This window comes from Hyphomicrobium sp. (assembly GCF_035548195.1).
In the GTDB taxonomy this organism is placed as follows: Bacteria; Pseudomonadota; Alphaproteobacteria; order Rhizobiales; family Hyphomicrobiaceae; genus Hyphomicrobium_B.
Genome location: NZ_DASZTY010000024.1, coordinates 172,170 through 224,077 on the forward strand (window position 1 = coordinate 172,170; position 51,908 = coordinate 224,077).

Genomic DNA, 51,908 nt, shown 5'->3' on the forward strand with positions numbered 1-51,908 from the left:
ACGTTGCGACCAAGGACGTTCACGGTGACTTTGTCGCCGATGCCAAGACCTAGCTTTTTGGCGATTTCGCCTTCGAAAGAGACTAACGGCGGGCCTTTGTAATCCTTTGCCCACCACGATCCGTCGGTGAGTGTCGAGCCTTCCGGCAACGTATCGGCGTAGCTCAGGCCGCGGTCGCCGTTCAGGACCCATTGGACATCGGCCGGAACCTTGAGGTCTTCGACAGGCTTGCCTTTCAGCGCTACGAGGCGGCCTCGCAGCATCGGGGCATCGATCAAGGTCGCGCCCGGGACGTCCCGGACGATCTTCGATTTAACAGCATCGAAATCGTTGGGCGCGATATCGAGAAGGAAGTAGTCCGGCGCCTGCTCGGGCAGCCGTTCCTGTAGGTCGGCAACAAGTGCTGCATTCGCCAACGCGACGGCAACGAGCAATGAAAGTCCGGTGCCGAGCGACAGGACGACGGATCGCGTCAGTCCATCCGGCGCGCCGATATTACGCAAGGCGAGCGCAAATTCGGGCGACGACGGCCGCGGAATCCTTTTGACGAGGCGCGTGATCAAGCCCCCGAGAGCACTGAAGGCGATGAGCATGACCGCCAGGCTGATCGAGATGTACACTGCGATGTTATGCGGTTCCGAGGTCAGAACGGCGATGGCAAACAAGAGCGCTACAAGGAGGACCGTTGCTGCTATGATTGCTTTGCGCGGACGACCGACTGCTCCGACAGCCGAATCGCGAAAAAGCGCGGCGACGCGAACATTCTCGACACGGCCCAACGGCCAGAGCGAGAAGATGAGCGCGACAAGCAATCCATACAGCGCCGCCAGCCCGAGGCTCTCTGGCGAAACGTGAATGCCTGTTCGGATCGGCAGAAGATCGCCGTATACGTTCTCGATCAGCGGTGGAACCGCCACACCTAGCGCCAAGCCAATCACGATACCAATGGCCGCCATTAGGAAAATCTGAACGAGGAAAATCCCAATGACCTGCCCACCTGATGCTCCGATGCTACGCATCGTGGCGACGACTTTGACGCGTTTGTCGATGAACGTCGCGACGGCGTTGGCAATGCCGACGCCGCCGATCAAAAGCGATGCCAGACCAATCAGGATCAAAAACTGACGCAACCGTTCAAGCGTGCGCGTGATCTGCGGCGACGGATCATAGCGATCGACGCTGGTGAAACCCGCAGTCGGCATTTTTTTCTCGACCGATTTGCGGTCGTCTGCGAGCGCTTTACGATCTGCTGGCGCGCCTTTCGGCAATTTGACGGCGTAGCGCCAACGAATAAGCGTGCCCGGCTTTACGAGCGCCGTTTTGTCGAGCGTTGCGAGCGAGACGAAAATTCGCGGTCCGTATGTGAGCCGATCTGCGACGGCGTCGGGTTCGGCTTTCAGGACGCCGCGAACGGCGATTTCGGCAGCGCCGATGCGAAAGCGGTCGCCGATTTTGAGACCCAGACGTTCGAGAAGCATCGGATCGACGACGGCGCCATTATCGTTGATTGCTTCGGCGAACCGGGTTCCGCCCTCGACCGTTGTCTCGCCCGTAAGGGGATAGGAGGCATCGACGGCTTTCAATTCCGCCAGCGCTTGGTCCGACCCGTCGAGGCTCCGCGCCATCGTGCGCATCGTCGACGTTTCGCTAACTTGGCCTAATGCGCGAAATAGCGCCGCTTCCTCCGGCGTCGCGCGGACGTGCATTCGCGAGAACGTCATGTCGCCGCCGAGAATCGTTTCGCCCTGACTGGCAAGCCCAGCGCGAAGTGCATCCGCGAGCGCGCCGACGGCTGCGATCACCATCACGCCCAGCGCCAAGGAAGCAATAAAAATGCGAAAACCCTTGAAACCGCTACGTAGCTCTCGAACACCGAGCTTTAGAACGGTCATAAAGCCGGTGCGGCGCGCGGCAGAATTCGCGCGGGACTCGAGTGCGACAGTCACGGCGACACCGCGCGAACTGTTGAAACGATCCTCGTTTCATCTCCGACAATTTTGCCGTCGGCCATGCGGATGGTGCGGTCCGCCATCGCCGCCAGGTGATCGTCATGCGTGACGATGATCAGTGTTGCGTTTCGCCGTTCACGCAACCCAAAAAGAAGATCGATGATCTGGCGTCCTGTGCCGCTGTCGAGATTGCCTGTTGGCTCGTCGGCGAAGATGATGCGGGGCTCACGAACGAGCGCGCGCGCGATCGCAACGCGCTGCTGCTCGCCACCCGAGAGTTGCGCCGGGAAATGGTCGGTACGGGTTGCCAACCCGACTTCTTCCAACAAACCTCGCGCGGTTTCGAATGCATCCGCGTCGCCAGCAAGTTCCATCGGCAGCGCTACGTTTTCGAGCGCCGTCATCGTTGGCACCAGGTGAAACGACTGAAAGATGATGCCCATCTCCGCGCCGCGAAGGAGCGCAAGACCATCTTCCGACAATCCGGCAAGCTGACGTCCGGCGACCGCAACGGTGCCGCTGCTTGCACGTTCGAGGCCTGCCATCACCATCAGTAGCGAAGTTTTGCCCGAGCCTGAGGGTCCGACGATCGCGGCGGGCTGACCTGCCGGGACGTCGAGTGATACGCCGCGGAGAATGTGCACAGGCCCTGCCCGGCTCGTTAACGTCAGATGTACGTTGTCGAGTTGGATAATCGGTTCGTTCAAGCGAGATTGCCTCGGCAGATAGGGTGACGATCAATTTTCCCGCGGTGCGGGCTTGTCTCTCGGAAGTCGAAGCTCTACGTCAGATCAATGATTTGCGCGATGGGTGGGGCCGAATAATGGACGCTCTCCACGTTATCGGAATGGCTCCGACTTTTGCTGCGACATTGGCTTTCTCTGTTTTCGCGGCGCTCGCCGTGCCGTTTTCCGCTGCTGCCGATACGTCTGCGCCGCCGGTCACCATTGTGGCTTTCGGCGATAGTCTGACGGCCGGGTATGGTCTCAAAGCCAATGAGGCTTTTCCGGCCCAGCTGCAGATGGCCCTTCAGAAGAGAGGCTACAAGGTCTCGATCGTCAACGCAGGCGTTTCCGGCGACACCACGGCAGACGGTCTTCGCCGATTCGATTGGGCGATGCAGCCGAAGCCCGATGGGGTGATTTTAGAGCTAGGCGCTAACGACGTGCTGCGCGGTGTCGATCCGAAGCAGCCTCGCGCCAACCTCGACAAGATGCTCGGGATGCTCAAATCGAAAGGCGTCGATGTTCTCCTTGCCGGAATGAAGGCGCCCAATAATTGGGGACCGGACTACGTCAAAAATTTCGACACGATATATCCTGACCTCGCCAAGAAGTATGATGTCATGCTTTATCCGTTTTTCCTGGAAGGGGTAGCGCTCGATCCCAAATACACGCAGGCCGACGGCGAGCATCCGACGGCCGCCGGCGTTGCTGAGATCGTCAAACGCATCCTGCCGGATGCCGAGGCCCTCGTCCAACGCATCACGCAGCGGAAAACGGCTGCGAAGTAAGGCCGCGAGATCGATATCGTTCAACTGGGCGTAAGGAGAGATCGATGCCTCGACTGTTTACGGCCATCGAGATTCCCGACGAAATCGGCCAAGAGCTTCACCGCTTACGCATGCCGCTCCCCGGCGCGCGATGGATCGATCCCAAAAACTATCACATCACGCTGCGATTTGCGGGCGACATCGGCAACGTCGAAGCGCGCGAATTTATCTCCAATCTTGCCAATATCGAGATCGACGGCTTTGAGTTACGTATCTCCGGACTCGGAGCCTTCGGTGGCGACGACCCCCACGCAATCTGGGCCGGCGTCGAACCCCAGCCACAGCTTGAGGACCTAGCCCGCGCCCATGAGAAGGCTGCACGAAACGCTGGTCTCGCACCTGAGACGCGCGTGTTTCGTCCCCATGTCACGCTCGCGCGCTTACGGCATTCAAACGCCGAAGCGGTGGCGCGTTTTCTGACGCGATATAGCGGCTATCGTTCCGAGCCGTTCTTTGTGACGCGAACGCTGCTGATGTCGTCGCGTCCGAGCGTCGGCGGCGGACCTTACGGAATCGAAGATCGATTTCCCGTCCGCGGAATGGAGTTTTTAAGTGAAGACGGGGAGTCAACCTGGTGATTGGTATTTTGCTGTTCTAGTCGATCGTCAGGACGATTTTGCCTTTTGCTTCGCGCCGATCCAGCACACTTAGCGCATCGACGATCTTTTCGATGGGGTAGGTCGCTTGAATGCGCGGCGAGAGACGCCCGGCCGCCACCCAATCAAGCAACTGGCACATGTTGGCGCGATGCCCTTCCGGATCGCGGCGGACGGATTCACCCCAAAAAACGCCGCTCATCTCCGCGCCTTTCAGGAGGAGCAAATTGAGCGGGAGTTTGGGAATTTCTCCGGAGGCGAACCCCACGACCAAAAACCGACCCTGCCACGCGAGAGCCCGAACCAGAGATTCTGCCGCTTCGCCGCCAATGCAGTCATAGACGACGTCGGCGCCGCTGCCGCCGGTCAATGCGCGAACCTCGGCCTTCAGATCCGTGCCCGGGAAAAGAATCGCATCGTCGGCACCGGCGGCCTTTGCGATCTCGCGCTTTTCCGGAGACGACACGACGGCGATAACGCGTGCCTCCATCAATTTGGCGATCTCGATTGCGGCTTGGCCTGCGCCGCCCGCCGCACCCGTCACGACGACGGTCTCGCCCTTTTTGAGGCGGCCGCGGTCGCGCAATCCGTGCATCGCCGTGCCGTACGTCACCGAGAGACCTGCGGCGACGGTCAGCGGTACATTCTCAGGGATGGGAATGAGAGTTTCGGCCGCGACGGCAATCTTTTCGGCGGCACCACCCCAATTTACGTACGCCATGACTTTCTGACCCGGTGAAAGTTGCGAATCCGTCTCGGGTGCAGATTCGACGACGCCTGCGATCTCCGCGCCGGGAGAAAATGGCAGGTCGGGCTTGAACTGATATTTGCCACGGGTGATCAATGTGTCGGCAAAATTGAGCCCGACGGCCTTGACGCGGATAATGGCCTGGTCCCGCCCGGGTATCGGCTCCGGCAGCATTTCGAGGCTCAGGGCCTGAGGGCCATCAAGGCTCTTGCAAAGAGCTGCCTTCATATGGGACGTCCCCTCACGCTGATCTTCTTCCGACACACGAGCGCGAGGCAATGTCAAGAAAAGCAACGACTTGGCCACCGCATCCGAAGGGCTATTTCGCCATCGGAGCAGAACGCATGTCAAAGTCTCTCAATCTTGGCAACCTCATGCGTTCGGCCAACGCGTTCGGCGCCAGCTTCACGTTTACGGTTGGGGCGACGTACAGAGCCATAGAAGCGCACGCCGATACGTCGAAAAGCCAGCTGCATCTTCCGCATTACAATTGGACGACGCTCGACGATATGGCACTGCCCGGCGGCTGCAAGCTCGTCGGAATCGAGCTTCTGGACGAGGCGATCGATCTTCCGAGTTTCCGGCACCCTTTGCGCGCGGCTTACGTGCTTGGCCCGGAGCTTGGATCGCTGTCTGAGCCGTTGCTCGCCCGGTGTGATTACGTCATCAAAATCCCCACGCGTTTTTGCATCAATGTTGCGATGGCGGGGGCGATCGTGATGTATGACCGTGTCAAATCTCTAGCACGTTTCGCCGATCGGCCGATTGGCGAAGGGGGACCTTAATGCACGGATCGCGGCGCTTTCTCGCTGCCTTTATTTTTCTTGCATGCGCTTCGCCGGCCATGGGCGCCGCGACTATGACGCGTGTCGATACCTATGGCGCCTGGACGCTGCTTACCGATTCCGAAAAACCGCATCTCTTCTGTTTTGTCACCAGCGAGCCAAAATCCAGCACGCCGAAAGACGCGCAACGTGAAGCGCCACGAGCTTACATTTCCGCTTGGCCCAAGGACGGCATTCGTGGCGAAGTCAGCTTCCGTATGGGATTCGACATTAAGAAGAAGGCCCAAGGAAAGGCATCAGTCGGGCCAAGCGGGTACAAGCTTTTCGGCTCCAATGATCGCGCCTACGTCCTGGATTCGACACAGGAACTGAAGTTGATCGAGGCCATGCGTCGCGGAAACACGATGACTGTCGCCGTGGTTTCCGATCATGGAACGGTGACAGATACCTATTCGCTGTCCGGCATCGACGCAGCGTTGCAAAAGATGCAACAGAGTTGTTTCTGATATCGAGGTCAGGTTCTGCTTTTCGAGCGCAGGTGCACATAGATCGCACCTTCTCCGCCATGCTGAATGGCCGCCGCCGTGAAGCTGACGACGATGCCCCGCATGTCCGGTTCTTCAAGCCATCGCGGGACATTTCGCCTTAGGACGCCGCGCTCACTCTCATGATGTCGATACGGGTCTTCGGAGTGGCGCGACGCTTTACCCTTTCCTGTGATGACCAGCACATAACGCATGCCCCGGTTCTGGCAGCGAAAGAGAAAAGCGCGGAGCATGGCGTGGGCCTCGCTTTGCCGCAAACCATGTAGGTCGACGCGCGCCTCGATTTCGATGCGACCGCTGCGGATCCTGCGGGCGCTGGTGCGATCGAACGCGGAAAGGTCCGGGGCATGAGGGCGAGCCAGCGTTTCGCGGGATTTATTGACCGGCGCGGCGGCTTTCTCCGGACCGGTCGAAGATCTCTTCGAGGGTGAGGGCTTCGGCAGCGGCGTCGATTTCAAATTGTCGGCGTCCGTGGCGCGGTCGCTCAGGTGCACGCGTGGCTTGCCACGTCTGAGCGGTTCAATCGTCGCGGCGGTGTGGTGCCAGAGTTCCTCATCGTGGGAAACAGGCACTTTCCGACTGCCCTTTCCGTGCGGCTTCTTCACGGCGCGCTGCCCACCGTTACGACATCGCCGGATGCGCCCTCTGTTGGCAGCAGAACGATGAAATGTCCCGGCTCTTTGGTTACGCCTGCGAGACGTCCGGCCTTATCGCCGGACCCAAAGTAGATATCGCCGCGCTCCGGACCTTTGATCGCCGATCCCACGTCCTGGGCAATCATCAACCGGCGGAAAGTTCCACTTTTCGTCGCGTGCGTAATTGCTGGCGCATCGACGAAGATTGGCGTCCCCAGCGCGTAATAGGATGTATCGACCGCCAAGCTGCGCCCAGGTTGCAAGGGGACGTTGTTCGCGCCGATGGGGCCGTGAGCCGTCGCACCCGTCAATTCGCGGAAAAAGACGTAGGATTCATTCTTCCACATAACGGCTTTGGCGCGCTCGCGATTTTTGCGCAGCCATTGTTTCAGCGCATTGAGCGACATGGCTCGTGCACTGATCTCGCCTTGGTCGATCAAAGCGCGTCCGATCGACGTATAGGGGTAACCGTTCTTGCCGTCGTAAGCGATGCGCACCCTCTCTCCGTCCGGCAATTGGACACGTCCCGAGCCCTGAACCTGCATGAAGAAAACGTCGACGGGGTCCTTGAAGTACATCAGTTCAAGGCCCTGACCGGCAAGACCGCCTTGCTCAATCTCGGCGCGCGTCAGATAGGGCCTGAGCCCGTGCGCGGTCTGGCGCATGTGGGTGGCTGAAGCGGATTTTGCGCCACGCTCGCTTTCCGCAACAAGGTTCACGAGATCGGGCGGACGGCGGTAGATCGGAATTTTGAAAGCCGGCGTCGGCGTCCGGGACCCTTGAAGCACAGGCTCGTAATATCCGGTCAGCAGCCCGTTGGTTTTGGTGCCGGTGACGCGATGCGGACGAAAGTTCGTTTCGAAAAAGCGACGGGCATCCTGAGACGTGCGAATGCTTTTGTCTTTTGCCGCGTCGAGTGCCCTGGCGCACACGCGAAATAGCGCTTCCTGGCTCTTGAACGTGTTGGACTTGCGGTTCTGATCCGCGATTTTCAGGACAGGGTCACATGAAGCGAGAAATGCTTTCCAGGCCGCGAGATGATTGTCTTCGCTCCATCCTGGGACATCACGGAAGGATGTCGGCTCGAACGTAACCGCGTGCGTTTGCATGCCGTTTAGCGATCTTGGAGAGGCCACGACGGGTTGCGCTGACCAGATTGCCGAAGCAGCCAATATTGCTCCAGCGAACGTCGAGCGATTATCTGGCGATTTGTGGCCGCACCTCGCATCGGCCATAAGGCGCCCCCAGTGCCTGACCCCGTTCCCAACCCCGGCGGGGACCGGCACTGACAACCAGGCCCGGCCTCACCGGGCAGCGATTGTGATCTAATTCGGCGCCTGTGTCGCCACCAATCGCCAATTCGGGTTACTGCGCGCTTTCGCCGACGAGATATCCCGGCTGAACGTCCAGATATCCGTAACGTCCTTGATTTTCTGAGCGTCGCCGGAAATGACTTCACCCGCCTTGTCGCGGGTTGCTGAAATCAGCTCGCTGTTAAACCGGACCGTTATCGAGGCTATGCCGTTCTTCACGTCGGTTTCAGTGATCTCAGCTTTTTTTATGCCGACAAACTGCTGATCTAAGGTTTCACCACGCGCCTCGCGTTCGGCGATCGCCGAGCTAAAGCCCTCGAAGACATCCTTACTCAGTAAGTCCTTGAGCATCCGCCGGTTGCCTTCCGCGAAAGCCGACACGATCAACTCATATGCTCGGCCGGCGCCTCCGAGAAATTCCTCGGGATCGAACGCCGGATCGACTTTTGCGATATCGAGGAGGCCCGTCGTGATGGACGGATCCGTTACGGGATAAGCCTTTATCCGTGATTCAACGTCCGCGGTCGTAGCCTCAACGGCGGGCGTCGCCGGCGCGGTATCGCGGTCACGGCGTGGCAGGGTAATGACATCTCCGGATGTGCCGTCGGCACCGGCACGCTGGCTTGCTTCCCGCTGACGCGCTCTCAGCCTCTCAACACGCTGCTCGTCATCGTCCGTCCGATGCCCGAGAACGCTCCGAAGCTTAATAATCGCGGCGACGGCCACGATGAGCGCAATGAGGGTGATAAAGTCAAATTGACCAGACATACTTAAGGCTTGAGCCTCCGGTGGGTGCGGGCGGTGCTGCTGCCGCGTCGAATTGCCCGTCGTCTAGCATCCTATCTAGGGCGCCGGGGCAAGGTTTTGTAGGTTCGGAACTATATCAGCTGTCGACATCGAAGTCTCGCGGCTGGCATCCGGGGAACGTTCTCCGACACATTGCCCCCTCAGGACGCGATTATGTGAATACCGTTGAAAACGCTTAACAGAGCTTGCGCGCGGCCAGTGGCTGGCTTGGTTTATCCGCGCTAAGGTGCCGCAAGCTATGCTGAGAGCTTATGTCTCAACCCTTAAAGATCGCTGTCATTCTTGTCCTGGCGGCCCTCCCTTTGCTGGAGATCGGGTTGCTGATCAGGCTTGGACAGGCCGTCGGGATCTGGTGGCTCGCAGCCTTTATTCTCGGAACTGCGCTTCTTGGCACCTACATCATCCGCAAAGTCGGGATGTCCGTTTTCGAGCGGGCGTTATCGCGGCTTAATTCCGACCGCGAGGGCTTTTCGCCGCTCTTTGACGGGTTTTTGCAGGTCCTGGCCGGGCTACTGCTCATCCTTCCCGGCGTGCTTTCCGATGTGGCTGGGCTTGTCCTTTTGATCCCCCAAGTGCGCCGCTTTACGATCCGCACCGGTCTGCTGAAGCTCGTCACGTTTTTTCACTATCAAGCGGAGGTCAGCCGCGGCGCGTTCCGGACCTCTGAGCCGCCGTCTCACGATGAAACCGATGGCATTGTGATCGAAGGCGAGTATGAACGTTTGAGCGAACGTCCGTTGCATCCCGGGAAATCTGTGCAACCGCGCCGGTATGGGCGACGTTATTGACGTCCGCGCTACGGCTTGCCGCCGGGAGAAGCTTCCATTGCGTGCACCAGAGCCGCATGCTAGCGAGCCCGCCGACGGGATCGAAAGCACGAGGATGACATGGCTGAAAACGGAAATTCTGGAAACGGTTCGGCCGGTGCGGCAAGTCCCGAAGAGCAGACACCGATCCAGGCGAAGATCGTAAATCAGTACGTCAAGGATCTTTCGTTTGAGAATCCTAACATCCGCAAACTCATCACGAGTCCGGGCGATCAGCCAAACCTGAAGGTCGAGGTCAATGTCGGCGCGAGCCGCATAGAAAACGACTTGTTCGAGACAGCGATCGAATTCAAAGCGACGGCGACGAACAATCTCGGCACAATCTACATTCTGGAGACGGTGTACGCGGGGCTTTTGAAAATCGAAAGCATTCCGGAGCAGGCGCTCGAACCGTTCCTGCTCATCTCGGGACCGACGATGCTGTTCCCATTCCTGCGCCGGCTCGTTGCGGACGTGACGCGGGAGGGCGGGTTTCCGCCGCTACTCCTGGACCCGATCGATTTCGGAAATCTTTACATGCGGCGGCAGCAACAGCTGGCGCAGCAGGCTGGCGGCGGCAAGGCTACCGTCTAGGCGCGCCCGTCACGAAGCGACCGTCTCCCAGAAGCGATTCCAAATCGCCTTGGCGCCAATCTTGTCTATGAACGTGCGGTGCGCCACGATATCGGCTTCGGTGAGCCGCGCGGGTAGAGGCTCCGGACGCGGCTTCGCGGCTATCCGTTTGCCTGTTCGCCGTTGTGCCGAAGCAGCAGCACTGCCGCCTGCGACTTGAAGGCCGAAGGCCGCCTGGCGTTCGCCGAGCAGTTCGACGTAAACTTCGGCAAGGAGAAGACTATCGACGATAGCGCCATGTTTGGTGCGCTGCGAATTATCGATTCCGTAGCGTTTACAAAGAGCATCAAGCGTATTGGGCCCAGCGGGATGACGCCGCCGCGCTAACGCCAACGTGTCGACGACCCGATCGAAGCTCAGCGGTTTTTCGCCGACCAGTTCAAGTTCATGGTTCAAGAACATAATGTCGAACTGCGCGTTATGGATGACGAGAACGTCATCTCCGACAAACGCCAGGAAGTCCCGGAATACGTCGCGAAAGAGCGGTTTGCCGACAAGAAATTCGGTGGTGATGCCGTGAATTTCCTGGGCTTCCATGGGCACGTCGCGTTCGGGATAGATAAAGCGGTGGAACTCACGTCCCGTCGGGATGCGATTAAACATTTCGATGCCGCCGATCTCAATGAGACGGTGGCCCTTCTTCGGATCCAGTCCCGTCGTCTCGGTATCGAGCACGATTTCGCGCATCGTCCCCCATCCCCCCCACAACTTCAGTCGCGCCAATAATGATCGTAAGCCTGACCTTGACGCTCGCGTAGTTTACCGACGATCAGATCGATTTGGCTGTTGCAGTTGGCAACCGTCCCGTTGGTGTCCACAACGAAATCAGCGCGTTTCTTCTTTTCGGCTTCCGACAGTTGCCGATGGACGATCGTTTCAAATTTCGTTTCGGTCATGCCTGGGCGGGGCAGAACGCGTGCACGTCGCACTTCGCTGCTGGCACTGACGACGATGATGACGTCGACTTTTTCAAATCCTCCCGCCTCGAACAGGAGCGGTACTTCGAGAACCGCGATCGGAGCGCCCCGCGCATGTTCCTCCTGCACGAAGCGGCGTTCGCTCTCGCGAATGCGCGGATGGACGATGGATTCCAGATTTTTGAATCTATCGGGATTTCCGAGCAATTGCTGAGAAAGCTTTGCGCGGTTGACGACGCCGCCTTCTGTCACGCCGGGAAAAACTTGTTCGATCTCTACCGCGATCGGACCTGCATACAAGCGATGCACTTCTGCGTCTGCATCGAATACCGCTATCCCGTGTTCGCGAAATCGCGCAGCGGCTGTCGATTTCCCCATGCCAATCGAGCCGGTCAATCCGACGATCAGCATTTGCCCCCACCAATGTCTTCAGCGACCAAGTTGTAAAGCGCGGGCGTCACGGTCGGGCGAACGCCAAACCATTTCTCGAACCCCGGCACTGCCTGGTGCAACAGCATGCCGAGCCCATCCACGCCGACGAGGCCATAAGCGCGGGCGGCCTTCAGAAACTGGGTTTCCAGTGGGACGTAGACGAGATCGGCGATCACGGCCTTCGGATTGGTGCGCGAAAAGTCGATTTCCGGATTTCCGACGCCATTCAGCCCGAGTGTCGTCGTGTTGACGATGACAGCGGCGTTCGACACGTGGGCATTTCTTTCATCCCATGGGAATGCCGTAACACGGGATCCAAAGTGACGGGCGATCTCGGCGGCCCGTATTTGCGTGCGATTGAAGAGACGTATATCGCCCATGCCCGCTTCGAGGAAGCCGTAGACAACCGCCCGCGCCGATCCGCCCGCACCCAACACGATGATTGGCCCCGTTTGCGATTTCCAGTCGGGCGCCGAGGCATCGAGGTTCGCCATGAAGCCGTACGTATCCGTATTGGCGCAGGCCAGGCGCCCGCTTTCGAGCCAAAGCGTGTTGGCGGCGTTGACGGCCAGAGCCGACGGCTCCCGGATCGAGGCTATTGCAAATGCAGGCTCTTTATGAGGAACCGTGACATTGCAACCGCGGAAGCCGTTGGCTTCGAGCGATTGCAGAAAAGCGTTGAGATTTTCGGGCTTCACGGCTTCTTTGCTGTATGTGCCCTCGATACCGTACTGACGCAGCCAGAAGTTATGAATCATCGGCGAACGCGAATGGGCAATAGGCCAGCCGATCACACAGGCGCGTTTCATGCCGTGACCATGCCCTCGTGGCGCAAGCGCGCCAGCAGCTCTATGAGGGGTATACCGAGGATCGTGAAGTAATCGCCATCGATATGTTCAAAGAGTTGCACGCCCGGTCCTTCGAGTTCGTAGCAGCCAACGCTCTGCAAAGCCCGGTTGCCGATCTTTTCCAAGTAGCAGCCGAGAAATTCGTCCGAAAAATTTCGTACAGTCATTTCCGCGAAGTCACTCGTTTGCCAATGGACGCGTCCACCGCGCGCCAACGCTACCGCCGAAATGAGTTCGTGCGTTCTGCCGCGTAGCATTGTCAGAATTTCGCGCGCCTCGGCGATACTTTCAGCCTTTCCAAAAATCTTCCCACCCAGTGCCAGCACCTGATCGGCTCCGATGACGAGGGCGGTGGGCTGTTTTTCTGATACGAGTCGTGCCTTTTCAGCGGCGAGGACGCTTGCGATGTCGACGCCCTCGGCGCCCGTGGTCGCATCGAGGATTGCACTTCGAACCGCCGTCTCATCTATATTTGCCGGAATGACGTCGAAGACGAGACCTGCGGCTTCGAGCAGAGCGCGCCGGGTGGCACTACCCGAGGCGAGAACTAACCGGCTCGCTTCAGGCATGGGAGGGCTCCGCTTCCGACTTCATGCCAGATTTTCGATCTTGCAGGAGCTTGAGAATCATTGTCGCCGATTCTTCTATCGAGCGGCGTGTGACATCAATGATCGGCCAGCGGTATTGCGCAGCGATTTTGCGCGTGTAGGCTATTTCTGCCGAGATCAAATCGCGATCGACATAGGTTTCAAGATCGCGGTCGGCCATCAACACTGCGCGATTGCGCCTGACATCGGCGATGCGGTCGACGTTTGCGATCAAGCAGACGACAAATGCTGTATGTGGCTCCAAGAGCTGTTCCGGTAACGGCACCTGCGGAACAAGCGGGAGGTTCGTCGTCTTGTAGCCGCGTTGCGCAAGATAAAGGCTCGTCGGCGTTTTCGATGTGCGCGAGATGCCGAGGAGCACGATATCGGCATCACTGAGATTGTCCGGCAGGCGGCCGTCATCGTGGGCCATCGTGAAATTCATCGCATCGATGCGGCGAAAGTAATCGGCATCGAGCACGTGCTGTCCCGCGACCGTCGGCGTTTGCGGTGCGCCGAGATAGCTCTCGAAGACCTGCATAATCGGTTGCAGCACCGCAAGGCAGGGGATCTTCAGTTGCTGACAATGTTTCTCGAGTTCGTCCGCGAGCAGCTTATTGACGACGGTATAGAGAACGATGCCCGGTTCTTGCGCAATATCGCTCAGGACGCGCTTCAGTTGCCGTTGTGTCCTGACCAGCGGATGTACGTGCTCGATGGCGCGGATGTTCTGATACTGGACGGTCGCAGCCTTCGCGATCGCGACCAAGGTTTCACCGGTCGCATCCGATACTAGGTGCATGTGGAACATGCTTGGCAATGCCATGACCGTACCGTCTCTTCAATTCCAACCGGAAGTCTGTTCAAAACCGCTGCGTTATCCCAGCGCGCTGGTGATGGGCTTCTGGTTGAGAGAACAACTGCCGACCCACCCACGGGGATACGCACATCTCATCGAACAAGAAAGAGATTGTTCGACGAGCCGCTGTCCATGGGGACAATCGATCTGTCCGACGGCTATAGGGCAGTTGTCAACAATGACTGCCTTCGCGTGGATGCTGCAGGGCTAACACAAGCCGTTGATTAACAAGATGCTTATCGCTCTATTGCATCCGATGGGCGAAAAGCTCTATCGGTCGTGGCTGAACGTTTGTGGTGTTGGCGGGTTGTGGATCGCGCGAGGACGAGAGAGAGATCCCCGATTACCCCGCTCCTAAGAGTCAAAAAAATAACTTTCAGAAAATTCTGAATTCTTAAGTGAAGGGAGTGAAGTGGTGCGCGATCTCGAAAGCCGAACTGCAGAACGGCGGTTCTTGTTCCCGTTCACAGGCAAGGCAGTTGCACCCGCTCCCGTGTGGCTCATGCGACAAGCCGGCCGCTATCTGCCGGAATACCGAAAGGTCCGTGCGCAAGCCGGAAGTTTTTTGAAGCTCTGTTATTCGCCAGAGCTTGCGGCCGAGGTGACGTTGCAGCCGATCCGGCGGTTCGGTTTCGATGCAGCGATCCTGTTTTCCGATATTCTCGTTGTGCCGGACGCTTTGGGACAAACGGTGCGGTTCGAGGAAGGCGAAGGTCCGCGCCTCGATCCTATTCGCGCGCTTGATGATCTCGGCCGACTCGCCTTATCGAAAACGGGCGCGAAGTTTTCGCTTGTTTGTGAAACGGTCGCACGCTTGCGACAAGATTTGCCGCGTGAAACGGCATTGATTGGATTTTGTGGGGCACCGTGGACCGTTGCAACGTATGTGGTCGAAGGACGAGGCTCTGCCGATCAGAGCGCGGCGCGACATTGGGCGTATCGCGATCCGCAAGGATTTTCGCAGCTTGTCGAGCTGCTGACGGATGCATCGATTGAATATCTTTCGGGACAGGTGCGCGCCGGAGCTGATGCTCTGCAGATTTTCGACAGCTGGGCAGGAAGCCTCGCGGACGATCAATTCGAGCGCTGGGTTATTGCTCCGACCGCGAAGATCGTACAAGCGATGCGCGCGCGGCATCCGGGTGTTCCGATCATCGGGTTTCCGCGTGGCGCGTCGGCCATGCTTACGCGATATATCGAGGCTACGGGCGTCGATGGTGTGAGTTGCGACACGTCCTGTCCTCTGGGCGTGATGCAGAAGAAAGCGCGGAGTGGCACGGTTGTGCAGGGTAATCTCGATCCGTTGCTGTTGTTGACGGGGGGTGATGCGCTCGATCGGCGGGTCGAGGAGATTTGCGCGTCTATGAACGGCTTGCCGTTTGTATTCAACCTTGGACACGGCATCGTGCCAGATACGCCACCGGAGAATGTCGCTCGCGTTGTTGAGCGACTTCGCGCGAAGGGATGAAGATGGCCGTCTCGAATTCAGGTCAGGCGTCGGCACGGCGAGCTGGTTTGTCTCTTGTCCTGACGGCTGCGGGCGCCGGGCTGTTGGTCTGGCTATTCGGCGTTGCCGCCTATCCATGGATCAAGGCGTTCCACGTCATAGCCGTGATTTCGTGGCTCGCCGGGATGCTCTATCTGCCGCGGCTTTTTGTCTATCATGCCGATGTGCCGGTCGGTTCGCCCCAGTCCGAGCTTTTCAAGGTCATGGAGGAGCGGCTGCTCAACATCATCACGACTCCGGCTATGGTCGTGACCTGGATTTTGGGACTGTGGCTTCTCTGGCAGAGCGGCTATTGGGCGGCCCCCTGGTTTCATGCCAAGCTTGCTTGTGTTCTCGCCCTTTCGGGGTTGCATGGGTATCTCTCTGCCGCAACCCGGGCTTTCCGCGAAGACCGCAACACGAAACCGGCCCGGCACTGGCGGATTGTGAACGAGATCCCGACCGTGCTGATGGTCGCGATCGTGATCCTGGTGATCGTGAAGCCGTTTTGAACACCCTTTTCAGGTGCGTAGCGATCTGCTATATATAGCCGTCCTCATAAGGATTTTGGCAGACGGCACGTTCTGACGCGGTGAATGCAACCCCGTGAACGTCCGCAGCATTATGACAGGGCGCCCGCCTTGTCGCCGTCGGGCCATCTCATTCATCTCACCACACTACACGATGCCACGGTTCCATGTGGCGCCCCGCGGAGTTCTCCTTAAATGAAACAAATGAAGCTCGAGGATCTGAAGCGGAAATCCCCCGCCGAGCTCGTCACCTTTGCCGAAGAGACGGGCGTCGAGAATGCCTCGACCTTGCGTAAACAAGAATTGATGTTCGCGACGCTGAAGCAGCTTGCGACGCAAGAAACCGAAATTACGGCGACCGGTGTCGTCGAAGTCCTGCAGGACGGGTTTGGGTTTCTCAGATCACCGGAAGCCAATTATTTGCCCGGTCCCGACGATATCTACGTCTCGCCCTCGCAGATCCGGCGTTTCGCGCTTCGGACGGGCGATACGGTTGAAGGCCAGATCCGCTCGCCGAAGGACGGCGAACGCTACTTTGCCCTTCTCAAGGTTTCCAATATCAATTTCGAAGATCCGGAAAAGGCGAAGCACAAGAGCCATTTCGACAACCTGACGCCGCTGTATCCGACGAAGTGGCTGAAACTTGAAATCGAAGACCCGACGATCAAGGACTTTTCATCGCGCGTCATCGATATCGTTTCGCCGCTGGGCAAGGGACAGCGCGCCCTGATCGTGGCGCCGCCACGTACCGGTAAGACGGTGCTTTTGCAAAATATTGCGCACTCGATCACGGCGAACCATCCCGAATGCTACCTGATCGTGCTTCTGATCGACGAACGTCCCGAGGAAGTCACCGACATGCAGCGCAACGTCAAAGGCGAGGTCATCTCCTCGACGTTCGACGAGCCGCCGTCGCGGCATGTGCAAGTCTCGGAGATGGTCATCGAGAAGGCTAAGCGTCTTGTTGAGCATAAGAGGGATGTCGTCATCCTGCTCGACTCGATCACCCGTTTGGGTCGGGCCTACAACACGGTTGTTCCGTCTTCAGGCAAGGTTTTGACCGGCGGCGTCGACTCGAACGCGTTGCAGCGGCCGAAGCGCTTCTTCGGCGCGGCGCGGAATATCGAAGAGGGCGGGTCGCTGACCATCATCGCGACGGCGCTGATCGATACCGGCTCGCGCATGGACGAAGTGATCTTCGAAGAGTTCAAGGGTACAGGCAACTCGGAAATCATCCTGGATCGGAAGGTTTCCGACAAGCGTGTGTTCCCGGCCATCGATGTCGCGCGCTCCGGCACGCGCAAAGAAGACCTTCTGGTTCCGAGGGATCAGCTCAAGAAGGTCTACGTGCTGCGCCGTATCCTGAACCCGATGGGCACGATGGATGCGATCGAGTTCCTGATCGACAAGCTCAAGTCGACAAAGACGAACGGCGAGTTCTTCCAGTCGATGAACACCTAAAGTTCGTTTCATGAGAAACGCAAAGGCCGCTCAATTGGAGCGGCCTTTTTTGTTGTCGATCACACTTCGATAGGGTCGCTCGTAGTCCACAGGAAATTCACAGCTTGTTTATAAGGCGCGAACGTATCGGAGCGCCGTTTTCGCTGAAAGCCCGGACGGAAATGTACCGACTAGGGATAGATACTCAGTCGTCGATATCGAGCGTGAATGCTGCCCGCTATTTATTCCGCAGCGTCGAGGATGCGGCGCGCTTCTTGTGCTGGGGTTTGGCTCTGCGGCTGCTTTTTATAGCGTTCGGGTTCGCCGGCTCCGGGTTTATATATGAACGGCAGGATAAGCTGTTCGACAAAGCTTTTGGGGAAATTGGGTAGCTCATCGACGCCCATGTCTTTCGCGGTGATCGGCCGCGACGGTTCGGGAACGAATGTGCCCAGCATCTTGTCCCAGACAGTCAGTAATAAGCCGAAGTTGCAGTCGCCTTCGGTGCCCCAATTGACGTGATGCATATGGTGGATACGGCCGATCGAAAGATGCGGTGCGAGCGGGCCGAGACGCGCGTCAACGTTCGAATGCTGGACAATCAGCGTGACTGAGATGAGGAAGCCAAGCACGACGGCGACCGGAACCGGCATGCCGATTATCACGAGCGGCATGTTACCGATGACCATATCGAGGGCTTGGTGCAGCGGGTGGCGGATCACGCCGTTGAGGCCATAGAGGCGGCCGACGCCGTGATGCACCGAATGCAATCGCCACAACGTCGGAAATCTGTGGCTCAGGTAATGCATCGCCATGAAGGCGAAGTCGGCAACCAGAAACGCGATCAATACCTGCGCCCACATCGGCCATTCCGTCGGCCATAGGCCCTGATACGGAAACAGCCAGCAGATCACCGGGATCAACAGAACGCCGTTCGTCGCCGAGGCTTCGTAGGCGATGACATGCAGAATATTGGCTGGCGTGTCACCGTGTGCAGCGTGATCGTTCCATTCGTCGAAGAAGGGAGCGATACGTTCGGCTGCGAAGGCGGTGAGGTAGGCGACACCGAGAAGAGGCGCGATCAGCATATACGCCCAGGTGTGGCCTTGTGCGACGACGAGTTCGGAAACTACCCAGTAGGCAGCTCCGGTCAATCCGAGCATCATGAACGGGGCATACCCGTAGCGGACGATTTCGCGCAGATATCTCATGGAGCTTGTATAGTCCTCGTAGCCTGTACCCGCCAAGTGATTGACTTCTGAGACCTTTCAACGCGGTAAAAAGGTCCTATTCGGCTGCTCGCGCTTGGCCTCTGGCTTGCCGCAGCGCCGCGTTCAATGATCCCGGATCTAGGATCGGGGCACTGCACACGGGGCCAACGCAAACGTAAGCTGTTGATTTTCCGTCAATGGCCCTTTTTCCAGCGAGCGGTGAGCCAGGACCGGCGCCAGGGGTCGCTTCACCAACAAATTCGAGAGCGCCGGGCACCGAGAGCTGCCGCAGTTCGCCCCGCAGCGCCGATCCCTTCTCTACGCTCACGGCAACTTGAACCAGGCGGTCCAAGTCGAGTTCCGCTGCGAGCAATCCGCAATGTCCGACCGGGCTTCGCGCGACGGCCGGCGCAAAGGCGTCGACGATCTGGCGAGCGCGCTCGTCATAGTTCGAATTTCCGGTTAGGGCGGCGAGGGCGACAAGATTCGAAAGTTGTATAGCGTTCGCGCTTGGCACGGCGTCGTCGCTGGCGCTTTTCAAACGAACGACGACGTCCGCCGTGTCGTCCGCTGCCGTGAAGTAGCCCCCGTTTGTTTCATCCCAATAGTGCTGGTTGAGGACGTCAGCCCAGCGCCTGGCATGTTCGAGATAGGGCTCGGACCCCGTCGCCGCGAAGAGACGCAACGCGCCCCAGATCATGTTGGCGTAGTCCGATGCGGATGCCGGTGCCTTTGCTATACCATTGCGAAATGCATGAAAGAGGCGATCATTGGGGGCTGCTAGCTTGCCGACGATAGCAGCGAACGCTTGTTCCGCTAGCGCTAGCCATTCCGGTTTTTCGAAGACGATCGCGGCGCGTGCGGTTGTGGCGATTGCTAGCCCATTCCAATCGGCGAGTATCTTGTCGTCCCATCCCGGCCGCACGCGAGATGCGCGACGCTGAAGGAGTTTTGCACGCATTCCGGCAAGACGTGCTTCCTCATCTTCCGAAAGGAGCGCGGGCGCACCGAGACGATTGAGGATCGTATGGCCTTCGAAATTACCATCGGACGTGACGCCGTAGACGCGTGAAAAGAATGCAGCGTCTTCCGCACCAAGGACATCCTCGATCTCGGCTGCGTTCCAGATGTAAAACTTGCCTTCCTCGCCCTCGCTGTCGGCATCGAGCGATGCTGCGAAGCCGCCGCTTTCACCGATCATTTCGCGCGCGAGCCAATCGATCGTTTCGGCAATTCGTGTTGCGAACAGCGGTTCTTGTGTCTCGCGCCAAACCTCTGTCAGGAGATCGATCAAAAGAGCATTGTCGTACAGCATCTTTTCGAAGTGCGGCACAAGCCAAAGTTCATCGACGGAATAGCGTGCGAAGCCACCGCCCAAATGATCGTAGATGCCGCCCTGACAGATGTGGCGCAGCGTCGTGACGACAGCGTCCCGTGCGTTTGGATCGTCGTATCGGATGGCGCCGCGCCATAGCAGCCAGAACACGTTCCATTGCGGAAATTTCGGTGCGCCGGAGAGGCCGCCGTGCTCGCGGTCGACGGCGCGCGCGATAGCGTCGACAACATCTTTGGTTTTTGGCCGAGGTGCTCCTGATCGGTCTTCTGCCGGAGTTTCCTTCAAAGAAGCGAGGATCGCTTCGGTGTTTTTGCGAACATTGTCCGGCTGATTGTGAAATGCCTCCGAGATGCGGAGGAGCACCGTCACGAAAGCGGGACGTCCGTAGCGTGCTTCACGTGGAAAATATGTGCCGCCCCAGAATGGTTTTGCATCGCTATCGAGGAACATCGTCAGCGGCCATCCGCCTTGTTCGCCGAGTCGATGCAGTGCACCCATGTAGATCGCGTCGATATCGGGCCGCTCTTCGCGATCGACTTTGATGTTGACGAAAAGCTCGTTCATCACTTCGGCAGTGCCGGGATCTTCGAAGCTCTCGTGCGCCATCACGTGGCACCAATGGCAGGCCGCATATCCCACCGAAAGGAGGATCGGTTTGCCGGTGCGTTTCGCCTCTGCAAGCGCTTCGGGAGACCAGGCCCACCAGTGTACAGGATTGTCCTTATGTTGAAGAAGATAAGGGCTTGTTTCGTATTTCAGCCGGTTTTCGCTCATCGGGATTCCAGAAAGGCGAGGGTCATTTCAAGGATGCTTTGGAGATCTGGTTGCGAGGGTCCGGTTCTACGAGTACGCGAACGGGATGTTTGAGGCTTCAACAATCTTCGCGCTGTCGAGCGCACCTGGGCGCGCCGGCGTTGCCGTCGTTCGCATGTCCGGTACGGCGGTTCGGACCGCACTGGAAAAAATGGTGGCGCCGGTTCCCAAGCCCCGCGCCGCGGCGTTCCGGACAATCCGGAATCCGTCAACTGGAGAAGCTATCGATCGCGCATTGGTGCTTTGGTTCGCTGCGCCACACAGCGAAACAGGCGAAGACGTCGTGGAGTTCCAAGTTCATGGAAGCCGGGCTGTCGTTGCTGCGCTTCTCGATGCGCTGGGAAGGCTTGAGGGTTGCCGCCTCGCACAACCAGGAGAGTTTGCGCGGAGAGGGTTTGAAAATGGCAAGATGGATCTCGCTGAAGTCGAAGGTCTCGCGGATCTGGTCGAAGCGGAAACAGACGCCCAGCGCAGGCAAGCGCTAGGGCAATCGGCCGGCACGCTGTCGAAAATCTACGAAGGATGGCGAGCGCGGTTGATCGAGATCGCTGCGCTCGTCGAGGCGGCCATCGACTTTTCCGACGAAACGGACGTTTCGTCATCCTCGTTCAACGAGGCACGAAAGCGCGCTGGGACGCTTTCGACAGAAATCGCCGCGCATCTCGACGATGGGCATCGGGGGGAGATTGTACGTGAAGGGTTTCGCGTGGCGCTGCTCGGGGCGCCGAATGCGGGAAAATCGAGCTTGCTTAATGCGCTCGCACGCCGGGATGCGGCGATCGTTTCGGCGGAGGCCGGGACGACGCGGGACGTCATCGAAGTCCGGCTGGATCTGGCAGGTCTGCCCGTTGTCGTCGCAGATACGGCAGGCATTCGCGAAGCCGCAAGCGAGATTGAGCGTGAGGGCATCCGCCGGAGCCTAGTCGCGGCGCGCGATGCCAATTTGACTCTCTGGCTCAGTGAAACCGGCGACTCAAATGTGCCGGAGGGAATTTCACGTGAAACAAGTCTTGCAATTCGTTCCAAGGCGGATCTCAGCCGGGAATCAACAGATGAAATGCTGGCGGTCTCGGCCGTGACGGGTGAAGGCCTGGATCGACTTGTGGCTGAGATCGCGGCGCGGGCGGCGGCTATCATCGGGGAGGCGACGGGCCCGGCTTTGACTCGAGCACGCTACCGGCAGAGCCTGGAAGCGGCGCAGAGAGCGATCAGAGCGTTTTTGGAAGGGGCGCCCGACGCCATTGAGCTTCGGGCGGAGGATGTTCGCCGGGCCGCCCACGAAATTGGTCGCATTACGGGGCGGGTCGACGTGGAAGACGTGCTCGACCAGGTTTTCAGCCGATTTTGCATTGGGAAGTGAGTTAATGAAGTGTTTCACGTGAATCAGGCTTGACGGACTCGTTTTTCGTGTTGTTTCACGTGAATCATCCTTTTTTAACCGTGATGCTGTCTGCGGCTCCGCCGTCTCGGGGCCGGTTGTTCGCTTTGTTATGGCCAGGCCGATAAATCGGGGCTGGGGTCGCTCTTTTGCGGTGACCTACAATACAGTAGGTGATGGCGCATGAATTCGCGAAGCTATGACGTCATTGTGGTCGGCGGCGGGCACGCCGGGGCTGAGGCAGCGGCTGCCGCGGCTCGGATGGGCGCGCGTACGGCGCTCGTGACCCATTCTTTCGCGACAGTGGGCGAAATGTCGTGCAATCCGGCGATCGGCGGGCTCGGAAAGGGCCACCTCGTTCGCGAGATCGATGCGCTCGACGGCTTAATGGGCCGGGTTGCGGACGCTGCTGGAATCCAGTTCAGGCTGCTCAACCGATCAAAAGGTCCGGCCGTCCATGGACCGCGCACGCAGGCGGACCGGAAGCTTTACCGCCAGACGATGCAGGCGGAAATTGAGGCCATCCCGGACCTTGATGTCATTGAGGGCGGTGTTGAGGATCTGGTCGTCACCAGTGGCCGGGTCACGGGTGTTTTAACGGCAGATGCCCGGACTTTGCGTGCCGGGGCCGTCGTTCTTGCGACGGGCACGTTCCTCAACGGCCTCATTCACATGGGCGAACAGAAAATCCCCGCCGGACGCGCCGGGGAAGCGCCCGCGTTGAAGCTTTCGGATCGGCTCTACGCGCTGGGGCTCAAGCTCGGCCGGTTGAAGACCGGCACGCCGGCGCGGCTCGATAAGAATTCGATCGATTGGTCGGGCCTTGAAATGCAAAAGGCCGATGACGAGCCCGTGCCGTTCTCTTTCCTGACAGAGCGGATAACGACTTCGCAGATCGCGTGCGGGATCACCTATACGACACCTGAAACGCACGACATCATCCGCGCAAATCTTGCGCGTTCGCCTATGCATTCGGGGCAAATCGAGAGTATCGGTCCGCGGTATTGCCCATCGATCGAAGACAAAATCGTGCGTTTTGCCGACCGGTCTTCGCATCAGATCTTCTTGGAGCCAGAGGGCCTCGACGACGATACGATCTATCCAAATGGTGTTTCAACCTCGTTGCCGGTGGAGGTACAGGAGGCATTTCTCAAAACGATGCCGGGCCTCGCAAACGTTATCATCAAGCGGCCCGGTTACGCGATCGAATACGATTATGTCGATCCGCGAGAGTTGACTCCGGGGCTAGAAGTAAAACGCTTGCCGGGGCTTTTTCTCGCGGGACAGATCAACGGCACGACTGGGTATGAGGAAGCGGGTGCGCAGGGGCTCCTTGCGGGACTTAACGCGGCACTTGCTGCGGGAGGTGCGCGAGAGTCGTTCGTCGTGTCGCGTACCCAGGGCTATCTCGGCGTGATGGTCGACGATCTCGTGACGCGCGGGGTTTCCGAGCCGTATCGGATGTTTACGTCGCGGGCTGAGTTCCGATTGCGTCTCCGGGCCGACAACGCCGATCAGCGGCTGACGGGGGCTGGGATTGCGCTGGGCTGTGTCGGGCGCGACCGGCAGTCGAAGTTTGGCTCTAAAACCGCAGCTCTTGCGGACGGCCTCAAGCTGTTAAACGGGCTGTCGCTGACGCCCACGGAAGCTGCACGCCACGGGCTTTCCGTCAATCGAGACGGTCGGCGCCGGACAGCCTTCGAGCTTTTGGCGTTTCCGGACATCTCGCTGGACCGCTTGCTTCCGATTTGGCCGGAGCTTGGCAATCTCGATCCTCGAATTGCGGCGCAGCTTGCCGTCGATGCCCGTTATGCCGCGTACCTTCGCCGTCAGGACGAGGATGTGGCGCAGCTCAAGCGCGATGAGGCTGTCAGTATCCCGGCTGACTTTGATTATTCCGGTATTCCAAGTCTTTCTGCTGAGGTTCGTCAGAAATTAGTTCAATATCGGCCGGCCTCGATTGCCCAGGCTGGACGGATCGAAGGGGTCACCCCTGCGGCCTTGTTAACGCTTTTGGCGCGTCTCAAGTCCGATCGGCAACGCAAGTCAGCCTGATGGGACAGGAGGGCATCGTCGACTCGGCCGAATCGTTCGGGCGAAAATTCGGAATTTCACGTGAAACGCTAGAGCGTTTAACGACTTATGCCCAGCTCCTGGGCCGATGGCAAAAGACGATCAACTTGGTTGCGCCAAGTACGTTGAATGATACCTGGCAGCGGCATTTCGCGGACAGTGCGCAGCTGTGGCAATTTCGGCCCGCGAGCGCCCGTGTCTGGCTCGATATCGGGTCCGGCGCCGGATTCCCCGGGCTTGTGCTCGCAATTCTTGGTGCCGAAGCAGGCGCGACTCACCATATCTTGGTGGAAAGCGACGCGCGTAAAGCCGCTTTCTTGCGTGAAGTGGCCCGCAAGACGGGTATCGTTGTGGACATCCTGTGCATGCGAATCGAAAATTCCGAGACTCGCGCTAAAGTAAAGTCCGTCGACTGTATTACGGCGCGTGCGCTCGCTCCGCTGCCGCGGTTGCTTGAGATGTCGGCGCCGTACTTTGAGTCCAAGACGCTTGGATTATTCCTCAAAGGCCGGGAGGTTGCGGCCGAAATCGAGCAAGCCGCGCAGAGCTGGCGGTTCGATTATGAGCTGAAGCCAAGTGTAACGGACGAATATGCCCGAGTGGTGTTGCTCAAGGCGTTGAAGCCCAAGAGGGAGGAGTAACCCCGTGGCTGGCTATGTTTCAGGCGCGGGCGGTGCAAGCGCGGGTCCGCGCGTGATCGCCATCGCCAATCAGAAAGGCGGCGTCGGTAAAACGACGACGGCTATCAATTTAGGGACTGCGCTTGCCGCTATCGGCGAGCGTGTGCTCGTGCTCGACCTCGATTCGCAGGGGAATGCTTCAACGGGGCTCGGCATCGACCCGGAAACGCGTTTCAAAACCTCATTCGATATTTTGACCGGCAATGCCACGATTCTCGATACCGTCTTAAAGACAGCGGTGCCCAATCTTTTCGTCGTTCCGGCGAATAGCGATCTTGTCGGAATCGAGGGCGCGCTCGGCGGCGATCCGCAAGCTCGTCCTTTCAAATTGCGCGATGCCGTGACTGCGCTCGTTGGGCAGCAGCGTAATCGGCCCGCCGACACGCATTTCAATTATGTGCTGATCGATTGCCCGCCGTCGCTCAACGTTTTGACGCTTAATGCGATGACGGCCGCGCATGCGGTGCTTGTTCCGGTGCAATGCGAATTCTTCGCGCTCGAAGGTATTTCGCAGCTCAAGGAATCGATCGAACAAATTCGCGCGACACTCAATCCGCGACTCGAAATTCAGGGTGTCGTTCTGACGATGCACGATCAGCGCACCGCGTTGTCGAAAGAAGTCGCGTCGAACGTTCGCGCCTTCTTCGGTCCAAAGGTTTACGAGACGATGATTCCGAGAAATACGCGCGTCGCAGAAGCGCCGTCACACGGCAAACCGCTGCTTTTATACGACTACGATTGCGCCGGTAGCCAAGCTTACATTCGATTGGCGACCGAGATTATCGAACGGGAAAAACGTTTCAAGGCCGCTTAAAAAAGGGCCGTTCGCTGATATCTTGAGTTCGAGATTTATTTAGTGGGGGATGACCAGCCTATGAACTCCGTTGTACCGAAGAGCCGACTCGGCCGCGGCCTCGCCTCTTTGATCGGAGAACCCGCCCCGTTGGGACATCATCTGCCGCCCGAAGGCGAGCAGCGGATGGTGTCCATCGCCGAAGTCAAATCGAGTCCGCTTAATCCGCGTAAGGATTTTCGGGATGATGAGCTTGCAGAACTTGCTGAATCGATCCGTACCAAGGGCCTTGTGCAGCCGATCGTCGTGCGCCCAAACGGTGCTGGCGGCGGCTATGAAATTGTTGCGGGCGAACGGCGCTGGCGGGCGGCGCAGAAGGCCGGCATCCACACCATTCCAGTTATTATTCGTGAGCTGACGGACCGCGAGCTTCTTGAGCTGGCGATTATCGAAAACGTTCAGCGGCAAGATCTGAATGCGATTGAAGAGGCGACCGGTTATCGCGAGCTCGTAGAAAGGTTCGACTACAGCCAAGAGAAGTTGTCGGAAATCATCGGTAAAAGCCGTAGCCATGTCGCCAACACCTTGCGGCTTTTGAAGTTGCCGGACGGCGTGCAGTCGCTGGTACAACAAGGGCGGCTGACGGCCGGCCATGCGCGGGCTTTGATCGGACGCGACGACGCCGAGGCGTTGGCTAAGAAGATCATCGACGATGGTCTGAATGTCCGTGACGTGGAAGCACTGGTCCATGACCTCGGCATCGACACGACGACGACGGTCGCCCGGCGGCCCCGGGACAAGGATGCCGATACAAAGGCATTCGAGAAAGAACTCACCGATCTTCTGGGTCTTAAGGTCGAAATCCGGCGCGGATCGGGAGAGAGCGGGACGCTGGTTATCCGTTATGGCAACTACGATCAGCTCGATTATATTCGCCAGCGCCTCGGCGGCGGCTGAGTTTTTAAGCTTTTCGCCGCAATTCTGGCGTGCGCCGCTTGACGCTCGGGCGGCGGCTTGATGATGTGCGGACGCATGGCGGCCGCCCGATGTGCCGCGAGATTGAGTTCATGAGTGAAACGAACACGTTAGACCGGCTGGCCGCGCTGATTCGGTCGCGCCGGTCCGATAGCGCGCAAAAATCCTATACTGCTCAGCTGTTGACGGCGGGTCCAGAGCGGTGCGCCAAGAAATTCGGCGAAGAGGCGATCGAGACGGTCATTGCGGCCATGGGCGATGATGATTCAGCGCTGAAGGCCGAGGCCGCCGATACGCTTTATCATTTGCTCGTTTTGCTTGAGAGCCGGCGTGTCGCGTTCGGCGACGTGCTGCACGTTCTTGAAGGACGAATGGGAACCTCGGGGCTTGCCGAGAAAGCTTCTCGCTCGGGGAGCGCGTCGTGAAAGCGCGTGCGCCGGGCCATAAGACGCTTTTGGCGCGGCGCGGCGATGTGAAAAGCGAAAACCCGGTGTTTTCACCTTATCGCGTTTTCACGCGTGAGGAGTGGGCGCGTCTTCGTGCCGACACACCGATGACTCTGCATCCGCACGAGCTTGAGCAGCTCTCGGGCATTATCGAAGAAGTGTCCGTGGAGGAAGTCGAGCAGATCTATCTGCCGTTGTCGCGCCTGCTCAATCTCTATGTCGCGGCGGCTCAGAAACTGCACTCCGTCAGTTCAGAATTTCTCGGCCGGAAGGATACGAAGGTTCCGTTTGTCATCGGCGTCGCCGGGTCGGTCGCAGTTGGGAAAAGCACGACGGCGCGTGTCTTGAAAGCCCTTCTCGCACGCTGGCCGGATCATCCGCGCGTCGATCTCATGACGACGGATGGATTTCTTTACTCGAATGCCGAGCTAGAACGGCGCGGGTTGATGGATCGCAAAGGGTTTCCGGAAAGCTTCGATACAGAGCGGCTTTTGCGATTTCTCGGCGACATCAAATCGGGCGTGGACCGCGTGTCGGCGCCGGTCTATTCGCACTTTCAATATGATGTTCTTCCGGGGCAGGAAGTCATTATTGAGCAGCCCGATATTCTTATCATCGAGGGGCTCAATATTTTGCAGCCTGCGGAGATGCCGAAAGACGGCGGAACCATTCCGTTTGTTTCCGACTTTATCGATTTCGCGATTTATATCGATGCGGATATGGCCGTTATCGAAAAGTGGTATTTAACGCGTTTTATGCGGCTCCGGAGCACGGCGTTTCGCGATCCCGGAGCGTACTTTCATAAGTATGCGGCGATGGCGCCCGACGACGTCCGCAAAACGGCTCTTCGGCTCTGGCGGACGATCAATCTCAAAAATCTGGAACAGAACATCTTGCCGACGCGACGGCGCGCTCAGCTTATTTTGCAGAAAGGCGAGAGCCATCGCGTGCAAGTGGCGTCGTTGCGCAAGCTCTAACTCACTTCGAAACCGCGCAAAAAAAATGGGCCGCTTGGGGCAGCGGCCCGCGAGATATTACAGGAGTTGGAAAGTTAGAATAGGTTCGTCGAAATTTCGTATTGGAATTAGCGCGCCTGCAGCGACACCGCTGCCGCTAGGGTCTGTTCGTTCGACGTGGCAGATGTAACAAGATCCTTCAGTGTCGCCCGCGTTCCGAGCGCGAAGATCTTATATTTATCTCGAAGGCGACGGATGGCGGACGGATCGGAATATCCCATTTGCCGGATAGCCGTCGTCGGACGTAAATCAGGCCGAATTCTTAAAAGCGCATCGAGCTGCGCAAGGCGTTCGCTGTCGTCAATGCCGGTGCCTTTCGGGCGGCCGCGACGAACGGGAGTGTGAAGCATATCGGCGAACCTCGAAAACGGAGCGATTCGTTGATTTGAGATTGCGCGAAGAAACTCTCCAATTCCAGGGAAAATAAATGTCGCGTCGAATTGGACACGAAATACCCCCTAAATAGTCTCGTTTTGAACATCGTTCACAGCGGAATGGTATATGAAATACGAGGCTTTTGTTATTTCCCGAAAGTTGAAATCGGTCAAATGAGTCCTTTTTGACGCGCCAATTCCGCCAGCGAAATCTCCGGTCTCGCGCCTATATGGCTGATAATTTCTGCGGCGGCCAGACTTGCGAGACGTCCGCAAATTGGAAGTTCATATCCTTTCGAATAGCCAAATAAAAATCCGGCCGCATAAAGGTCGCCCGCGCCTGTCGTATCGACGAGTTCAGAAATTGGTTCCGGTGCTATTTCGATGGAATTACTTTCGCTGAGAATGACCGAGCCTTTGGCGCTTCGCGTCAAGACAGCGAGCTTGGCGTCTTTGCTTGCGTTTGCCGCAGCGAGATCAAATGACTCCGTCTGATATAGCGATTTTATTTCGGATTCATTGGCGAAAAGAATGTCGATGCCGGAACGGATGAGTTCGATGAATTCATCGCGATGGCGATCAACGCAAAAGCCATCGGACAATGTCAAGGCGACTTTGCGGCCCGCGGCTTTTGCAGTTTGCAAAGCTTTACGGAAAGCTTGCTTGGCTTGCGATTCATCGAAGAGATAGCCTTCAAGATATAGGATTTCGGAATTGCGAATAAGATCGAGATTCAATTGAAATTCGCTGAGGCTGGTCGAGATTCCGAGAAACGTATTCATAGTACGTTCGCCATCAGGCGTGACGAGAATGAGCGATCGCGATGTTGGTGCGCCGTTGGCAAACGGCGTTACGTCGAAGGTCACGCCGATCGAGCGAATATCGTGCGTAAATATTTTTCCGAATTCGTCGTCGGCTATGGTGCCGATAAATGCAGGCTTTCCGCCGAATGACGCGACGCCGGCGATAGTATTGGCGGCCGATCCGCCAGAAATTTCGGTTGCGGGCCCCATCGTCGCGTAGATCTTTTTGATGTCATCGGCGCCAACGAGGCGCATGCTGCCTTTCGCAGTGCCGATCGTCGCGAGATAAGATTCGTCGCAACGGCCGATGATATCGACGATTGCGTTGCCAATTCCGATGACGTCAAAACGTGCCGCTGACATGTTGTCCCCCTTGATCGGTCGCGGGGCACTATAGAGGGGGGGATGCCGGTCGCAACCCGTGCTCTAGCGACGAGGGGACGCGGCAGACGATGCGGAGGCTAGCGCGCAAATCGCCAAAAGCAGGCGTTCGGCGTAAACCCTTTCGAGGCGGGGTGAAAGCCTTGCTGCTTTGGCGTTGTCGGCGATGCGCCGCAGGGCCTGATCGAGCCCGGTACGTGGCCAGTTCCGGATCTGGCGCGAGAATACATCGCGCTGCTTGAAGAACAGCGGCGGACGGAGCGATTTCAGTGCGTCGTCCAAGCGTTGACCCGCATCGACGTCGCTTCTCACTTTGTGAAGCTTCAAAAAATAGCGCTGTAGTACGGCAATAATCGCCTGTGCGCTTTCACCTGAAGCCATTGCGCGACCGAAGTCCGTGATCGCCGCTTGGGTTCGTCCTTCGGCCGCTGCTTCGGCAATACGTTCGAGAGCGAGATCGGCGGCGTCGCCGACGATATTTTCGACGTCCGCGAGGGTGATTGTTTCGCGATCCAGGCAATAGAGAGCGAGCTTCTCGATCTCGGCGCGGGATAGCGTCCGGTCAGCGCCGAGACGACTTTGAAGCAATGCGCGGGCATCGCCGTCGATGGTCAGTGAGAACGACGATACCACGTCGGATATGAGATTATCGATATCGGCGGAACTGTCCGGATAGCAGGCGACTGCAAAGCACGTCTCTGATGCTTCGAAAAGTGTCCGCAACGCGTCGTCGGGTTTGAGATTGGCCGCTTCGACGATCAGCAGACCTTCGAGCGGATTGGCACCCAAGAGAGGTTTCAGAAGTTGTGCGGAGATGCGCCTGCCAGCAATCGCGCGGACGATGCGCCGTGATGTAAACATAGGGCGCATTTGAAGCTCGGTTTCGAGGCGGCCTGGATCGTTATCCAATTCGCTGTCGTCGAGCCGGAGGATTTCGCCTGGTGGGTCTTCGCGGGCCGCGAGGGCTTTCGCAAGACTGGCAGCGCGTTCGCTCACAAGTCCGGGATCGGTGCCGAAGAAAAGCGCCGCCGCCAACCGCGGGGGTGGCGATTTCATGAAGGCTTCTGCCTGGTGGGCTTTAACGGTGACCATCTTTGATGCTTGAAGCGAGCGGCAGCGCTAGGTGGCGCTTGTCTTAAGCTGTCGTCGCCAGGATTGCGAGGAGACGCGTACGAAGCTCTTCGCCGACGGATTCTGCCGCCCGGTTTTCCGCGTCCTGGCGGGCTTCGACGTTGGCGAAGATTGACGTTACCCGATCATATGAAGCGCGGCCAAAACTCTTGCCCGAAGCGATGACGGTTTTGTCCTTCAGCCGGACGAGATTGTAGGAGGCTTCGATATTGAAGATCTGTCCGCCAGCGTTGCCATTCGTCTGGACCATCGTGGAGACAACGGACTCGCGGATGGCGATGTCCAGGCGGTATTGCGGTTCGGCCGGTTTTCCGCCGCCCGTGGTCTGGAAAATGAGTTCGTTGCGGATGCGCTGGCCGACCCGGCCCGGAATCGGCGCCACATCCACCGTCGCCAATTTCTCCTGGGTGGCGGCACCGCCGAGTGCTGCCGATCCGTAGAGCGGGCGGAATCCTGTGCTGCCGTCGCCGCATCCGCTCAAGACGCAGAGTGTGGCTAAGCCCAAAGCCGATAGCAAACCGCGCCGGTTCTTCAACCGGCGTACGCTATCTCGCCCCCACAGCCCGTCAGCCAACGACATTCACGATCCTTTGCGGGACGACGATGACTTTTTTCGGTGTCCGCCCCTCGAGCGCGCGGATTACCGAATCAAGCTTCAACGCCGCCGCTTCCACCTCCTCGGATTTCGCGGTACGCGAAACCACGAGTTCGTCCCGTCGCTTACCATTCACCTGTACGGCAATGGTCACTTGATCGTCAACGAGTAGGTCCGGGTCCGCCACCGGCCACGGTTCGTTCGCGAGCAGCGTGTTGTAACCGAGCCGCGCCCAGCATTCTTCAGCCAAATGCGGCATCATCGGGCCGATCATTGTGGCGAGGAGGGCGCCCGCTTCGTGTGCGGCCCAGGCGAGGTCGGGCTCGTTCCTGGTTAGGACCGCCTGGAGAACATTCGAAAATTCATGAATGTTCGCCACGGCGACGTTGAATCGCAAGGCTTCGATGGCCTTGCCGACCTGGTCGAGCGCCCGGTGTGCAGCCTTGCGCAGCTCCAGAGCGTCCGGACCGAAGGCATCGGGTCTTTTGGCGGGTTTGTTCGGGAATGTTTCGGCGATCTCGTCGATCAAACGCCAGACACGTTGGATGAAGCGGCCTGCGCCCGCGACGCCGGCTTCGGTCCAGATGACGTCGCGCTCTGGCGGGCTATCCGACAGCATGAACCAGCGCGCACAATCGGCGCCGTAGTGGGTCATGATGTCGTCCGGGTCCACGAGGTTCTTTTTGGACTTGGACATCTTTTCGATGGAGCCGATGGCGGCAGGGCGCCCAGTCGCGATTTCGATGGCCCGACGGTTGGCGCCTTCGCCTTCGACGCGAACGTCGTTCGGCAGGAGCCACAGTCCGTCCTGCGATTTGTACGTTTCGTGCGTGACCATGCCTTGGGTAAAGAGTGCCGCGAACGGCTCACGCGTATTGGTCGCGAAGGTCAGATGGCCGGTGTCGCACATCGCGCGCGAGAAAAAGCGTGAATAGAGCAGGTGCAAAATCGCATGCTCGATGCCGCCGATATATTGATCGACGGGCAGCCAATAATGCGCGGCGTCCATGTCGACGGGCGTTTCGGCTTCGGGCGCAGTAAAGCGCACGTAATACCAGGACGAGTCGACGAAGGTATCCATCGTGTCGGTTTCGCGCGTCGCTTCACCATCGCAGGACGGACACTTCACATGTTTCCACGTTGGATGGCGTTCGAGGGGATTGCCCGGTTTGTCGAACGTCGCGTCCTCGGGAAGCGTAACGGGCAAGTCTTTCTCGGGGACGGGAACGACGCCGCATTTTTCGCAATGAATAACCGGGATCGGGCAGCCCCAATAGCGCTGGCGCGAGATGCCCCAGTCGCGCAGGCGGAAATTGACCTTGCGCGCGCCTTGAGGGCGTCCGGCGAGCTTTTGTTTTTCAAGGCGGTTGGCGGTTTCTTCGAAGGCCGCCTTTGTCGTCAGGCCGTCGAGGAAGCGCGAATTGATCATCGTGCCGTCTTCCGTGTAGGCCTTCCCCTTGAGATCCAGGGTTTCTGGCTTTTCTCCTGGCGGCAGGATGACGGGCACAATCGGGAGCTTGTAGCGCGTGGCGAAATCCATGTCGCGCTGATCGCCGGACGGACAGCCGAAGATCGCGCCGGTGCCGTAGTCCATCAAAATGAAGTTCGCGACGTAAACGGGGAGCTGCCAATCCTTGTCGAAGGGATGGACGGCGCGGATACCAGTGTCGAAGCCCCGCTTTTCGGCAGCTTCGATTTCAGCCACTGAGGTTCCCAGGCGGCGGCACTCTTCGCAGAAGTCAGCGAGTGCTGGGTTCTTCGCTGCGGCGGCCTTCGCAAGCGGATGGTCGGCGGCAACGGCCAGGAACGATGCGCCGAACAGCGTATCGGGCCGGGTCGTGTAGACTTCAAGCTCGCTAAATCCGTCGGGCGCAGTATCCTTTTCGAGTGCCCAGCGGATCAGCATGCCTTCAGAGCGGCCGATCCAGTTGGCTTGCATCAGCCGGACTTTCTCTGGCCACTTATCGAGCGTCGCGAGGTCGCTCAGCAGTTCTTCGGCGTAGTCCGTGATCTTGAAAAACCATTGCGTCAACTCGCGCTGCTCGACGAGCGCACCGGAGCGCCAGCCGCGGCCGTCGATCACCTGCTCGTTGGCGAGCACGGTGTGGTCCACCGGGTCCCAGTTGACTTTCGAGGATTTGCGATAAGCAAGACCTTTCTTCAGCAGCTCGATGAAGAGCTTCTGTTGATGCCGGTAATAGCTCGGCGAGCAAGTCGCGATTTCGCGGGACCAGTCTAATGACAGCCCCATCGATTTCAGCTGGCCGCGCATCGTGTCGATGTTGTCGTAGGTCCATTTTCCGGGGTGGACCTTGCGTTCCATCGCGGCGTTTTCGGCAGGCATGCCGAACGCGTCCCAGCCCATCGGGTGCAGGACGTTGAAGCCCTTGGCGCGTTTGTAGCGCGCGAAGACGTCGCCCATCGCATAGTTGCGCACATGGCCCATATGGATGCGCCCCGACGGATAGGGGAACATTTCCAGGACGTAGCATTTGGGGCGTGTGCGGTCTTCGGAGGCCCGGAAAATCTCGTTTTTTTCCCAAGCCTGCTGCCAATGGCGTTCGCGGTCGGGTGCGTTGTAGCGTTCGGTGGCCATTGGGCCGTTCTTTCTCGGATTTTGAATTGGTTAGCGCCGTTAAAAGCCTGAAAGGGAAAAGCTGGTCAAGTCGTCGGCATCCAGCGCTTATATGTCGTAAAAAGTTGATTTTTGCGACATATTATGAGAATATGTCGTGTCGTGCGGCACGTCCGTCTGATATGTCGCAATTTTTCTATTTCTGCGACATATTAAAGATATATGTCGTCGTTGGCGACATGTCTTTATGACGTGTCGTCTAAACCTGGATTTGACGACAAATGAAAGCCTTCGACCCTGCGAGCCCCTACAACGACTTGCCCGAACTGCCGCCGCAAAGCGACCTGGAGACGAAGGCTGTTTTAAAGAAATGCGCCTCGGTTCATGCCGCGCTTGCCGCCCTGAAAGAACGGGGCCGCCGTATCCCTGATCAGACTGTGCTCATCAACGCCATTCCGATCATGGAAGCGAAAGACAGTTCGGCGATCGAGAACATCGTCACGACGAGCGACGCGCTGTTTCGCGATGCCAGTTTGAACGATGATAGTGATGCGGACCCGGCAACCAAGGAGGCGTCGCGCTACAGATCCGCGCTTCAGCTTGGCTTTAAGACATTGGCGCAACGGCCTATCTCTACACGAACCGCTGTCGATATCTGTTCCGAACTGAAGGGTGTCGATCTCGATGTGCGCAGTGTTCCGGGGACCAAGCTGAGAAATACGAATACCGGAGACGTTATTTATACGCCACCTGAGGGTGAGACTTTATTGCGCGAGTTGCTCACGAATTGGGAACGCTTTCTCAATGAGGCGACTGAGTTGGATCCCATCGTGCGTATGGCCGTCGGACATTATCAGTTCGAGGCCATTCATCCTTTTATCGACGGCAACGGCCGAACGGGCCGCGTCATCAATATCTTGTTTCTCATCGAACAAGGATTGCTCGAACTCCCTACCCTTTATCTCAGCCGCTACATCCTTGCGAACAGGGCCGACTACTATCGTCTGCTTCTCGATGTAACGACGAAGCAGGCTTGGGAGCCGTGGATTCTCTATATGCTCGACGGCATCGAGAGCACGGCGCGATGGACCGCAGCAAAGATCGGCGCGATTTACGACCTCATCGATGCGACGGTCGCTTATGTCCGCGACACAGCACCGAAAATTTACACACGCGAACTCGTCGACGTGATTTTCACGCAGCCCTATAGCCGCATTCACAACGTCGTCGAGCGGGGGCTCGCTCACAGGGAAAAGGCGTCAAGAGATTTGAAACATCTCGTCGCGATCGGCGTGCTGCGGGAAGTCAAAGTTGGTCGCGAAAAACTTTTCCTCAACATCAGATACGCCGAGCTTCTCGGCAGCAACGGAAATGCGTTCGATCCATTCGCGGTCGTTGAGCCGCAGGCACCCGCAAACAAGATGAAAAAAACGCGGGCCGCGCATTAAACGCGACCCGCACGAGTTATATCTGCGAAACAAATATTAGCAGGTATGCGCGGACGCGCCGGCCTCGGCAACCGTCTGGTCCTGCACGCCGCTGCCGCCCGAGACACCAATCGCGCCGATGACGTTCCCCTTGGAATCCTTGAGCGGAATGCCCCCCGCGAAGATCATCACGCGGTCGTGGTTCGACACATGAATGCCATAGAACTGGTCGCCCGGCTGGCTGTTGTCAGCCAATTCCTTCGTCGAAATGTTGAAGGCCCGCGATGTGAATGCCTTGTTGATCGCGATGTTGATCGAACCGATCCAGGCGTTGTCCATGCGAATGTGCGCGAGAAGGTTTGCGCCTTCGTCAACGACGGCGATGTTCATGGGCTGGCCGATCTCAACGGCTTTCTTCTCGGCGGCGTCGATGATGCGGCGGGCGTCTGCAAGTTTCAGCATGGAAGCTCCTGTTTTATCAGCCGGGGGATGGGGTACCCATGTAAGTGCTTCATCCCTCTCGCAACATTGCGACACTTGTTCCTGAAGCGGCGGTGGCGCTATGGGAGGGAAGAAACAGACGAGGTCGAGTGTGACAAGCGACGGCTACCACGAATCCGCGCCAGAAGCGTTAAAGCGTGTAAAAGAAGAAATTATTGCGGCGGCGGAGGCTGCGAAGCGGCGGCCCGGCGATGTCAAGCTCATCGCGGTATCGAAAACGTTCGATGCCGATGCCGTGCGCCCCGTGCTTGCTGCCGGACAGCGCGAATTTGGTGAAAATCGTGTGCAAGAGGCCGAGCGCAAATGGCCCGCCCTTAAAACCGAATTTCCCGATGTTGAACTGCACCTGATCGGGCCGCTGCAATCCAACAAGGCCAAAGATGCCGTCGCGTTGTTCGATGCAATCCATACGATCGACCGTGAGAAGATTGCGCGCGCCATTGCAGATGAAATCTCGAAGCAAAAGCGGCCGCTCCAGCTATTCGTTCAGGTCAATACAGGAGAAGAGCCGCAGAAAGCGGGTATCTTCCCGCGCGAGGCCAAGGCGTTCGTCGAATTCTGCCGCGTGGAGCTCCAGCTTCCGCTCGTCGGGCTTATGTGCATCCCCCCGATCGACGAAGAGCCGGCCGTGCATTTTGCATTTCTTGCGAAGCTTGCGAAGGAAAGCGGTCTCGCGGGCCTGAGCATGGGAATGAGCGGCGACTTCGAAACAGCGATTGCGTTTGGGGCGACGCACGTGCGTGTCGGTAGCGCCATTTTCGGCGCACGTTAGGATCGTTTCGTACCTCGATCGTTTGTTTCCACTGCAATTTTTTGGGCCGCCGCATCCATTCCGGAGCGCGGTGCTAGGCTCTGCTGCTGATTCGGCGGTGTTTGCGCGTCGACATGCGATAGAGGCTCATCATGACCGCGTCTGCTCAGAAAAAAGATCCGATTGAAGCGAAGGCGAATGCCGCAGCCGCGGAGGCCGCGCACGACGCACGAGCGGAAGTCCTCGAGCAGGCAAAAGATAGTCCAGCTAAGAGCGCGGTTTCGAAGCTCAAGAAAGCCGAAAGGGATGCGGCCGCCGAGGCGCGCACGAAGTGGCACGACTTCCAGGTTCACGTTTGGATCACCAATTTCAACTCGATCGAATTCGGCCCGTGGAAGCACGAACGCAATCGCGGCAAGTCTCGGCAATTCACGACGGACATGGATATCTTCGCCGAGGTTGTCGAGAACGGAGAGCGCACCGGCGTCCTCGGCTATCGCAAGGAGCTTTGGAAAGATTCATCGGGCATGGACAAACGGCTTGTCTTCAAGCTGTTTTCGGAGACGCTGAACTGGAAGGCCAGCATGGACATGATGCTTGGCCGTTCGATTCAACAGACGCTCGCCGCGCGCGGGCTTCCCGTTACGACCTACTCAATCAATACGAGCGAGGATGACTATCTCGTCTATCTTGAGCGGTCGGCCAACAAATGGCCGCTGCTACCGGAGAATTTTTCGTTCTTCCTGATGCATGGGGGCGAACCGAAATTCTACCGGTTCCGCCGCGACTTCATCAATCTCGGGGGCGACTACACTTTGATCGATCAACACGGCGACCACGTCGGCCATATCGATGGCGCTGTGCTGACAATCGGCGGTAAATGGCGCTGCAAAGTGCGGGGGGACCACGCCGATCCACGTCTCATTCAGGTGATGAAGCTTTTCACCGGCATGATCGTTTTCAACCGCCAGGCCCGCCGTCATGTGAAGAGCCTCGCGGTCGACATTCGCGATGGTCGCGTGAAGCCCGACATCGAGCGCCAGGAAGCCGATCTTTATCTGAACCCGCGCCGTATCCGCTGACGCACGGCTCTCTGCCTTGAACTTGGGCAGATGCATTCCGGTAATTGCTGCTTTTCTAGGCGGCCCTCGCGCTCCTGTGCCTTGGCTCGTCGCATCAAGTCCCCGATCTGGCAGCGTTCCTGGGTAATATGCGGCTCTGGCATAAATCTTGATCACCTTGCCCGCCGACGCGGCGGATGGCCTGTTCTTCGGGCTGAAGTTCGCCTGCCGCGCATAAAAAATGGGCATGGGGGGATAGGGGTGGAACAGCAGCAAGGCGCTGACGTCTTTTTTCTATTGATGGGTGCGATCCTGGTGTTTGCAATGCACGGGGGCTTCGCATTTCTGGAAGTCGGGACCGTCAGGCATAAGAACCAGGTCAACGCGCTGGTTAAAATCCTGGTCGACTTCGCCATCTCGACTACGGTCTATTTCCTCATCGGCTATACGATTTCGTATGGGGTGACGTTCTTTGCTTCCGTGCAAACGATCAGCGGAGAGCACGGATATAATCTCGTCCGCTTCTTCTTTCTCGCGACGTTTGCCGCGGCGGTACCTGCGATCATTTCGGGCGGAATTGCGGAGCGCGCGCGTTTCATACCGCAGTGTGCGGCAACGGCGTTGATGGTTGGGATTGCTTATCCGCTCATCGAGGGCGTGGTTTGGAACAAAAACTTTGGGCTGCAGGATGGGTTTTTTGCATCGCTGCTCGGTGCACCTTTCAAGGACTTTGCCGGATCGATTGTCGTGCATGCTTTCGGCGGCTGGGCGGCGCTTGGGGCGGTTCGCCAATTGGGCGCTCGCATCGGACGCTACGATCGCGCGCGGCCAATGAGTCCGCCGCCCTCGTCGATCCCGTGGCTGGCGATGGGATCGTGGCTGCTCTGCATCGGCTGGTTCGGCTTCAATGTCATGAGTGCGCAGGATCTTAAGGCAATCTCGGGTCTTGTCGCGATCAATTCATTGATGGCGATGTGCGGAGGTATTCTTGCTGCTTTGATTGCGGGCCGGAACGATCCCGGCTTTGTTCACAACGGAGCGCTGGCAGGCTTAGTCGCGATCTGTGCAGGATCCGATATGATGCATCCGATCGGTGCGTTTGTTACTGGGGCAGTGGCAGGGGCTCTGTTCGTGACGATGTTTCAGATCTCGACGAACAAGTGGCAGATCGATGATGTTCTCGGCGTTTGGGCTTTGCACGGCTTGTGCGGTCTTTGGGGCGGTATCGCCTGCGGGATTTTCGGTTTGACGGCGCTGGGCGGGCTCGGCGGCGTGACGTTCCTATCGCAGCTCGTCGGTTCGATTCTTGGCGCGGCATTTGGATTTGCTGCCGGTACGATCGTCTACTGGCTCGCAGATTTCACATTCGGATTGCGTCTCTCTCCTGATGAGGAACGACGCGGCGCCGATATCTCGATCCACAAGATCAGTGCCAATCCGGAAGATGATGTGCGGATGGGGCGGCTTTAACGTCCGCCCATATGCACTCAGTATACTGCCGGCACATACATTTCTTCGGGAACGGGTTCGCGGAGATAGTCGGGGTTGTGCACGCGCGAGGGTAACGTCACGTGCTCGCGCGGAACCTCACGATAGGGAATCTGTGACAGCAGATGGTGAATGCAGTTGAGGCGCGCACGCTTTTTGTCGTCGGCATGGACGATCCACCACGGAGCCTCGGGAATATGGGTGCGTTCGAGCATCGCTTCCTTGGCCTTGGTGTAGGCTTCCCAACGGCGGCGAGATTCCAAGTCCATCGGTGACAGCTTCCACTGTTTAATCGGATCGTGGATGCGCATTTGGAAGCGCAGATGCTGTTCGTCGTCGGAGATCGAAAACCAATATTTGATCAATATGATGCCCGAGCGGACGAGCATCTTTTCGAATTCGGGGACGGTGCGAAAAAATTCTTCAACGTCGTCGTCGGAGCAAAAACCCATGACGCGCTCAACGCCGGCGCGATTGTACCAGGAGCGGTCGAACAGGACCATTTCGCCGCCGGCAGGCAGATGCGGAACATAGCGCTGGAAATACCACTGCGAGCGTTCGCGTTCGCTCGGCGCAGGCAATGCGACGACTCGTACGACACGGGGATTAAGGCGCTGGGTGATGCGTTTGATGACGCCGCCTTTACCGGCGGCATCGCGGCCTTCGAACAGCACGACGACTTTCAGTTTCTGGCCGACGACCCAATCCTGCAGTTTCACCAGCTCCCGTTGTAAACGGAAGAGTTCCTTGAAGTAGATTCGACGGTTCAAAAGGTCCCGATCGGCGCCAGCGTCCCGGTCTTCAAGCAGTCGCTGAAGCCGGTCGTCGTCCATTTCCATCTCAAGCTCTTCATCGAAGCTATCGGCGATTTCCGCTTCAATGCGCGCATTCGCCCGATCGGGATGCTTGTCCTGGTCGTCCGTCATTCTTCGTTCCTGTTTCTGGTGCGTTTAGACACAGATAGCCGAACCACACGCAAAGGATGCGACACGGATGTGACAGGTTTGGATGTTGGATGGATTTGGCTTTTTGCAACTGCCTATACAGGAGGTGGATTGCGCTCGGCAAATCCCGCCTGGTGCCAATAGGGATAGGGCTTCGTCACCGCGCTGGCGGCATCGAGTTTTTTGATTTGGTCCGGTGTCAAATTCCCGAGAAATTCGAGATGCCGACATAACGAATTTTGCCGGCGCGGACGAGATGATCGAGCGTTGAAAGAATTTCTTCCGGCGGTGTCATGGCATCGAAGCCGTGCAGCTGAAAGATGTCGATGTGATCCGTTTGAAGACGTTTCAAAGCTTCGTCGCATGTCTTCAAAATATGAAAGCGGGATGAGCCCACTGCGTTCGGATCGCCGCTAAAGCGAAACGTCGCTTTCGTTGAAATGAGGACTTTATCGCGGCGTCCCTTCAGGGCTTCTCCTAGAACTTCCTCGGATGCGCCGTTGGAATAGATGTCGGCCGTGTCGAATAGCGTGACACCTGCGTCAAGGCAGAGATCGATCATGCGGCGCGCTTCCGCGACGTCCGTCGAGCCCCACGCTCTGAAGAACTCGCTAGCGCCGCCGAAGGTGGCCGCACCAAAACTCAAAAGCGGAACGGTCAATCCTGACGCACCAAGCCGGCGATATTCCACCGGTGTTCCCCGAAATGCGAAATTGTAAATATTGCGGCGGCGAAATGCGGATGATCGCCACGGCAACACGCCATATAGGCGTGCGGTGGCGACTTAAAATCCGATCACAGATGAAGAAAAAACACTCGTAATCTTCACAATTTTTTCGCTCATTAGTAGTGAACGGATCATCCCGTCACGGATCAATTCAAGCTAAGTTTTTAGAAAATCGGAATAAATCTCCGTACGCGCGGCAGTTGCATCGATAGACGACGATATGCCGCGCGGCGAATCCTCTCTTGTTTCCGCCGCATTAGCCCGCTCGATGCGCGCCGTTTGTGAAGACAAGTGAGGAGAGTAACCATGCGATTGAGCTTGTTCGCAATGGCGGCGCTGCTGGCAGTTCTCGTCGGTATGCCGTCAGTCGAGGCTCATCCGTACTACGGCTACAAGAGTCATCGGATTGAGCGCACGCATGCGAAATGGTCATCTAAGAGACGGTATGTGAACCGTTCCTATTCGCAGCGTCGCGGATATCGTCATTCGCACTACGCTCATCGGGGCCGTTCCTACAGCCGATATGCTTCCAGGCGTTCATACGGTCGGTCAGCATATCGTCGGGGCCACTACGGCAGGCAATATGCGCAGCGTCGTGGCTATAAGCACTATGCACGGCATCGGAGCTATGGGCGCCGGTACGCGTCGGTCGGTGGACGTCCGCGCGCTTGGTGCGGCTGGTGGATGCGCACGCAGCTTGGTGGGGGGCCGGAATATAACTTGGCAGCTAATTGGCGCCATTACGGTCGTCCTAGCGGTCCGCAGGTCGGTGCCGTGGTCGTTTGGCCTCATCATGTCGGCATCATCACTGGACGTGCCGCAAATGGTCGTTGGATCGTAAAGTCGGGCAACGACGGCAACCGCGTTCGTGAGCGGCCGATGTCTGTTGCAGGCGCCGTGTTCCGGATGGGCTGAAGGCACACCAGGGCAGGCCGAACATCCGGCCTGCCCGCTTGATTTTGAGACTATGGCGTTGCCTCAAAGGTTGAGCTGATAGGTGTGCTGGAGCCAGCGATAGCGGCCCGGGGTGATTCTTTCGACATAACCTATCGACGGGAACGGCATGTGATAGCCGATGACCGGAAGCCGGTCGGTTGCTGCCATGTCGTAGATGCGGCGGCGGGTTGCGGCAGCGAGCGGCTTATCGGCATCAAAAACACAGTGCCAGCCCGGTTCTGCAAGCGATGCGACTTGGTGATGTGCGCAGTCGCCCCACCAGAGCAGCGATTTGCCTTGGCTTTCAATTACAAATGCCAAATGCCCCGGTGTGTGACCGTAAGCTTCAACTGCGCGGATGCCGGTCACAATGTCGTCGCCAGGTTTGATAAACTTGAACCGGTCAACGACTGGCTTTGAATTTTCTCTATAAACGCGCGCGAATTTTTCGAGATCGTCGCTCAGCTTTCCCTCTGACGACCAGAAGTCATGTTCGACTTGGTTGATCACGTACCGGGCATTGGGAAAGAGCGGTTTGCCACCTTCGATGATGCCGCCGATATGGTCGGGGTGGCCGTGGCTCAGCAGAACGATGTCGATGTCTTCGGGCCGGAACCCGGCTGGTCCGAGTTGCGCTGCGAGCCATCCGCCGTTCGGACGCGGAACGAAACCGTTGGCACCATTTCCGGCATCCATCAGGATCAGCTCTTTTCCGGTATTGACGATCGTCGGTGTGAAGCCGGGCTGATATTTGGTTTCCGGAAGAAGATTATCGTGCATCAGCCTTTGCACGTCCGATTCGCGCGCATTTGCGCCGATGATTGGAAACGGCCCGTCGATAAAAACCTCGGAATCGGAAATGGTCGTGAGTTCGAATGTTCCGAGTTTGAACCGATAATATTTGGGCTGCCAACTCCCTAGCATGGCCGCTGCGGCGGAGGCTTTCTTGGCCAGTCCGGTTGTCAGAATCGGAACGGCTGCAAGGCAAACGCCGGTCGATAGAAGCTGACGGCGATCGAATTCGGGTGCGAGACGTTTCATCGGAGTGCGTGTTCCTTATTGCGTATTGCCCTCCGGTTTGTTCGCGATTTAGATGCCAGAGGTGCCCCAACGTATGGCGTCAACGGAGGTTCGCGCTTGAACGAAACTGCTACTCCTAGGCCGGAAAGTTTGCGGCCGTTGTGGCATGTCGGCAGGGCGCGCATGCTGTTCGCGGGATGTCTCGGCCGAAACGCACCTCACAGCCACAGCACGTCGGTGCTTCTCGCGGGAATTTACGACCGCTTCGATCTCAAAGTCGGAGCGGCGGGTTGGTTACGCTGCCGCACCGCTGTCATTCGCGCGGGCGTGCCTTATGAATTCGATGCCGGGGGCCGACCTTTCGCCGTCATTTACATCGAGCCGAATGCAACCTCGGCGGAAGGTCTTGTCGCGCTCATCAGCGAAACCCGGGAAGTTTCCGGCGCCATCGTCGGAGAGGATGGCGAGCTGTCTGTTATTCGCGCTCTCTATGAAGATGCTCAAAGCGCGGACTGGGCAGGACTCGCGATTGAGGATCTTGTCGGTTTTGCGCGGAGGAAGGCGCGGAGGACAACCGATCTCCGCGTCGCTTATACAATTAATTCTCTGACTTCGAAGACCACAATCGAGGTGGACAGCTGGTCGTCGAACTTGCCGAGAGTTCGGCTCGCCGCGTTGGCGGTCGGGCTCTCAACGTCGCGATTCCAGCATGTCTTCAAGAACGAGGTCGGCGTTTCCTATCGACGCTATCTCGCTTGGCTCAGAATGCGTGCCGCGATTCGTGATGTCGTGGAGGGAAGCACGCTGGCGATGGCGGCCCACGGCGCAGGTTATTGTGATCAACCCCACTTCGCGCGTGAGTTTCGGCGGATTTTTGGGGCGCCGGCGTCACGGAGTTTGCTGCGGGTCCGAGGCTGAGCGGGACTGGACAAGCGTCCTTCACCGCCTTTTTCTTGTATGAGCATAACGAAGGGCTCGGGACGGTAACCATATGGCAAGGCCAACGCGTCAAGGTTACTTCGGCACACTCTTTCAGGCCCACTGAGAGGTACGGCCCGGCGGCCTCTTTCTTCAGATGCTCTGTCGGTGCGGGCGCTCGCTGGCCGTCTGAAGGAATGCTCGAACGCACGAATTTCCGTGCTGCGTCAAAGATGTACGTTCGCTGAGATGTCGCTCGACACGAGAGGAATTGATCCTCAGCGGCTGCTCCCGCAGTCGTTGGAAGACCGGCTCCTAGGCTGGCTGACCCGCTTCGGCGGAATGCTGCTGCTTGCCGGAACAGTTCTGATATGGGCGAGCTTGGTTTCATGGTCGGTGCTCGATCCAAGCCTTACGCATACGACGACGGCTCAGGCGCGCAATTTTACCGGTCCTGTCGGTGCCATCGTTTCCGATCTGATGTTCCAAACTCTCGGCTTCGCCGCCGTCGTCGCTCTGATTGCGCCATTCGTTTGGAGCCTCGAAATGATCCGCTCGGAGCGGGTCGAAAGCGGCCGCTCGAAACTCGGTTTCTATCCGATGTCCGTGTTGGCGATTGCGGGAGCCGTGTCGGCGCTACCTCTTTATGACGGCTGGCCGCTGCGCCACGGATACGGCGGCCTGCTCGGCGATGCGATGCTGCATCTGGTGACCAAGGTTTTCGCCGTCATCAACGAAGACCGTGCGCCGATGGCTGCCGGGCTCGTTCTTGCTGCGGCGGCGGCTCAGCTTTCGGGTAAGGCGATCGGCTTTGAGGCGGAAGTCGTTGCGAAAGCGATGTGGCGGTCATTCTGCGCGTCGCTGCGTTACGCGATGACGAGGCCGCGCGAAGACACCTTCGGCGCCGCCTCGCGCATAACCAACGAAAGGGCCAGCGGGGTACGGTCTTGGTTCGGTAGGCGGTCCGGCGCGCTTATGAGGGCGGGCCAGAATTCACAGTCGTCTTACACGCCGCTCGAAGCTTTTGGATCGGTTCAGCCTGCTGCGCCAAGTCTCGGCCACGCGCCGGATGCGCGGGCAGCGCTCGAACTCGAACTGCCTTTCGATGAGCCTCGCGGTCGCGAGCGGCAGTTTGCAGATCACACGCTGGCCATGCCGCCTTTGCCGAAGGGTTCCGAACATCGGAGTGATTCTGAGCTCGGTATCGAGGATGTGTCGGATAACTTTCTTGAGCCGGACTACGACTTCGACGATAACATCGAGGATTCGAGCCGAGCCATTGCGGCGCGTTTCGCTCCGGCGTCGAGCAATGCTGCTGTGCCGCGTGCGGCTGCGGCTCCGCGGCGTCCGGTCGAGCGTGCTACGCCTCCGCCCATTCCCAATCCAGAACCCGCGCCCGCGCCTGTTGCAAAGGTGGCAAATAGCCTGCTCGGCGGTCTTCGCAATAGCAGCGCATCGCAGTGGCGGCGGCCGACGCTCAACGTTTTCAAGCGTCCGGCGGCAGTCAAGCCCCAGGCCGAGCTTTCGCAGACCGTCATGCGCGGCAACGCGCGGCTGTTGGAAGACGTTCTCGCCGACTTTGGCGTCAAGGGCGAGGTCAAGGACATACGGCCTGGGCCCGTCGTAACGCTTTATGAATTCGAGCCATCGCGCGGAACGAAGTCGTCGCGCGTGATCGGGCTTGCGGAGGATATCGCGCGTTCGATGAGCCTCGTGAGCGTCCGCGCCGCTGTCGTTCCTGGCCGCAACGCTATCGGTCTCGAATTGCCGAATGCCCGGCGGGAAACGGTTCTTCTCCGCGAGATTCTCGAGGCCGATCCGTTCAAGTCGGATACGATGGCGTTGCCGCTCGGTCTCGGCAAGTCGATCCAAGGCGAGCCGGTCGTCGCCGATCTTGCGCGGATGCCGCATCTTCTCGTGGCGGGCACGACGGGTTCGGGCAAGTCCGTCGGCATCAATGCGATGGTTCTTTCATTGCTCTACCGGCATTCGCCCGAAGATTGCCGGATGCTCATGATCGACCCCAAGATGCTGGAGCTTTCGGTTTATAATGGCATTCCGCATCTGTTGACGCCGGTCATCACCGATCCGCACAAGGCCGTCGCGGCACTGAACTGGGCCGTGCGTGAGATGGAAGAGCGCTATAAGCGCATGGCAGCGCTTTCGGTGCGCAACATCGACGTCTTCAACAATCGCGTGCGGAATGCGAAGAAGCGGGGCGAGATTCTCTCGCGTACCGTTCAAACAGGTTTCGATAAATCCGGTCAGGCGCGTTTCGAAACGCAGCAAATGGAATTGGAGCCGTTTCCGCGGATCGTTCTGATTGTCGACGAGTTCGCAGACCTGATGATTGTTGCCGGGCGCGAAGTCGAAGCGTCGGTGCAGCGTCTCGCCCAAATGGCGCGCGCCGCCGGTATTCACCTGATCATGGCGACGCAGCGGCCTTCCGTCGACATCATTACGGGAACGATCAAAGCGAATTTCCCGACGCGTATTTCCTACAAGGTGACATCGAAAATCGACAGCCGCACGATTTTGAACGAACAAGGCGCGGAGCAACTGCTTGGGCAGGGGGACATGCTTTATTCGACAGGCGCCGGGCAATTCGTGCGCGTTCACGGCGCCTATGTTTCGGATGAGGAGGTCGTCGCGTTTGCCGATGTTCTCAGAAGCGAAGGCGCACCGAATTACGTCGAAGGCATCACCGATGCGCCGCCGCAATCCGAGATTGCGCCAAACTCGCAGGGAACGGGCGAGGAAGATCTGTACGATCGTGCTGTTGCCATCGTGATGCGTGATGGAAAGGCGTCAACGAGCTACATTCAGCGTCGCCTGTCCATCGGTTACAACCGTGCTGCCGATCTCATCGAGCGGATGGAGCGGGAAGGTTTGATCTCGGCGGCGAACAATGTAGGAAAACGCGAAATCTTAGCCGCTCGCGGGACGGGCACGGATGCTGCAGCATAGCCTTTGAGGATAATGCTCCGCCGGATATGATCCCTTGCAGCTTGCACTTCACATTCGGAAGGCATTACCCATTGCAAGAGGCGAATCGCCAAGTTCTGGACGCATTCTTTGTCGAAACGGGTAATCTGCGAGTGGAGCCCGCTGGGCTCTAGGCTCTTGGGGGGCCGCGCGATGGGGAGATATATGAGGGATTTCCGGCGCCTGTTGGCCGTTGCTGCGGTCACGACGTTTGCATTTGGCGGCAACGCTTTGGGCCAAGACGCTGACGGTCCGACGAATACAATCGCAAATCCAATCGTCAGCCACGGCAAGCCATCCGTCAAAGGTTGGACGGGAGAAGTCTCCCCGACGAACAACGACGGCAGCATGGTACTCGATGCGCAGCAGACGAAGCTGGTCCAGAAAGTCAGCGATTATTTCGGCTCATTGCAAAGCCTGAAAGGGGCCTTTGTCCAAATAGATCCGGACAACAAGCGGATGAGGGGCAAGTTTTACGTCAAGCGGCCCGGCCGCTTCCGGTTCGATTATGCACTGCCATCGCGGCAGATCATCGTTTCGGACGGACAGAATCTCGCCATTCAGGATCTCGATTTGAATAACGAGGATCGCGTCTCGCTCGATCAGACGCCCTTCCGGCTTCTCCTTCGCAAAGACGTCGATCTTTTACGGGATGCGAAAATCACCGAGGTGCAGCAGGCGGACGACCTCATCGTGCTCGGTCTCGAAGACAAGGACCCTGACGCTCCCGGAAAAATCAAGCTCTATTTGGCGACGAAGCCCGCCATGGAATTGAAAGAATGGGTGACGACCGACGCGCAGGGATTGGACACTCGCGTGGAGCTTACCGGGCTCCAAAAGAGCGATGACCTTGATGGAAATTTGTTTAAAATTCAACCACTTGGGCCGAAGCGTTCAACGCCGAACTAGTAAATTCGCTGGCGAATCAGGGTGTTGCGCAATTGCCTAAAGGCAATGCGTAAGCTGTGGATAATTCTATCGCCAAATTCACATTTTCGTGAAGGGCTCTTTGGGCCCCTATTGAATTCCCATGCTTTGCGCTTAAGTCAAAGCCATGCAGGTGGCGTCACCCTGTATTCGGTAGTGCCCCCCGTCTAGCCGAAGACGCCGCCTCTGGTATCGGTTTCCCTCCCGATGCCGAGCGCGATAAGCGCATAGCGCCCAGTCCCTCCCCCCGGGACTGGGCGCCCTCGTTTCTGGAGCTTTTTATTTTCCCTCTGATCTAGTGTGCGGCGTGCGGTTCTCGTTGCGTCTCAAGCGTAAGTTGTGCGGTCCTCTGCGTGTTTGGATTCCCGTTTGCGGATCTTGAAAGCAAGTTGTCGACGGCAAGCAAATCCTGCGCGATCGCATGTACGCGCTTTAGGATGTGCGACGAGAAATGCGCCGTGAGATCGGCATCCTGCAACATCAGCTCTTGAATTTTTTCACGAGGGAGGCGGAGAGCTTTCACCTGATCCTTCGCAATGACGGTTGCCGAATGGGGAAAATCGATGAGCATAGCAAGCTCGGCTATCAAAGCACCTTCAGGCAATAATTCTTCGCGTTTTGTGTCGCCCGCTTTCGCTTGTCGGGTGCAGATTCCCGAGACGATGAGGATAGCGGCGTCGCTCGTATCATCTTCTGCGACGATGATATCGCCCGGACGATAGATGATGCGCTCAGCCCGGCGCGCGATTTCGTTCAATTGCTGCGGCTTCAGATCGCAAAAGAGCGGCAGTGACAGAAAAGACTTGACGAGGGCGTCGGTGGCCATCGGTCCATTCGCAACAAAAGTGAAATCGCTGAGACGCAGCTGAAAGACCGCGCCTCGCCGGCTCCCGCGAAGCCAGCTCATTATTCAATACATGAGTCATGTGCGAACTGAACGCTGGCAGTGAAAAAGGATGGAAGGTGTCTGTGGACGGGTGTTTGTGACGCAACGCCGATATGCTTGCTACGGTGCCAACTTGTAGCCGCCGCTTTCGGTAATGAGCAGCTCGGCGTTCGAGGGGTCTTTTTCTATCTTCTGACGCAACCGGTAGATGTGGGTTTCGAGCGTGTGTGTGGTGACGCCTGCGTTGTAGCCCCAGACTTCATGAAGGAGGACGTCGCGCGAGACGACCTTGTCGCCGGATCGATAGAGATATTTCAGGATCGAGGTTTCTTTTTCGGTCAGGCGGATTTTGCTGCCCGACTGGTCGACCAGAAGCTTGGACGCCGGTTTGAAGGTATAATGTCCGATGGCAAAAACGGCATCTTCGCTTTGCTCATGTTGACGAAGCTGGGCCCGAATGCGTGCAAGAAGAACTGCGAATTTAAATGGCTTTAGAACGTAGTCGTTGGCACCGGCATCGAGTCCAAGGATTTGATCCGCATCCGAGGTATTTCCAGTCAACATGACGATTGGAGTTTTATATCCGGATTTGCGAAGAAGCTTCACCGCTTCACGGCCATCCATGTCGGGTAGGCCAACGTCAAAGACGACGAGATCAAACCGTCCCGTCTTGGCTGCTTCTATGCCTTTGCTTGCAGTGCCCGCTTCGAAGACCTCGAACTCATCATGCAGGATGAGTTGGTCTTTCAGGGAGGTGCGCAAATCTTCGTCGTCATCGACGAGAAGGACCTTTCGGGCCGTGCTCATGGAGAAGGGCTCCAGTTTTTCTTGGACAGCATCGGGGCGCTGAAGACTAGCATCGCGTGCGGGCGCAACATAGGCTTTGCTAGCAAACAGACAAGAGGAATGGCCAGTTCCACCATGCCTTCAAGAAGGTCGATACAACGGCGTCGTGTGCCAGCCAAGCTCATTGTCAGGGCATTGAATGCGGCCGCGCCGCGGGGCCGGCTGCAGTTTGGTCCGTTTTGCGTCCCTTGTGCGCTCGGACACGGGGGAATCAAAGTGTTAAAACGCGAGGGCGATGGAGCGACGCCGCGCGGTCGTTTTAGACTACGCGGTGCCTATTTCAGGCCCGATGCGGCGGCGCGGCCGCGAACTGCGCTCGAAGTAAGGGCCATTCGCAAAAGCGATGGTTGGTGCGACAGTCGATACGATCGAAACTATAATCGGCCTGTCACCCTGCCTTACGCAAGAGGCTGCGAGCGGCTTTGGCGGGAAGACCGACTTTACGACATCATCGTTGTGCTCGGCTATAATGATCGTCCGCGCGTCAAGAATCGCGGCAGCGCCATCTTCATGCATATTGCGAAGCTGGGGCTTCTTCCAACCGAAGGATGCATTGCTTTACGCGCGAACGATTTGAGGCGTGTGCTGCAATTCGTATCGTGTCGAAGCGAGATCGTCATCCAGCCCTAACGGCTTCGTCCGGGAAATCGCCAGAGATAAATAAAAAAAGCCCGGCCGCACGAGGCGCCGGGCTAAGTTGAGCACGTCTAGGTGGAGACGCGTGCTCGGGAGAGCGTAGCGATGCCCCGCGGTTTCGATGGAGCCGCGGGGCGATGCCTCAGTAGTGGTAGGCACTCTCGCCGTGATCGGTGATGTCGAGTCCTTCGCGCTCTCGCTCTTCAGAGGGACGAAGTCCGACGAGGATATCGACCAGCTTGAAAAGGATCGCCGAACCAATGCCGCTCCAAAGAAGCGTCATGCCGACCATCTTGGACTGAGCGAGCATCTGTGCAGCCATATCGTAGGTGCCTGCTACCATTTCTCCAGGCTTCGAGATGTAGTCGGCAATGCCCGCGCCGCCCCAATCGGGGTTGACCAGCAAACCCGTGGCTAACGCGCCGATAATGCCGCCGACGCAGTGGACGCCGAAGACATCCAGGCTGTCATCGTATCCCAGTGCGCTCTTGATGGCCGAGCAGAAGAAGAAGCAGATTGGGCTGACGACGAGGCCGAGGACGATCGATCCCATGACGCCGGAGAAGCCGCACGCCGGTGTGATCGCGACGAGACCGGCAACGACGCCCGATGCAAGGCCGAGCGCGGATGGTTTCCCCTTGGCGATCCATTCGACGATCATCCAGGAGAGGGCAGCCGCGCACGTTGCGATGAAGGTGTTGATGAAGACCTGGCCTGCAAACTGGTTGGCCTCAAGACCCGATCCGACGTTGAACCCAAACCAGCCGACCCACAGCAGTGCCGCGCCGATCATGCAGTTCACCAGCGAGTGTGGGGGCATCGGCTCTTTGCCGTAGCCGATGCGCGGTCCGAGGATGAGTGCGCCGACAAGACCGGCAATGCCGGCATTGATGTGAACGACGGTGCCACCAGCGAAGTCCAGCGCACCCCATTTGAACCCAATTCCCGCATCGTTCATGACAGCGTCAAAGGCAGCCTGGGCCTGGGCTTTGGCGTCCCCGGTTGCAGCGGCCAACGCTTTTGCCGCGTTTGCAAAGGCGTCAGGCCCGCCCCAGTACCAGACCATGTGCGCTATGGGGAAGTAGATGAAGGTTGCCCAAAGCGCCATGAAGAGCAGCATTGCGGAGAACTTCAGACGTTCGGCGACTGCGCCCAGGATCAGGCCCGGGGTGATGCATGCGAAGGTCATTTGGAAGACGATGTAGACGTATTCCGGAATGTAGACTCCGTTGGAGAACGTTCCGGCGAGACTGTTGGCATCGACCCCTTTGAGGAAAGCTTTCGAGAAGCCGCCGACGAAGTCGTTCAGCGCGCCACCGTTGGTGAAGGCCATCGAATACCCGTAGAGCACCCATATGATGCCGACGAGGCAGAGCGTTGCGAAGACCTGCATGAACATCGAGAGCATGTTCTTGGTGCGCACGAGGCCACCGTAGAAGAGGGCGAGACCCGGCACGGTCATCAGCAGCACAAGGACCGCCGCCGTATACATAAATGCCGTGTCGCCCTTGTTCGGTACCGGCGGCGGCGCAGCCGGGGCGGCGGCGGTTGCCGCGTCCTGAGCGAGTGCCGGATCGATTAGAAGCGCGACCGCGCCGAGGGCCCCCAGGACCCCGGCACACCGCGCTATGGTTCGAAGCTTCATGTTGTGTGCTCCCTGATTGAACGAAAACGGAATGCGCATTGCGAGGAACCGCTAGAGCGCGTCGTCGTCGGATTCGCCGGTGCGAATGCGAACGGTGTGCTCAATGGATGAGACGAAGATCTTGCCGTCGCCGATCTGGCCGGTTTTCGCGGCGCGCTGGAT

At 58.2% G+C, this 51,908-nt stretch carries 50 protein-coding genes and 1 pseudogene (1 of these 51 only partly in view); 25 read left to right on the forward strand and 26 right to left on the reverse strand.

The features are described from left to right. Together VHB22_RS09295 and VHB22_RS09300 are read right to left on the reverse strand one after the other, a co-directional pair. On the reverse strand, positions 1–1,946 hold the 5' portion of the coding sequence (locus VHB22_RS09295; protein ID WP_325456687.1) for an ABC transporter permease. The gene continues 634 nt to the left of window position 1, outside the view; the window shows 1,946 of its 2,580 coding nt (coding positions 1–1,946); its start codon is at positions 1,944–1,946; the stop codon falls past the left edge of the window. Continuing rightward, on the reverse strand, positions 1,943–2,656 hold the full coding sequence (locus tag VHB22_RS09300; protein WP_325456688.1) for an ABC transporter ATP-binding protein: 714 nt from the start codon (positions 2,654–2,656) through the stop codon (positions 1,943–1,945). The genes VHB22_RS09295 and VHB22_RS09300 overlap by 4 nt, the downstream gene beginning before the upstream one ends. Positions 2,657–2,772: 116 nt before the next feature. On the opposite strand from VHB22_RS09300, the gene VHB22_RS09305 reads away from it, so the two are divergent. Together VHB22_RS09305 and thpR are read left to right on the forward strand one after the other, a co-directional pair. Next, entirely contained in the window at positions 2,773–3,462 is a 690-nt protein-coding gene (locus tag VHB22_RS09305) for an arylesterase (protein ID WP_325456689.1), read from the forward strand. Between the two features lie 44 nt (positions 3,463–3,506). Then, the gene (gene thpR, locus VHB22_RS09310; RefSeq protein WP_325456690.1) at positions 3,507–4,079 is read left to right on the forward strand and encodes an RNA 2',3'-cyclic phosphodiesterase; all 573 of its coding nucleotides are present in this window, start codon (positions 3,507–3,509) and stop codon (positions 4,077–4,079) included. Positions 4,080–4,095: 16 nt separating this feature from the next. Here thpR and VHB22_RS09315 read toward each other — a convergent pair whose 3' ends face one another. Continuing rightward, entirely contained in the window at positions 4,096–5,073 is a 978-nt protein-coding gene (locus VHB22_RS09315; protein WP_325456691.1) for an NADPH:quinone oxidoreductase family protein, read from the reverse strand. Between the two features lie 50 nt (positions 5,074–5,123). Here VHB22_RS09315 and VHB22_RS09320 point away from each other — a divergent pair, with 50 nt between their 5' ends. Both VHB22_RS09320 and VHB22_RS09325 read left to right on the forward strand, forming a co-directional pair. Further along, positions 5,124–5,630, forward strand: a complete 507-nt coding sequence (locus VHB22_RS09320) for an RNA methyltransferase (RefSeq protein WP_325456692.1) — start codon at positions 5,124–5,126, stop codon at positions 5,628–5,630. After that, positions 5,630–6,136, forward strand: coding sequence for an invasion associated locus B family protein (locus VHB22_RS09325; protein WP_325456693.1), 507 nt, complete (start codon positions 5,630–5,632; stop codon positions 6,134–6,136). The genes VHB22_RS09320 and VHB22_RS09325 overlap by 1 nt, the downstream gene beginning before the upstream one ends. 8 nt (positions 6,137–6,144) lie before the next feature. On the opposite strand, the gene VHB22_RS09330 is transcribed toward VHB22_RS09325, so the two are convergent. The 3 genes from VHB22_RS09330 to VHB22_RS09340 all read right to left on the reverse strand — a co-directional run bounded on the left by VHB22_RS09330 (position 6,145) and on the right by VHB22_RS09340 (position 8,891). Continuing rightward, on the reverse strand, positions 6,145–6,747 hold the full coding sequence (locus VHB22_RS09330) for a Smr/MutS family protein (RefSeq protein WP_325456694.1): 603 nt from the start codon (positions 6,745–6,747) through the stop codon (positions 6,145–6,147). 29 nt (positions 6,748–6,776) lie between these two features. Beyond that, positions 6,777–7,919 carry a murein transglycosylase A gene (locus tag VHB22_RS09335; protein ID WP_325456695.1) on the reverse strand — a complete coding sequence of 381 codons (1,143 nt, stop codon included), beginning with the start codon at positions 7,917–7,919 and terminating at the stop codon, positions 6,777–6,779. 216 nt (positions 7,920–8,135) lie between these two features. Further along, positions 8,136–8,891 (reverse strand): Tim44/TimA family putative adaptor protein, encoded by a 756-nt coding sequence (locus VHB22_RS09340; RefSeq protein WP_325456696.1) that lies wholly within the window; start codon positions 8,889–8,891, stop codon positions 8,136–8,138. A 290-nt stretch (positions 8,892–9,181) separates the two neighbouring features. Here VHB22_RS09340 and VHB22_RS09345 point away from each other — a divergent pair, with 290 nt between their 5' ends. Next, on the forward strand, positions 9,182–9,718 hold the full coding sequence (locus VHB22_RS09345; protein WP_325456697.1) for an FxsA family protein: 537 nt from the start codon (positions 9,182–9,184) through the stop codon (positions 9,716–9,718). A 99-nt stretch (positions 9,719–9,817) separates the two neighbouring features. Further along, positions 9,818–10,330: a protein-export chaperone SecB gene (gene secB / locus VHB22_RS09350; RefSeq protein WP_325456698.1), complete on the forward strand. Its 513-nt coding sequence runs from the start codon at positions 9,818–9,820 to the stop codon at positions 10,328–10,330. Between the two features lie 9 nt (positions 10,331–10,339). On the opposite strand, the gene dnaQ is transcribed toward secB, so the two are convergent. Genes dnaQ through VHB22_RS09375 form a run of 5 tightly spaced genes read right to left on the reverse strand, consistent with a single transcriptional unit; the run spans position 10,340 to position 13,979 of the window. After that, positions 10,340–11,056, reverse strand: a complete 717-nt coding sequence (gene dnaQ, locus VHB22_RS09355; protein ID WP_325456699.1) for a DNA polymerase III subunit epsilon — start codon at positions 11,054–11,056, stop codon at positions 10,340–10,342. Positions 11,057–11,079: 23 nt separating this feature from the next. Next, positions 11,080–11,697, reverse strand: coding sequence for a dephospho-CoA kinase (gene coaE, locus VHB22_RS09360; RefSeq protein ID WP_325456700.1), 618 nt, complete (start codon positions 11,695–11,697; stop codon positions 11,080–11,082). Next, entirely contained in the window at positions 11,691–12,527 is an 837-nt protein-coding gene (locus VHB22_RS09365) for a shikimate dehydrogenase (protein WP_325456701.1), read from the reverse strand. Before VHB22_RS09365 ends, coaE begins: the two co-directional genes overlap by 7 nt. After that, positions 12,524–13,135, reverse strand: a complete 612-nt coding sequence (locus VHB22_RS09370) for a Maf family nucleotide pyrophosphatase (RefSeq protein ID WP_325456702.1) — start codon at positions 13,133–13,135, stop codon at positions 12,524–12,526. The genes VHB22_RS09365 and VHB22_RS09370 overlap by 4 nt, the downstream gene beginning before the upstream one ends. Further along, positions 13,128–13,979, reverse strand: a complete 852-nt coding sequence (locus tag VHB22_RS09375; protein WP_325456703.1) for a pyruvate, water dikinase regulatory protein — start codon at positions 13,977–13,979, stop codon at positions 13,128–13,130. The genes VHB22_RS09370 and VHB22_RS09375 overlap by 8 nt, the downstream gene beginning before the upstream one ends. Positions 13,980–14,427: 448 nt before the next feature. Here VHB22_RS09375 and hemE point away from each other — a divergent pair, with 448 nt between their 5' ends. The 3 genes from hemE (at position 14,428) to rho (ending at position 17,489) form a co-directional block, all read left to right on the forward strand. Continuing rightward, positions 14,428–15,480, forward strand: coding sequence for a uroporphyrinogen decarboxylase (gene hemE / locus VHB22_RS09380; RefSeq protein ID WP_325456704.1), 1,053 nt, complete (start codon positions 14,428–14,430; stop codon positions 15,478–15,480). Beyond that, entirely contained in the window at positions 15,477–16,010 is a 534-nt protein-coding gene (gene hemJ, locus VHB22_RS09385) for a protoporphyrinogen oxidase HemJ (protein ID WP_325456705.1), read from the forward strand. Before hemE ends, hemJ begins: the two co-directional genes overlap by 4 nt. A gap of 213 nt (positions 16,011–16,223) precedes the next feature. Next, a complete protein-coding gene (gene rho / locus VHB22_RS09390; protein WP_325456706.1) occupies positions 16,224–17,489 on the forward strand; it encodes a transcription termination factor Rho in 1,266 nt (421 codons plus the stop codon). A 221-nt stretch (positions 17,490–17,710) separates the two neighbouring features. Here the strand turns inward: rho and VHB22_RS09395 are convergent, their stop codons facing one another. Further along, positions 17,711–18,679, reverse strand: coding sequence for a sterol desaturase family protein (locus VHB22_RS09395; protein WP_325456707.1), 969 nt, complete (start codon positions 18,677–18,679; stop codon positions 17,711–17,713). Positions 18,680–18,755: 76 nt separating this feature from the next. Beyond that, positions 18,756–20,789, reverse strand: a complete 2,034-nt coding sequence (locus VHB22_RS09400) for a thioredoxin domain-containing protein (protein WP_325456708.1) — start codon at positions 20,787–20,789, stop codon at positions 18,756–18,758. An 85-nt stretch (positions 20,790–20,874) separates the two neighbouring features. Between VHB22_RS09400 and mnmE the strand changes: the two genes are divergently transcribed. From mnmE to coaA, 7 genes are all read left to right on the forward strand, one after another. Next, positions 20,875–22,188, forward strand: a complete 1,314-nt coding sequence (mnmE, locus tag VHB22_RS09405; RefSeq protein WP_325456709.1) for a tRNA uridine-5-carboxymethylaminomethyl(34) synthesis GTPase MnmE — start codon at positions 20,875–20,877, stop codon at positions 22,186–22,188. A 201-nt stretch (positions 22,189–22,389) separates the two neighbouring features. Then, a complete protein-coding gene (gene mnmG, locus VHB22_RS09410) occupies positions 22,390–24,261 on the forward strand; it encodes a tRNA uridine-5-carboxymethylaminomethyl(34) synthesis enzyme MnmG (protein WP_325456710.1) in 1,872 nt (623 codons plus the stop codon). Next, positions 24,261–24,920 carry a 16S rRNA (guanine(527)-N(7))-methyltransferase RsmG gene (gene rsmG, locus VHB22_RS09415; protein ID WP_325456711.1) on the forward strand — a complete coding sequence of 220 codons (660 nt, stop codon included), beginning with the start codon at positions 24,261–24,263 and terminating at the stop codon, positions 24,918–24,920. The genes mnmG and rsmG overlap by 1 nt, the downstream gene beginning before the upstream one ends. 4 nt (positions 24,921–24,924) lie before the next feature. Continuing rightward, a complete protein-coding gene (locus tag VHB22_RS09420; RefSeq protein ID WP_325456712.1) occupies positions 24,925–25,773 on the forward strand; it encodes a ParA family protein in 849 nt (282 codons plus the stop codon). 60 nt (positions 25,774–25,833) lie between these two features. Continuing rightward, positions 25,834–26,709, forward strand: coding sequence for a ParB/RepB/Spo0J family partition protein (locus tag VHB22_RS09425; protein WP_325456713.1), 876 nt, complete (start codon positions 25,834–25,836; stop codon positions 26,707–26,709). A 110-nt stretch (positions 26,710–26,819) separates the two neighbouring features. Beyond that, positions 26,820–27,152: a phosphoribosyl-ATP diphosphatase gene (locus VHB22_RS09430; RefSeq protein WP_325456714.1), complete on the forward strand. Its 333-nt coding sequence runs from the start codon at positions 26,820–26,822 to the stop codon at positions 27,150–27,152. A 29-nt stretch (positions 27,153–27,181) separates the two neighbouring features. Then, on the forward strand, positions 27,182–28,150 hold the full coding sequence (coaA, locus tag VHB22_RS09435) for a type I pantothenate kinase (protein ID WP_325456741.1): 969 nt from the start codon (positions 27,182–27,184) through the stop codon (positions 28,148–28,150). A gap of 107 nt (positions 28,151–28,257) precedes the next feature. Here the strand turns inward: coaA and VHB22_RS09440 are convergent, their stop codons facing one another. The 5 genes from VHB22_RS09440 to leuS all read right to left on the reverse strand — a co-directional run bounded on the left by VHB22_RS09440 (position 28,258) and on the right by leuS (position 34,069). After that, the gene (locus VHB22_RS09440; protein ID WP_325456715.1) at positions 28,258–28,539 is read right to left on the reverse strand and encodes a hypothetical protein; all 282 of its coding nucleotides are present in this window, start codon (positions 28,537–28,539) and stop codon (positions 28,258–28,260) included. A 194-nt stretch (positions 28,540–28,733) separates the two neighbouring features. Next, positions 28,734–29,729, reverse strand: a complete 996-nt coding sequence (locus VHB22_RS09445; RefSeq protein WP_325456716.1) for an adenosine kinase — start codon at positions 29,727–29,729, stop codon at positions 28,734–28,736. Between the two features lie 63 nt (positions 29,730–29,792). Continuing rightward, positions 29,793–30,839 (reverse strand): DNA polymerase III subunit delta, encoded by a 1,047-nt coding sequence (holA, locus tag VHB22_RS09450; protein WP_325456717.1) that lies wholly within the window; start codon positions 30,837–30,839, stop codon positions 29,793–29,795. 43 nt (positions 30,840–30,882) lie between these two features. Continuing rightward, a complete protein-coding gene (locus tag VHB22_RS09455) occupies positions 30,883–31,458 on the reverse strand; it encodes a hypothetical protein (protein WP_325456718.1) in 576 nt (191 codons plus the stop codon). Beyond that, positions 31,445–34,069 (reverse strand): leucine--tRNA ligase, encoded by a 2,625-nt coding sequence (gene leuS / locus VHB22_RS09460; protein WP_325456719.1) that lies wholly within the window; start codon positions 34,067–34,069, stop codon positions 31,445–31,447. The genes VHB22_RS09455 and leuS overlap by 14 nt, the downstream gene beginning before the upstream one ends. Positions 34,070–34,329: 260 nt before the next feature. Between leuS and fic the strand changes: the two genes are divergently transcribed. After that, the gene (fic, locus tag VHB22_RS09465) at positions 34,330–35,496 is read left to right on the forward strand and encodes a protein adenylyltransferase Fic (RefSeq protein WP_325456720.1); all 1,167 of its coding nucleotides are present in this window, start codon (positions 34,330–34,332) and stop codon (positions 35,494–35,496) included. A 36-nt stretch (positions 35,497–35,532) separates the two neighbouring features. Here the strand turns inward: fic and VHB22_RS09470 are convergent, their stop codons facing one another. Then, on the reverse strand, positions 35,533–35,937 hold the full coding sequence (locus tag VHB22_RS09470; RefSeq protein WP_325456721.1) for a heme-binding protein: 405 nt from the start codon (positions 35,935–35,937) through the stop codon (positions 35,533–35,535). A gap of 130 nt (positions 35,938–36,067) precedes the next feature. Here VHB22_RS09470 and VHB22_RS09475 point away from each other — a divergent pair, with 130 nt between their 5' ends. The 3 genes from VHB22_RS09475 (at position 36,068) to VHB22_RS09485 (ending at position 39,258) form a co-directional block, all read left to right on the forward strand. Continuing rightward, the gene (locus VHB22_RS09475) at positions 36,068–36,748 is read left to right on the forward strand and encodes a YggS family pyridoxal phosphate-dependent enzyme (protein ID WP_325456722.1); all 681 of its coding nucleotides are present in this window, start codon (positions 36,068–36,070) and stop codon (positions 36,746–36,748) included. 131 nt (positions 36,749–36,879) lie between these two features. Then, positions 36,880–37,809 carry a hypothetical protein gene (locus VHB22_RS09480; protein WP_325456723.1) on the forward strand — a complete coding sequence of 310 codons (930 nt, stop codon included), beginning with the start codon at positions 36,880–36,882 and terminating at the stop codon, positions 37,807–37,809. A gap of 240 nt (positions 37,810–38,049) precedes the next feature. Further along, complete coding sequence (locus VHB22_RS09485; protein WP_325456724.1) at positions 38,050–39,258, forward strand: ammonium transporter; 1,209 nt, start codon at positions 38,050–38,052, stop codon at positions 39,256–39,258. Between the two features lie 17 nt (positions 39,259–39,275). On the opposite strand, the gene ppk2 is transcribed toward VHB22_RS09485, so the two are convergent. Both ppk2 and VHB22_RS09495 read right to left on the reverse strand, forming a co-directional pair. After that, positions 39,276–40,202, reverse strand: a complete 927-nt coding sequence (gene ppk2 / locus VHB22_RS09490; protein WP_325456725.1) for a polyphosphate kinase 2 — start codon at positions 40,200–40,202, stop codon at positions 39,276–39,278. 223 nt (positions 40,203–40,425) lie between these two features. Further along, positions 40,426–40,911, reverse strand: a pseudogene (locus VHB22_RS09495) (aldo/keto reductase); the annotation flags it as partial. A gap of 342 nt (positions 40,912–41,253) precedes the next feature. On the opposite strand from VHB22_RS09495, the gene VHB22_RS09500 reads away from it, so the two are divergent. Then, on the forward strand, positions 41,254–41,862 hold the full coding sequence (locus VHB22_RS09500; protein ID WP_325456726.1) for a hypothetical protein: 609 nt from the start codon (positions 41,254–41,256) through the stop codon (positions 41,860–41,862). Between the two features lie 63 nt (positions 41,863–41,925). On the opposite strand, the gene VHB22_RS09505 is transcribed toward VHB22_RS09500, so the two are convergent. Next, positions 41,926–42,924 carry an MBL fold metallo-hydrolase gene (locus VHB22_RS09505; RefSeq protein WP_325456727.1) on the reverse strand — a complete coding sequence of 333 codons (999 nt, stop codon included), beginning with the start codon at positions 42,922–42,924 and terminating at the stop codon, positions 41,926–41,928. A gap of 96 nt (positions 42,925–43,020) precedes the next feature. Between VHB22_RS09505 and VHB22_RS09510 the strand changes: the two genes are divergently transcribed. The 3 genes from VHB22_RS09510 (at position 43,021) to VHB22_RS09520 (ending at position 47,715) form a co-directional block, all read left to right on the forward strand. Continuing rightward, the gene (locus VHB22_RS09510) at positions 43,021–43,821 is read left to right on the forward strand and encodes a helix-turn-helix domain-containing protein (RefSeq protein ID WP_325456728.1); all 801 of its coding nucleotides are present in this window, start codon (positions 43,021–43,023) and stop codon (positions 43,819–43,821) included. 249 nt (positions 43,822–44,070) lie between these two features. After that, positions 44,071–46,788 (forward strand): FtsK/SpoIIIE family DNA translocase, encoded by a 2,718-nt coding sequence (locus VHB22_RS09515; protein WP_414652729.1) that lies wholly within the window; start codon positions 44,071–44,073, stop codon positions 46,786–46,788. A 183-nt stretch (positions 46,789–46,971) separates the two neighbouring features. Beyond that, positions 46,972–47,715, forward strand: coding sequence for a LolA family protein (locus tag VHB22_RS09520; RefSeq protein WP_325456730.1), 744 nt, complete (start codon positions 46,972–46,974; stop codon positions 47,713–47,715). A 313-nt stretch (positions 47,716–48,028) separates the two neighbouring features. On the opposite strand, the gene VHB22_RS09525 is transcribed toward VHB22_RS09520, so the two are convergent. Both VHB22_RS09525 and VHB22_RS09530 read right to left on the reverse strand, forming a co-directional pair. Continuing rightward, positions 48,029–48,559, reverse strand: coding sequence for a cyclic nucleotide-binding domain-containing protein (locus VHB22_RS09525; protein WP_325456731.1), 531 nt, complete (start codon positions 48,557–48,559; stop codon positions 48,029–48,031). A 180-nt stretch (positions 48,560–48,739) separates the two neighbouring features. Continuing rightward, entirely contained in the window at positions 48,740–49,426 is a 687-nt protein-coding gene (locus VHB22_RS09530) for a response regulator transcription factor (RefSeq protein ID WP_325456732.1), read from the reverse strand. A gap of 255 nt (positions 49,427–49,681) precedes the next feature. Between VHB22_RS09530 and VHB22_RS09535 the strand changes: the two genes are divergently transcribed. Then, on the forward strand, positions 49,682–50,095 hold the full coding sequence (locus VHB22_RS09535; protein WP_414652725.1) for a L,D-transpeptidase family protein: 414 nt from the start codon (positions 49,682–49,684) through the stop codon (positions 50,093–50,095). A 148-nt stretch (positions 50,096–50,243) separates the two neighbouring features. On the opposite strand, the gene VHB22_RS09540 is transcribed toward VHB22_RS09535, so the two are convergent. Both VHB22_RS09540 and VHB22_RS09545 read right to left on the reverse strand, forming a co-directional pair. Beyond that, complete coding sequence (locus VHB22_RS09540) at positions 50,244–51,746, reverse strand: ammonium transporter (RefSeq protein ID WP_325456733.1); 1,503 nt, start codon at positions 51,744–51,746, stop codon at positions 50,244–50,246. Positions 51,747–51,797: 51 nt separating this feature from the next. Beyond that, positions 51,798–51,908, reverse strand: a 111-nt coding sequence (locus VHB22_RS09545) for a P-II family nitrogen regulator (protein WP_325456743.1), incomplete at its 5' end; no start/stop codon positions are given.

What these genes read in the sequence shown, in the direction of transcription:
- VHB22_RS09305 (WP_325456689.1), top strand. Translation starts at nt 2,773, where the DNA reads ATGGACGCTCTCCACGTTATCGGAATGGCTCCGACTTTTGCTGCGACA.
- thpR (WP_325456690.1), top strand. Translation starts at nt 3,507, where the DNA reads ATGCCTCGACTGTTTACGGCCATCGAGATTCCCGACGAAATCGGCCAA.
- VHB22_RS09315 (WP_325456691.1), bottom strand. Translation starts at nt 5,073, where the DNA reads ATGAAGGCAGCTCTTTGCAAGAGCCTTGATGGCCCTCAGGCCCTGAGC.
- VHB22_RS09320 (WP_325456692.1), top strand. Translation starts at nt 5,124, where the DNA reads ATGTCAAGAAAAGCAACGACTTGGCCACCGCATCCGAAGGGCTATTTC.
- VHB22_RS09325 (WP_325456693.1), top strand. Translation starts at nt 5,630, where the DNA reads ATGCACGGATCGCGGCGCTTTCTCGCTGCCTTTATTTTTCTTGCATGC.
- VHB22_RS09335 (WP_325456695.1), bottom strand. Translation starts at nt 7,919, where the DNA reads ATGCAAACGCACGCGGTTACGTTCGAGCCGACATCCTTCCGTGATGTC.
- VHB22_RS09340 (WP_325456696.1), bottom strand. Translation starts at nt 8,891, where the DNA reads ATGTCTGGTCAATTTGACTTTATCACCCTCATTGCGCTCATCGTGGCC.
- VHB22_RS09345 (WP_325456697.1), top strand. Translation starts at nt 9,182, where the DNA reads ATGTCTCAACCCTTAAAGATCGCTGTCATTCTTGTCCTGGCGGCCCTC.
- secB (WP_325456698.1), top strand. Translation starts at nt 9,818, where the DNA reads ATGGCTGAAAACGGAAATTCTGGAAACGGTTCGGCCGGTGCGGCAAGT.
- dnaQ (WP_325456699.1), bottom strand. Translation starts at nt 11,056, where the DNA reads ATGCGCGAAATCGTGCTCGATACCGAGACGACGGGACTGGATCCGAAG.
- coaE (WP_325456700.1), bottom strand. Translation starts at nt 11,697, where the DNA reads ATGCTGATCGTCGGATTGACCGGCTCGATTGGCATGGGGAAATCGACA.
- VHB22_RS09365 (WP_325456701.1), bottom strand. Translation starts at nt 12,527, where the DNA reads ATGAAACGCGCCTGTGTGATCGGCTGGCCTATTGCCCATTCGCGTTCG.
- VHB22_RS09370 (WP_325456702.1), bottom strand. Translation starts at nt 13,135, where the DNA reads ATGCCTGAAGCGAGCCGGTTAGTTCTCGCCTCGGGTAGTGCCACCCGG.
- VHB22_RS09375 (WP_325456703.1), bottom strand. Translation starts at nt 13,979, where the DNA reads ATGGCATTGCCAAGCATGTTCCACATGCACCTAGTATCGGATGCGACC.
- hemJ (WP_325456705.1), top strand. Translation starts at nt 15,477, where the DNA reads ATGAAGATGGCCGTCTCGAATTCAGGTCAGGCGTCGGCACGGCGAGCT.
- rho (WP_325456706.1), top strand. Translation starts at nt 16,224, where the DNA reads ATGAAACAAATGAAGCTCGAGGATCTGAAGCGGAAATCCCCCGCCGAG.
- VHB22_RS09395 (WP_325456707.1), bottom strand. Translation starts at nt 18,679, where the DNA reads ATGAGATATCTGCGCGAAATCGTCCGCTACGGGTATGCCCCGTTCATG.
- VHB22_RS09400 (WP_325456708.1), bottom strand. Translation starts at nt 20,789, where the DNA reads ATGAGCGAAAACCGGCTGAAATACGAAACAAGCCCTTATCTTCTTCAA.
- mnmE (WP_325456709.1), top strand. Translation starts at nt 20,875, where the DNA reads ATGTTTGAGGCTTCAACAATCTTCGCGCTGTCGAGCGCACCTGGGCGC.
- mnmG (WP_325456710.1), top strand. Translation starts at nt 22,390, where the DNA reads ATGAATTCGCGAAGCTATGACGTCATTGTGGTCGGCGGCGGGCACGCC.
- rsmG (WP_325456711.1), top strand. Translation starts at nt 24,261, where the DNA reads ATGGGACAGGAGGGCATCGTCGACTCGGCCGAATCGTTCGGGCGAAAA.
- VHB22_RS09425 (WP_325456713.1), top strand. Translation starts at nt 25,834, where the DNA reads ATGAACTCCGTTGTACCGAAGAGCCGACTCGGCCGCGGCCTCGCCTCT.
- VHB22_RS09430 (WP_325456714.1), top strand. Translation starts at nt 26,820, where the DNA reads ATGAGTGAAACGAACACGTTAGACCGGCTGGCCGCGCTGATTCGGTCG.
- VHB22_RS09440 (WP_325456715.1), bottom strand. Translation starts at nt 28,539, where the DNA reads ATGCTTCACACTCCCGTTCGTCGCGGCCGCCCGAAAGGCACCGGCATT.
- VHB22_RS09445 (WP_325456716.1), bottom strand. Translation starts at nt 29,729, where the DNA reads ATGTCAGCGGCACGTTTTGACGTCATCGGAATTGGCAACGCAATCGTC.
- holA (WP_325456717.1), bottom strand. Translation starts at nt 30,839, where the DNA reads ATGGTCACCGTTAAAGCCCACCAGGCAGAAGCCTTCATGAAATCGCCA.
- VHB22_RS09455 (WP_325456718.1), bottom strand. Translation starts at nt 31,458, where the DNA reads ATGTCGTTGGCTGACGGGCTGTGGGGGCGAGATAGCGTACGCCGGTTG.
- leuS (WP_325456719.1), bottom strand. Translation starts at nt 34,069, where the DNA reads ATGGCCACCGAACGCTACAACGCACCCGACCGCGAACGCCATTGGCAG.
- fic (WP_325456720.1), top strand. Translation starts at nt 34,330, where the DNA reads ATGAAAGCCTTCGACCCTGCGAGCCCCTACAACGACTTGCCCGAACTG.
- VHB22_RS09470 (WP_325456721.1), bottom strand. Translation starts at nt 35,937, where the DNA reads ATGCTGAAACTTGCAGACGCCCGCCGCATCATCGACGCCGCCGAGAAG.
- VHB22_RS09480 (WP_325456723.1), top strand. Translation starts at nt 36,880, where the DNA reads ATGACCGCGTCTGCTCAGAAAAAAGATCCGATTGAAGCGAAGGCGAAT.
- ppk2 (WP_325456725.1), bottom strand. Translation starts at nt 40,202, where the DNA reads ATGACGGACGACCAGGACAAGCATCCCGATCGGGCGAATGCGCGCATT.
- VHB22_RS09500 (WP_325456726.1), top strand. Translation starts at nt 41,254, where the DNA reads ATGCGATTGAGCTTGTTCGCAATGGCGGCGCTGCTGGCAGTTCTCGTC.
- VHB22_RS09505 (WP_325456727.1), bottom strand. Translation starts at nt 42,924, where the DNA reads ATGAAACGTCTCGCACCCGAATTCGATCGCCGTCAGCTTCTATCGACC.
- VHB22_RS09515 (WP_414652729.1), top strand. Translation starts at nt 44,071, where the DNA reads ATGTCGCTCGACACGAGAGGAATTGATCCTCAGCGGCTGCTCCCGCAG.
- VHB22_RS09520 (WP_325456730.1), top strand. Translation starts at nt 46,972, where the DNA reads ATGAGGGATTTCCGGCGCCTGTTGGCCGTTGCTGCGGTCACGACGTTT.
- VHB22_RS09525 (WP_325456731.1), bottom strand. Translation starts at nt 48,559, where the DNA reads ATGGCCACCGACGCCCTCGTCAAGTCTTTTCTGTCACTGCCGCTCTTT.
- VHB22_RS09530 (WP_325456732.1), bottom strand. Translation starts at nt 49,426, where the DNA reads ATGAGCACGGCCCGAAAGGTCCTTCTCGTCGATGACGACGAAGATTTG.
- VHB22_RS09540 (WP_325456733.1), bottom strand. Translation starts at nt 51,746, where the DNA reads ATGAAGCTTCGAACCATAGCGCGGTGTGCCGGGGTCCTGGGGGCCCTC.